52 protein-coding genes and 2 tRNA genes (1 of these 54 running past the window's edge) are annotated in these 57,671 nt (G+C 54.5%); 28 read left to right on the top strand and 26 right to left on the bottom strand.

Features of this window, described 5'->3' with window-relative positions:
* The 10 genes from ACEYDX_RS05670 to ACEYDX_RS05625 all read right to left on the bottom strand — a co-directional run.
* A protein-coding gene (locus tag ACEYDX_RS05670) for a low molecular weight protein-tyrosine-phosphatase (RefSeq protein ID WP_373741056.1) crosses the window boundary here: on the bottom strand, window positions 1-209 show its start. The gene continues 256 nt to the left of window position 1, outside the view; only the first 209 of its 465 coding nucleotides appear in the window; its start codon is at window positions 207-209; its stop codon lies beyond the left edge, outside the window.
* A gap of 303 nt (window positions 210-512) precedes the next feature.
* A complete protein-coding gene (locus ACEYDX_RS05665) occupies window positions 513-1,613 on the bottom strand; it encodes a conjugal transfer protein (protein WP_373741055.1) in 1,101 nt (366 codons plus the stop codon).
* Between the two features lie 68 nt (window positions 1,614-1,681).
* Complete coding sequence (locus ACEYDX_RS05660; protein ID WP_373741054.1) at window positions 1,682-2,404, bottom strand: epoxyqueuosine reductase QueH; 723 nt, start codon at window positions 2,402-2,404, stop codon at window positions 1,682-1,684.
* Window positions 2,405-2,473: 69 nt separating this feature from the next.
* Entirely contained in the window at window positions 2,474-3,943 is a 1,470-nt protein-coding gene (locus tag ACEYDX_RS05655) for a patatin-like phospholipase family protein (RefSeq protein ID WP_373741053.1), read from the bottom strand.
* Between the two features lie 101 nt (window positions 3,944-4,044).
* The gene (locus ACEYDX_RS05650) at window positions 4,045-4,407 is read right to left on the bottom strand and encodes a YbaN family protein (protein ID WP_373741052.1); all 363 of its coding nucleotides are present in this window, start codon (window positions 4,405-4,407) and stop codon (window positions 4,045-4,047) included.
* Between the two features lie 143 nt (window positions 4,408-4,550).
* Window positions 4,551-5,138, bottom strand: a complete 588-nt coding sequence (locus ACEYDX_RS05645; RefSeq protein WP_373741051.1) for a DUF1415 domain-containing protein — start codon at window positions 5,136-5,138, stop codon at window positions 4,551-4,553.
* 40 nt (window positions 5,139-5,178) lie between these two features.
* A complete protein-coding gene (locus tag ACEYDX_RS05640; RefSeq protein WP_373741075.1) occupies window positions 5,179-5,661 on the bottom strand; it encodes an Lrp/AsnC family transcriptional regulator in 483 nt (160 codons plus the stop codon).
* A 172-nt stretch (window positions 5,662-5,833) separates the two neighbouring features.
* Window positions 5,834-7,024 carry a c-type cytochrome biogenesis protein CcsB gene (gene ccsB / locus ACEYDX_RS05635; protein ID WP_373741050.1) on the bottom strand — a complete coding sequence of 397 codons (1,191 nt, stop codon included), beginning with the start codon at window positions 7,022-7,024 and terminating at the stop codon, window positions 5,834-5,836.
* Window positions 7,008-8,969 (bottom strand): cytochrome c biogenesis protein ResB, encoded by a 1,962-nt coding sequence (locus ACEYDX_RS05630; RefSeq protein WP_373741074.1) that lies wholly within the window; start codon window positions 8,967-8,969, stop codon window positions 7,008-7,010. Before ACEYDX_RS05630 ends, ccsB begins: the two co-directional genes overlap by 17 nt.
* Before the next feature lie 405 nt (window positions 8,970-9,374).
* The gene (locus tag ACEYDX_RS05625; RefSeq protein ID WP_373741049.1) at window positions 9,375-10,004 is read right to left on the bottom strand and encodes a cytochrome c; all 630 of its coding nucleotides are present in this window, start codon (window positions 10,002-10,004) and stop codon (window positions 9,375-9,377) included.
* A gap of 138 nt (window positions 10,005-10,142) precedes the next feature.
* Between ACEYDX_RS05625 and yihA the strand changes: the two genes are divergently transcribed.
* The gene (gene yihA, locus ACEYDX_RS05620; protein ID WP_373741048.1) at window positions 10,143-10,769 is read left to right on the top strand and encodes a ribosome biogenesis GTP-binding protein YihA/YsxC; all 627 of its coding nucleotides are present in this window, start codon (window positions 10,143-10,145) and stop codon (window positions 10,767-10,769) included.
* A gap of 112 nt (window positions 10,770-10,881) precedes the next feature.
* Here yihA and rpe read toward each other — a convergent pair whose 3' ends face one another.
* Window positions 10,882-11,559 (bottom strand): ribulose-phosphate 3-epimerase, encoded by a 678-nt coding sequence (gene rpe, locus ACEYDX_RS05615; protein WP_373741047.1) that lies wholly within the window; start codon window positions 11,557-11,559, stop codon window positions 10,882-10,884.
* Between the two features lie 218 nt (window positions 11,560-11,777).
* Here rpe and ACEYDX_RS05610 point away from each other — a divergent pair, with 218 nt between their 5' ends.
* A complete protein-coding gene (locus ACEYDX_RS05610) occupies window positions 11,778-12,206 on the top strand; it encodes a Spy/CpxP family protein refolding chaperone (protein WP_373741046.1) in 429 nt (142 codons plus the stop codon).
* A gap of 175 nt (window positions 12,207-12,381) precedes the next feature.
* Here the strand turns inward: ACEYDX_RS05610 and era are convergent, their stop codons facing one another.
* The 3 genes from era to rluD form a co-directional block, all read right to left on the bottom strand.
* Window positions 12,382-13,305: a GTPase Era gene (era, locus tag ACEYDX_RS05605; RefSeq protein WP_373741045.1), complete on the bottom strand. Its 924-nt coding sequence runs from the start codon at window positions 13,303-13,305 to the stop codon at window positions 12,382-12,384.
* Window positions 13,306-13,495: 190 nt separating this feature from the next.
* The gene (locus tag ACEYDX_RS05600; protein WP_373741044.1) at window positions 13,496-13,930 is read right to left on the bottom strand and encodes a hypothetical protein; all 435 of its coding nucleotides are present in this window, start codon (window positions 13,928-13,930) and stop codon (window positions 13,496-13,498) included.
* 80 nt (window positions 13,931-14,010) lie between these two features.
* Window positions 14,011-15,129 carry a 23S rRNA pseudouridine(1911/1915/1917) synthase RluD gene (rluD, locus tag ACEYDX_RS05595; protein ID WP_373741043.1) on the bottom strand — a complete coding sequence of 373 codons (1,119 nt, stop codon included), beginning with the start codon at window positions 15,127-15,129 and terminating at the stop codon, window positions 14,011-14,013.
* Between rluD and ACEYDX_RS05590 the strand changes: the two genes are divergently transcribed.
* The gene (locus ACEYDX_RS05590) at window positions 15,128-15,934 is read left to right on the top strand and encodes an outer membrane protein assembly factor BamD (RefSeq protein WP_373741042.1); all 807 of its coding nucleotides are present in this window, start codon (window positions 15,128-15,130) and stop codon (window positions 15,932-15,934) included. The two genes, rluD and ACEYDX_RS05590, sit on opposite strands and share 2 nt — an antisense overlap.
* A gap of 282 nt (window positions 15,935-16,216) precedes the next feature.
* On the opposite strand, the gene ACEYDX_RS05585 is transcribed toward ACEYDX_RS05590, so the two are convergent.
* The 4 genes from ACEYDX_RS05585 to ACEYDX_RS05570 form a co-directional block, all read right to left on the bottom strand.
* A complete protein-coding gene (locus tag ACEYDX_RS05585) occupies window positions 16,217-17,674 on the bottom strand; it encodes a DASS family sodium-coupled anion symporter (RefSeq protein WP_373741041.1) in 1,458 nt (485 codons plus the stop codon).
* 425 nt (window positions 17,675-18,099) lie between these two features.
* Complete coding sequence (locus ACEYDX_RS05580) at window positions 18,100-19,374, bottom strand: NADH-quinone oxidoreductase subunit F (RefSeq protein WP_373741040.1); 1,275 nt, start codon at window positions 19,372-19,374, stop codon at window positions 18,100-18,102.
* A complete protein-coding gene (locus ACEYDX_RS05575) occupies window positions 19,367-20,998 on the bottom strand; it encodes an FAD-binding protein (RefSeq protein ID WP_373741039.1) in 1,632 nt (543 codons plus the stop codon). The genes ACEYDX_RS05580 and ACEYDX_RS05575 overlap by 8 nt, the downstream gene beginning before the upstream one ends.
* A 1-nt stretch (window position 20,999) precedes the next feature.
* Entirely contained in the window at window positions 21,000-21,638 is a 639-nt protein-coding gene (locus ACEYDX_RS05570) for a 4Fe-4S dicluster domain-containing protein (RefSeq protein ID WP_373741038.1), read from the bottom strand.
* Between the two features lie 664 nt (window positions 21,639-22,302).
* On the opposite strand from ACEYDX_RS05570, the gene ACEYDX_RS05565 reads away from it, so the two are divergent.
* The 5 genes from ACEYDX_RS05565 (at window position 22,303) to trxA (ending at window position 29,488) form a co-directional block, all read left to right on the top strand.
* Window positions 22,303-23,826 carry a fumarate hydratase gene (locus tag ACEYDX_RS05565; RefSeq protein ID WP_373741037.1) on the top strand — a complete coding sequence of 508 codons (1,524 nt, stop codon included), beginning with the start codon at window positions 22,303-22,305 and terminating at the stop codon, window positions 23,824-23,826.
* 295 nt (window positions 23,827-24,121) lie between these two features.
* Entirely contained in the window at window positions 24,122-26,566 is a 2,445-nt protein-coding gene (gene lon, locus ACEYDX_RS05560) for an endopeptidase La (RefSeq protein ID WP_373741036.1), read from the top strand.
* A 316-nt stretch (window positions 26,567-26,882) separates the two neighbouring features.
* Complete coding sequence (locus ACEYDX_RS05555) at window positions 26,883-27,152, top strand: HU family DNA-binding protein (RefSeq protein WP_373741035.1); 270 nt, start codon at window positions 26,883-26,885, stop codon at window positions 27,150-27,152.
* A 391-nt stretch (window positions 27,153-27,543) separates the two neighbouring features.
* The gene (locus ACEYDX_RS05550; RefSeq protein ID WP_373741034.1) at window positions 27,544-29,088 is read left to right on the top strand and encodes an ABC transporter ATP-binding protein; all 1,545 of its coding nucleotides are present in this window, start codon (window positions 27,544-27,546) and stop codon (window positions 29,086-29,088) included.
* Between the two features lie 67 nt (window positions 29,089-29,155).
* Window positions 29,156-29,488 carry a thioredoxin TrxA gene (gene trxA, locus ACEYDX_RS05545; protein ID WP_373741033.1) on the top strand — a complete coding sequence of 111 codons (333 nt, stop codon included), beginning with the start codon at window positions 29,156-29,158 and terminating at the stop codon, window positions 29,486-29,488.
* 80 nt (window positions 29,489-29,568) lie between these two features.
* Here trxA and aroD read toward each other — a convergent pair whose 3' ends face one another.
* Together aroD and rnc are read right to left on the bottom strand one after the other, a co-directional pair.
* The gene (gene aroD, locus ACEYDX_RS05540; RefSeq protein ID WP_373741032.1) at window positions 29,569-30,327 is read right to left on the bottom strand and encodes a type I 3-dehydroquinate dehydratase; all 759 of its coding nucleotides are present in this window, start codon (window positions 30,325-30,327) and stop codon (window positions 29,569-29,571) included.
* Between the two features lie 118 nt (window positions 30,328-30,445).
* Entirely contained in the window at window positions 30,446-31,171 is a 726-nt protein-coding gene (gene rnc, locus ACEYDX_RS05535) for a ribonuclease III (RefSeq protein ID WP_373741031.1), read from the bottom strand.
* A 498-nt stretch (window positions 31,172-31,669) separates the two neighbouring features.
* Here rnc and ACEYDX_RS05530 point away from each other — a divergent pair, with 498 nt between their 5' ends.
* From ACEYDX_RS05530 to ACEYDX_RS05490, 9 genes are all read left to right on the top strand, one after another.
* On the top strand, window positions 31,670-31,990 hold the full coding sequence (locus tag ACEYDX_RS05530; protein WP_373741030.1) for a DUF2185 domain-containing protein: 321 nt from the start codon (window positions 31,670-31,672) through the stop codon (window positions 31,988-31,990).
* An 88-nt stretch (window positions 31,991-32,078) separates the two neighbouring features.
* The gene (gene ribH / locus ACEYDX_RS05525) at window positions 32,079-32,567 is read left to right on the top strand and encodes a 6,7-dimethyl-8-ribityllumazine synthase (protein WP_373741029.1); all 489 of its coding nucleotides are present in this window, start codon (window positions 32,079-32,081) and stop codon (window positions 32,565-32,567) included.
* 141 nt (window positions 32,568-32,708) lie between these two features.
* On the top strand, window positions 32,709-33,137 hold the full coding sequence (gene nusB, locus ACEYDX_RS05520; RefSeq protein WP_373741028.1) for a transcription antitermination factor NusB: 429 nt from the start codon (window positions 32,709-32,711) through the stop codon (window positions 33,135-33,137).
* A gap of 180 nt (window positions 33,138-33,317) precedes the next feature.
* Window positions 33,318-33,824, top strand: coding sequence for a thioredoxin family protein (locus tag ACEYDX_RS05515; RefSeq protein ID WP_373741073.1), 507 nt, complete (start codon window positions 33,318-33,320; stop codon window positions 33,822-33,824).
* Window positions 33,825-34,152: 328 nt separating this feature from the next.
* Window positions 34,153-37,269 (top strand): formate dehydrogenase-N subunit alpha, encoded by a 3,117-nt coding sequence (gene fdnG / locus ACEYDX_RS05510; RefSeq protein WP_373741027.1) that lies wholly within the window; start codon window positions 34,153-34,155, stop codon window positions 37,267-37,269.
* Between the two features lie 12 nt (window positions 37,270-37,281).
* A complete protein-coding gene (gene fdxH / locus ACEYDX_RS05505) occupies window positions 37,282-38,193 on the top strand; it encodes a formate dehydrogenase subunit beta (RefSeq protein WP_373741026.1) in 912 nt (303 codons plus the stop codon).
* 1 nt (window position 38,194) lies between these two features.
* Complete coding sequence (locus ACEYDX_RS05500; protein WP_373741025.1) at window positions 38,195-38,845, top strand: formate dehydrogenase subunit gamma; 651 nt, start codon at window positions 38,195-38,197, stop codon at window positions 38,843-38,845.
* Between the two features lie 371 nt (window positions 38,846-39,216).
* Window positions 39,217-41,502: a right-handed parallel beta-helix repeat-containing protein gene (locus ACEYDX_RS05495; protein WP_373741024.1), complete on the top strand. Its 2,286-nt coding sequence runs from the start codon at window positions 39,217-39,219 to the stop codon at window positions 41,500-41,502.
* A 289-nt stretch (window positions 41,503-41,791) separates the two neighbouring features.
* Entirely contained in the window at window positions 41,792-42,583 is a 792-nt protein-coding gene (locus ACEYDX_RS05490) for a formate/nitrite transporter family protein (protein WP_373741023.1), read from the top strand.
* 199 nt (window positions 42,584-42,782) lie between these two features.
* Here the strand turns inward: ACEYDX_RS05490 and purM are convergent, their stop codons facing one another.
* Window positions 42,783-43,820 (bottom strand): phosphoribosylformylglycinamidine cyclo-ligase, encoded by a 1,038-nt coding sequence (gene purM, locus ACEYDX_RS05485; protein WP_373741022.1) that lies wholly within the window; start codon window positions 43,818-43,820, stop codon window positions 42,783-42,785.
* A gap of 240 nt (window positions 43,821-44,060) precedes the next feature.
* Here purM and ACEYDX_RS05480 point away from each other — a divergent pair, with 240 nt between their 5' ends.
* Window positions 44,061-44,474, top strand: a complete 414-nt coding sequence (locus ACEYDX_RS05480) for a YidB family protein (RefSeq protein WP_373741021.1) — start codon at window positions 44,061-44,063, stop codon at window positions 44,472-44,474.
* 236 nt (window positions 44,475-44,710) lie between these two features.
* Here ACEYDX_RS05480 and ACEYDX_RS05475 read toward each other — a convergent pair whose 3' ends face one another.
* The 3 genes from ACEYDX_RS05475 to ACEYDX_RS05465 form a co-directional block, all read right to left on the bottom strand.
* Complete coding sequence (locus tag ACEYDX_RS05475) at window positions 44,711-45,355, bottom strand: DedA family protein (RefSeq protein WP_373741020.1); 645 nt, start codon at window positions 45,353-45,355, stop codon at window positions 44,711-44,713.
* A 60-nt stretch (window positions 45,356-45,415) separates the two neighbouring features.
* Entirely contained in the window at window positions 45,416-45,781 is a 366-nt protein-coding gene (locus ACEYDX_RS05470) for a hypothetical protein (protein WP_373741019.1), read from the bottom strand.
* 81 nt (window positions 45,782-45,862) lie between these two features.
* The gene (locus ACEYDX_RS05465; RefSeq protein ID WP_373741018.1) at window positions 45,863-46,351 is read right to left on the bottom strand and encodes a disulfide bond formation protein B; all 489 of its coding nucleotides are present in this window, start codon (window positions 46,349-46,351) and stop codon (window positions 45,863-45,865) included.
* Window positions 46,352-46,549: 198 nt separating this feature from the next.
* Between ACEYDX_RS05465 and zapE the strand changes: the two genes are divergently transcribed.
* The 10 genes from zapE (at window position 46,550) to der (ending at window position 56,953) form a co-directional block, all read left to right on the top strand.
* Window positions 46,550-47,704 (top strand): cell division protein ZapE, encoded by a 1,155-nt coding sequence (gene zapE / locus ACEYDX_RS05460; protein WP_373741017.1) that lies wholly within the window; start codon window positions 46,550-46,552, stop codon window positions 47,702-47,704.
* A gap of 237 nt (window positions 47,705-47,941) precedes the next feature.
* The gene (ndk, locus tag ACEYDX_RS05455) at window positions 47,942-48,367 is read left to right on the top strand and encodes a nucleoside-diphosphate kinase (protein ID WP_373741016.1); all 426 of its coding nucleotides are present in this window, start codon (window positions 47,942-47,944) and stop codon (window positions 48,365-48,367) included.
* A 73-nt stretch (window positions 48,368-48,440) separates the two neighbouring features.
* Window positions 48,441-49,541, top strand: a complete 1,101-nt coding sequence (gene rlmN / locus ACEYDX_RS05450; RefSeq protein WP_373741015.1) for a 23S rRNA (adenine(2503)-C(2))-methyltransferase RlmN — start codon at window positions 48,441-48,443, stop codon at window positions 49,539-49,541.
* Between the two features lie 143 nt (window positions 49,542-49,684).
* Window positions 49,685-50,440, top strand: coding sequence for a type IV pilus biogenesis/stability protein PilW (gene pilW / locus ACEYDX_RS05445; protein ID WP_373741014.1), 756 nt, complete (start codon window positions 49,685-49,687; stop codon window positions 50,438-50,440).
* A gap of 86 nt (window positions 50,441-50,526) precedes the next feature.
* Complete coding sequence (locus ACEYDX_RS05440; protein ID WP_373741013.1) at window positions 50,527-50,970, top strand: EVE domain-containing protein; 444 nt, start codon at window positions 50,527-50,529, stop codon at window positions 50,968-50,970.
* Between the two features lie 69 nt (window positions 50,971-51,039).
* A complete protein-coding gene (gene ispG / locus ACEYDX_RS05435; RefSeq protein WP_373741012.1) occupies window positions 51,040-52,305 on the top strand; it encodes a flavodoxin-dependent (E)-4-hydroxy-3-methylbut-2-enyl-diphosphate synthase in 1,266 nt (421 codons plus the stop codon).
* A gap of 55 nt (window positions 52,306-52,360) precedes the next feature.
* Window positions 52,361-53,155 carry a phospholipase D family protein gene (locus tag ACEYDX_RS05430; RefSeq protein ID WP_373741011.1) on the top strand — a complete coding sequence of 265 codons (795 nt, stop codon included), beginning with the start codon at window positions 52,361-52,363 and terminating at the stop codon, window positions 53,153-53,155.
* A gap of 73 nt (window positions 53,156-53,228) precedes the next feature.
* Window positions 53,229-54,524 carry a histidine--tRNA ligase gene (gene hisS / locus ACEYDX_RS05425; protein ID WP_373741010.1) on the top strand — a complete coding sequence of 432 codons (1,296 nt, stop codon included), beginning with the start codon at window positions 53,229-53,231 and terminating at the stop codon, window positions 54,522-54,524.
* Window positions 54,525-55,157, top strand: coding sequence for a YfgM family protein (locus tag ACEYDX_RS05420; protein ID WP_373741009.1), 633 nt, complete (start codon window positions 54,525-54,527; stop codon window positions 55,155-55,157).
* 326 nt (window positions 55,158-55,483) lie between these two features.
* On the top strand, window positions 55,484-56,953 hold the full coding sequence (gene der / locus ACEYDX_RS05415) for a ribosome biogenesis GTPase Der (RefSeq protein WP_373741008.1): 1,470 nt from the start codon (window positions 55,484-55,486) through the stop codon (window positions 56,951-56,953).
* A gap of 475 nt (window positions 56,954-57,428) precedes the next feature.
* Here the strand turns inward: der and ACEYDX_RS05410 are convergent.
* A tRNA-Ser gene (locus tag ACEYDX_RS05410) sits at window positions 57,429-57,519 on the bottom strand.
* A 32-nt stretch (window positions 57,520-57,551) separates the two neighbouring features.
* Window positions 57,552-57,644, bottom strand: a tRNA-Ser gene (locus ACEYDX_RS05405).
* Window positions 57,645-57,671: the final 27 nt, after the last annotated feature.

The following is a 57,671-nucleotide window of genomic DNA, read 5'->3' as shown; positions in this document are numbered from 1 at the left end:
CCGCTGTTATCGATGCCTTGTGCGGCGAGTTTCTGCAATGTGCCGCGGTGCATGTTTTCGCCGTCGTGCCAGCCGGACGTGCCTGCGCTGTCGGATGTGATGCGGTGCGCGGTGCCTGCGGCTTCGGCCTGATGGCGGAAAACGTATTCGGCCATCGGGGAGCGGCAGATGTTGCCGAGGCAGACGAATAGGATTTTGTGGTGTTTCATGTCGCTCTTTCGGGTGGTTGGGACGGCAGTCCGGTTGGCTTGGCTGGGGGGGGCGGATTGTTCCGATTTCCGTTGTTTCCGCGCAGGCGGGAATCCATGTTTGGAATCCGGTATCTTTTGTTAAACAAGCATTTGTGAATATCACACATGCTGGATTCCGGCCTGCGTGGGAATGACGGGGTGTTGAGCATCAACGTCATGAGCGAAATACAGCTTTCGGTTTCAGACGGCCTTGAGAGGCTGTGGCGGTTTGCAGGCCGTCTGAACGGGAGCCGCCGTGGTTACGGGCGTAACGTTGCCGCGTTATTGCGTGTTGGCGGCGAACAGCGGGTTGTGTCCGTCGAGCTTCACGGCCCGGGCGTAGTCGGGCAGGGGGTCGGTGTCGGACAGGGCTTGGTGCAGCAGGTAGATATTGTCGACGCGGCACTCGGTCATCAGGTCGCAGAAATTCTGCTGAATCAACGGGATGTCGTCGCCGCTGGAAAGCTGCCATGTAAAAATCTGCGGCTCGATTTCAAAGGCGCTGTCGGCGGCGTTGAAGCCGAACAGAATCCGTCCGCCGGACTGTGCGGCGATAACGGCGCCGACGCGGTGGCTTTGCAGGCGGACGGCGCGGATGGCGTTGGCGGCGAATACGTCCATCGCCATCCGCTGGCGGGTGTGGCTGCCTGCGGTCAGCGCATTCAGGGGGGTGTCGGGGGAGAGCGGGTTGGCGAACAGGGTCAGCTGCGCGTCGCCCAGATGCTCTTGGAACACCTGCATCAGCGGCAGCCCGGCGTTTTGAAGCGGCCGGCCTAAGGCCGTCTGAATGCCGGTATCGGCATAGCCGAGCGCAAACACAACCTGCACGCTTTGGCCTTCGGGAAAAGCGAGTTGCTGCACGGCAAGGCCGTCGGCAAGATTGCGGGCGGCTTCGGCGTTTTGCTTGGCGGCGAACCATTGGCCGGCATTGATGCTGCTGAGCGTGTCGGCGTTGACGAAATGCGGCAGCCATTGTGCATCGGCGAGTGCGCTCAGGTGCGGGTGTTCCGACAGGCATTGCCGCAGGGCGGCAAGCGGGATTTCAGACGGCCTTTGCTGCGTTTGGTTGCAGCCCGCCACGAGAACGACGGGCAGGGCAAACCATTGGATTTCTTCCGTATTTTTCGCCTGCAATACGCCGTCGAGCGCGGACAGCAGTTCGCGGTAGGTCGGGGCGTCGGCGGCCATGCTCATGGCGACGGAAAGTTCGAGATAGAAATTCTGTTGCAGCATCCGCGTGATTTCGACGGCAAGCGTTTCGGACGCGAGTTTGCGTTGGGCGGCGGATTGGCTGTGCGCCAAATGGCCGGCCTGAACCAGCAGGTTGTTTTTGACCGGTTCGGCGGGAAAGGGGCGTGTGTCGGGAAGGGTGTGCGCAGACATGGGGTTGTGTCCTTGTTCGGGCAGGCCGTCTGAAAAACGGGAAAACGGTTTTTCAGACGGCCTTCGGTTTATTTGTCTACTTGGATTTTCGGTTCGTATCCGCTGGATTCGTCGCCGTAATACAGGACGCCCAGTTTGATCGGCACCCGGCCCTGTGATTTGCGGTGTTTGTTGGTGTCGCGCAACGAGTAGGCGCAGCCGCAGTATTCCTGCTGGTAGAAGTTTTCGCGTTTGCTGATTTCTATCATGCGCGCGCTGCCGCCGCCTTTGCGCCAGTTGAAATCCCAGTACACCACGTCGTCGTAGGGCGCGGCGGCGCGGTGGCCGCAGTCGTTGATCTGGTTCATGTTTTTCCAGCGGGAAATGCCCAGCGAGCTGGTATAGACGGGGAAGCCGTTTTCGTGTGCGTAGCGGGCGGCTTTTTCGAAACGCATGTCGAAACACATGGTGCAGCGGATGCCGCGTTCCGGTTCGAATTCCATGCCTTTGGCTTTGTCGAACCATTCGGCGCGGTCGCGTTCGTAATCGTCGTCTTTGTCGATGAAGGGGATGCCGAATTTGTCGGCGAAGCGCATGTTTTCTTCTTTGCGCAGCAGGTATTCTTTCAGCGGGTGGATGTTGGGGTTGTAGAAATAGATGGTGTAGTCGATGCCGCTGGCGAGCATGGCTTCCATCACTTCGCCGCTGCACGGGGCGCAGCAGGAGTGGAGCAGCACTTTTGTGTGGCCGCCGGGCGGTATGAGTACGGGGCGGTCGACGGGTGTGGTTTCGGGGTGTGTTTTGTTGTCCATATCGGGTTTCTTGTGCGGTTGGTCTTTTTTCAGACGGCCTTTCTTGTATGGCGGGCCGTCTGAAAGGGGTTAGGGGATTTTCCGGTAGTCCTGTGCTTTGGGTTCCGCTTGGGCGGAATCAGCCTGCTGCGGTTGCGAGTTGAGCAGGGCTTCGGTGTCGGCGGTTTGCGGCTTGAACGACAGTTCGCGTGTCAGGCTGCGGTATTCGGCGGAATCGTTAAGCAGCACTTTGCCTGCGTTTTTGAGGTCGTTGATGTCGGCGGGCGGCAGGTAGAAGGTGGTGGGGATGGCGGCGACGCGGTTGCGCAGGGGCGAGGGCGGCAAATCGAGCAGGTTCAGGCTGACGAAGTGCATTTTAATCGGCGTGCCGTCGTGTGCGGGATATTTCGCTTCGTTCCACTGGTCGGTCAGGATGCGGAAGCGGCGTAGGGATTCCTGTGAAAATTTGTCGATGGGGATATTGATGATGGCGCCGATTACGTCGCCCAAGCCGGGAACGGCGGCGGTTTTGTCGAGTGCACCCGATTCTTCGCGGCGGGCGTTGACGCTGACTACGACGATGCGTTTGATTTTTTCGTTGCGCAGTTTGTTCAGCAATACGTCGGGAATTTGCAGTTCGGTAACGTCGAGCAGGGCGCGCAGGCCGAGATTGTCGGTAAGGCCGCCGTCAACCAAATGGATGTAGGGACGGCCGGAACTGTTTTCGTAGTGGTAAAGACTGTCGGCAAATTCGTTGGCGGTTTGCTGTTGCAGTTTGCGGTTGTCTGGCGGCAAGGCCGTCTGAAAGAGGGGGGGCGGAGTGTAGTTGCAGCGACCGCCGTTGTTGTTGAGGGTAATGGGGGAGAACACCATCGGCACGGAACTGGATGCGGCTACTGCGCGCGAGATTTTCAGACGGCCCAGATTAAGGCACATCACGTCAAACTGTTCCTGTGTAAAGATAAAGTGTTCGCCCAAACCCATATCGGTAGCGGAGATGATGGCAAACGGGCCTTTGCGGCGTTTTTCCAAATCGGCGAAGGTGGCGTGCTTGAACAGATAGCTGTCAAACTGCTCCTGAAGCAGGTCGCCGCGCCCGAATTCGGGCGAGGCCAGGCGCGGCAGGTTGGCGGCGGAGAATATTTGTTTGGTCATCTGCCGCTGGAAGTTTTGTTTCAGAAAACGGCGTTCGAAAGCGGGAATGGCGTCTTTGCCGTGCAGCGCGAAATAGGCCGCCAAGACCGAACCGCCCGAAACGCCTGTTACGATGTCGACACTGTCGAGCAGTGTTTGTTCGCGACCGTTGATGTATACCTTCTGCCGCTTCAGTTCTTCCAAAACACCGTAGCCCAAAGCTGCCGCACGCGTGCCGCCGCCGGAAAACATCATGATTACCAGCGTGTCGTCGCCCGGATAACGTGATGTTTTGACGGTTTCGGCGCGGTAGCCCTGAGAGCGGTTGATGTCGGAAATGGTTTCCAAAGGTTGGTAGCGCACGAGCGAGCAGGCCGAGAGCAGTGCGGCGGTCAGGCTGAAAAGTATCAGGCGTTTGGCAGACATGGCGTTTCGGGCGTTTCGGATTGCGGACAGGGGCTTATTATATAAAGTAAACAGGCCGTCTGAAAACGTTTCGCTTGTTGAAACGGGTTTTCAGACGGCCTTTATGCGTCTGGCAGCCGCCACATCCATACCGCCGCGCACAGGCAGAATAATGCCGCCGCTGCCGTCGCCCACCAGTATTCGGGAAAACGCCACAGAGAAATCAGGCAGGATAAGGCCATCATGGAAAAAGCGAGATATTTGGCTTTTCTCGGTACGGCGCGGTTGTGTTCCCAGTTTTGCACCATCGGGCCGAAGTAGGGGTGTTTGCGCAGCCGGCGGTGGAAGCGCGGCGAGGCCTTGGCCCAGCATGCGGCGGCAAGTAAAACGAACGGAGTGGTCGGCAGAAAGGGGACGAAAATACCGATGATGCCGAGTCCTAACGCGCCTGCACCGATGAACCAGAATACGGAGCGGATAAGCATGGTGTGCGGTTTCCCTTGGGTTTGGGTCGGGGGATGAGGGCGGTGGAGGTGTTTTGATGTCGGCGCATGATGCAAACACGGCTTTTTTATTCGGATATTATTGACCAATATCAGCGGCCGAGTGCGTTCGGGCAAAAGCTGCTTTATCCGCTGTAATCTTTGTTTTGATGGTGGAACGGGCAGCGCGGGATGTCGAGTTTTTCCCAGCCTTCGTGTCCCATTTTTTCCAGCAGCGCGATATTTCGGCCGAAGATGGCTTCCGCATCGGGAAAGGTTTCAGCGGCTTTGGCGATGCTGTCTTCGCGGATAAGATGCAGCGTCGGATAGGGGGAGCGGTTGGTATAGTTGGCAATGTCTTCGGCACCGCTGCCGTCGAAACGGAAATCGGGATGGAACGGCGCAATCTGGATGATGCCTTCCAAGCCGTTGTCGGCAACGGCGGCATCGGCGATGTCGAGCATGTCGTTGAACAGCAGGAAGTCGCCGAACAGCGCAGGATGAACCAGCAGCGTGGTTTCCAGTTCGTCTGCGGGTGTTTCGGCCAACAGCAGCAGTTCGCGGTCGAGGTCTTCAAGAAAACCGTCAAGGTGCTTGGCTGCGCTCACGGCGATGCGGACGCGGTTTTTGACGTATGGTGCTTTGGCAAACGGGCAGAGATTAAGGCCGATAACGGCTTTTTCCAGCCAGATTTGCGTGTTGCGGACGACGGTTTCCGTGTCAGGCGTGTTCATGGTGCGTATTCCGTGCTTCGGATGGGGGCGGCCTGCGGGTTTATTCGCGGTAAAGGTGCGACAGGGGCAGGGCGGTGGTGTTTTTGATTTCCTTCAAAACGAAACTGGACTTGGCATCCTGCACGCCGGGGTGGGAGAGCAGCGTTTCGAGTACGAAATGGGAAAATGCGTTCATATCGGTGAAAAACGCGTGCAGCAGGTAATCGGTTTCGCCCGTGAGCGCGAAGCAGCTCAATACTTCCGGCCATTCCTGAACGGCTTCGGAAAATCCTTCGCGCGCTGCGGCGGCTTTGTCGATGGAAACGCGGATAAACGCCTGCAAACCGAGTTCGACGGCCACGGGAGAGAGCAGGGCGGCATAGCGGCGGATGATGCCTGCGTCTTCGAGCTGTTTCAGACGGCGCAGGCAGGGCGAGGGCGACAGGGCCACGCGTTCGGACAGTTCGACATTGGTCAGTCGGCCGTTTTCCTGCAATACCTGTAGGATTTTCAAATCGGTTTTGTCTAGGGTAATCTGCGGCACGGTTTCCTCCTGCTTTTCAGACGGCGTTATCGGTTGTATGGTTGCCGCGCATCCGTTTGCGGCAATATCGTGCTTCATTTTGCTGTATTTTAAAGAAACCGTTGCGAAGTTCCAATCAAAATTTAGGCCGTCTGAAAATATTTCAGACGGCCTTGAATCACCTGCCGCAGCTTTACAGCGTTCCGTAGGAATGCAGGCCGCTCAGGAACATGTTTACGCCGACAAAGGCGAACGCGGTAACAAACAGGCCGACAATCGCCCACCACGCCAGTATTCTGCCGCGCCAGCCGGCGACCAGGCGCAGGTGCAGCCATACGGCGTAGTTGAGCCAGACGATGAATGCCCAGGTTTCTTTCGGATCCCAGCTCCAGTAGCGCCCCCATGCGTCGGCCGCCCACAGTGCGCCGAGAATGGTGGCGAGGGTAAAGAACAGAAAGCCGACGGCGATGGCTTTGTACATGATTTCTTCGATGACCTGCGAAGGCGGCAGCCAAGACTTGCGGTTGTTTTTTTCGTTGCGGATGGCGAGCAGTTCGGCCACGCCGAGCATGGCGGCGATGCAGAACGCGCCGTAGCCGACGAAGTTGGCGGGAACGTGGATTTTCATCCACCAGGATTGCAGCGCGGGAATGAGCGGCTGGATGGTATGGGCTTCGCGGGAAAAGCTGTACCACAACACGAAACAGACGACGCCCGCCATGAAGGTAAAGACGAAGCCGCCGAGTTTCTGTACGGCGAAGCGGCCTTCGTAGTAAAGGTACATCAGGGCGGTGATGACGAGAAACAGGATGAAGACTTCGTACAGGTTGGAAACGGGGATGTGGCCCGCGTCGGGGCGCAGCAGGTAGCTTTCGTGCCAGCGCACCAAAAGGCCGGTAAAGCCGGCGAATGCGGATACCCATGCGAATGCGGTACCCATGCCGAGCAGGGTGTTGGTGTCGCGGTGTTGGCGTTTGGCGACGATGCCGCCGGCGGTATAGGCGGCCAATGCGAAAAAGACGAACGCACACTGCCACATGATGGCCGACTGGCTGCTGAGAAAATATTTCAGGAAAAAGGTTTCGGTACGGGCGATGTTGCCGCCGTAAAGCTGCATTGCGCCGTAGGCGGCCAGCAGAGCGCCGGGGACAAACCAGCGCATGGGTTTGAAAAACCAGCCGAGCAGTACGGCGGAAACCGCGCTTGACCACAGGATGACGGTTTCGTAAACGTCCATATGGTGCGCGGCCTGTATTTGGGCGAACAGGGCGGCGGCGGCGGTAAAGAGCGCGAACAGCCAGTCGGGCGCTGTGAGCGTGCGCAGGAAGGATTTTCGGGTAAGCAGTTCGTGTTCGGGAACGGCGGGGTTATGGGTTTGCGTCATGGTTTAAATCCTCTGCCAGACGGTTGAGGCGTTGTGTGTGTTCGGGAAATTCTTTTTGTAAGTCGCGTTCGTTGCGGCTCGACGACATGGAAAAACGGATACGGCCGTCTGAAAACAGCAGCCAGGCGCGTTTTTCGCGGATGTAAAACATAAATACGGTTCCCAAAACCAGCAGCACCGAGCCGAGATATACCAGCGAAGCGCCCGGGCTGCGCGTCATCTGGAGACCGGACGAGCGTACTTCCTTATAGCCGTCCAGCTGCAGCAGCATGGGGGCAGGGTATTCGGTCAGGCCGGTATAGGCATCCATGGCGTGCAGCAGGAAACGGTTGCGCTCTTCGTTTTGGGGCCATGCGGGCAGATTATAGCGGACTAGGGCTTCGTCGAGCACGCTGTTCATCGCGCCGTAGAGTATCTGGTAGAAAGACCGCTGCATTTTTTCCCGTTCGGCCTGAGGAATGTTTTTTTCCAAAAAGTCGTTCAGCGCGAGATAACCGCCTTGGGCGAAGATGCTCAGGGTGTTATCGGCGGCCAGCGTGAATTGGGCGCGAACGTCTGCGGGCGTGTTTGCGGTGGCTTTGTGGACGGCCTGTTTGCGGGCTTCGGCATCTTTCAGGAATTCGCGCAGGGCCATAAAGGTGTCGGTTTTGCCCTGCTTGTCCATCGGGATGCGCAGCCAGCGGTATTGCTGGTCCAGTCCCTGCCGCGTGCCGGTAACGTAAAACCAGCCGTCTTCCTGTTTAACCGGCAGCATATAGTTTTTATATTCCACGGCCTGCCCTGCGGCATTGCGGATGCGGTACACAACGGAAGGACCGATGTTGGTGAACTTTTTGTCCTGTTTGACGGCACGCGCATCGTTGACGGCCGTCTGAAAATCGGTGTTTTTCTTTTCAGACGGCGTACTCATGTCCTCCACGTTCATGGCGGTAAACTGGTCGAATTCGAGCCGGTATTTCTGTTTGCCCAAATCCAGCGGGAATTCGCGCATCGAGGTGGCGTTGAGTTTCACGGGAGTTCGGCTGCCGTCGGCCAGGTTCCACGCTTTGAAAATCAGGTCGGAACCGCCGTCGGCAAAGCTTGCCTGATAGATGGTGATGCCGTCAACGGTAAGCGGGTGGTTGACGCGGATGGTCTGCTCGGTTTTCCGGCCGGTTTTTTTGTCGGTTACCACCAGGTCGCTGGCGAAATCCTTGGGCATGCCCGTGTTGTAGAAATCGATGTGGAATTTTTTCAACTCGACGCTGAACGGCAAATCCTGCACCAACAGTCCTTTGTCGGCATTCAGAAACACCACGTCCGCGCTTTGGCCTTCGCTGATGTTCACATTGCCGCGAAACGAAATATTGCCCGAATCCAACACGCTTTCCGGTTTGAAGTCTTTGGCGAACACGGCTTGGTTGTCGGGTACGATGCGGCCCGACAGCATCCCGATTTTCAGCAGCAGGTTGCTGTCTATCAAACCGCCCGTACAGATAACAATCAATGCGGTATGGGCGAAGATGTAGCCCCATTTGTTCATCGCCCCTTTTTTTGCGGCAACCAACACCGAACCGTCTTCGCGCGTAACGGTTTTGCTGGAAAAACCCTGTACTTCCAGATAGCGCGCGGCCACTTCGGGCGTAATGGCGGCGGGCAGCTCCACCGTATGCCGCATCGCCGCCAGCGATTTTTTCGATGCGTTTACGCGGAACGATTTGATTTCGCGCAGGAACGGCGGCACGTTCCGAATCAGACACAGGCTGGTGGATACCACCAGAAACAGCATAATCAGCACGAACCAGGCCGAAGCGTAAACGTCGTACAGCCCTAAAAAACCGAAAATCTGCGACCAGAACGGCCCGAATTTCACCACATAATCCGTCTGCTGCTGCCCCTGCTGCAAAACCGTGCCGATAATCGAAGCGATGCCCAGCACGCTCAACAGTGACACGGCGAAACGCATGGAACTGAGAAATGCGAACCACGGCTGTTTGGTAAAAGAAAGGGATTTTTTGGATTGGGTCATAAACTGGCCGGAAGAATGTTTCGGTCGGTAGGGAAGGGGGCGGGTTTTCAAGTCTGTAACAGGCCGTCTGAAAAAATCACAGATGCGTTGCGGGATTGGTGTTCCGACGGGCTGAAAGTATCTGTTTTTCGGGAGGAAAAACGGATAACGGATTGGCTTGATCCGTGCCGCCGGGCGGATGTTTTCAGACGGCCTGTAAGGTTGCCCAAACCACGACGCTGCACCATCGGATCAGCCGTACCCCCAAACAATATTTGCCGCAACCGGCAGGGAACGCCATCAGCATCGAGGCCGTCTGAAAATATTTTTCAGACGGCCTGTCGGAATGCCGCAGCCGGCGGTTTAGCGCAGGCCTTGGATAAAGTTGGCGACTGCTTTGATTTCTTCGTCGTTCATGCGGTTGGCAATGTCGGACATCATGGCGTTTTTGCGCTGGCCGCCTTTATACAGCCCCATCTGGCTCACGATATACGATGCATGTTGGCCGCCGATGCGCGGATAAGCGAGAATGCCCGTTCCGCCGCCCGGCATACCGGCACCCGCAGGGCCGTGGCACGACATGCAGGCGGGGATTTTTTTCTCGGCTATGCCGCCGCGGAAGATTTTCGCACCCAATTCAGGGTTTGTTTTGGGATCGGCTTCACCGGGTTTGGCCTGCTGTTTGGCGTAGTATGCGGATACATTGGCGATGTCCTGTTCCGACAGACCCGCTACCAGCGGCGCCATGGTTGCGGAGGCTCCGGTTGTGCGTTTGCCTTCTTTGATGTCTTTGGTTTGCCGGAAGATGTAGGCCGAGTGTTGAGCCGCCACTTTCGGATATGAGGCAATGCTGCTGTTGCCGTCTGCCGCATGGCAGGCCGCACAGATTTTCGTGGCGATTTCTTTTCCTTTCGCCACATCGCCTTTCAACGGCGCGGCGAATGCCGCTGTACCGGCCGCCGCGGCCAGAGCCAATAAAGTCAATCGTTTCATGGAGTGCTCCTGTTCGGCATTGCGCACAGTCAGGCAATGCTTTTTTATACTCAAATGCCGGCTTCGATGTCGTCCGGCCAAACCGATACTGCTATAAACGTGGTATTCTATACCAAATTTACATGAAATTACTACCCTATGAACCTCTTTCAAAATGCAAAGTTTTTCACCACCGTCAACCACTTGAAAGATTTGCCCGACACGCCTGCCGAAATCGCTTTCGTCGGCCGCAGCAACGCGGGCAAGTCCAGTGCCATCAATACGCTGACGAACCATACGCGCTTGGCCTATGTGTCGAAAACGCCCGGCCGCACCCAGCACATCAATTTTTTCGAACTGTCTGACGGTAATTTCATGGTCGATTTACCCGGCTACGGTTACGCACAGGTTCCCGAAGCCGTGCGTGCGCATTGGGTAAATTTATTGGGCGACTATTTGCAGAAACGCAGCCAGCTTATCGGCCTTATCCTGATTATGGACGCCCGCCATCCTTTGAAGGAGCTGGATTTGCGGATGTTGGACTTCTTCCACGCCACAGGCCGCCCTGTCCACATTCTACTATCTAAAGCCGACAAACTCTCCAAAAACGAGCAAATCAAAACCTTGAGCGCAGTCAAAAAGTCGTTGAAAAGTTATGCCGAACGCCAAGCCGTCAGCGTTCAGCTTTTTTCCAGTCTGAAAAAGCAGGGCATGGATGAAGTGAATGCGGTGGTGGGAGAATGGTTTGCGGTACGGAACAGCGGGGAAACAAATGTAGAAGGCTGATGCCTTTGTCTTCAGGTGTTTCGTTCAGGTAAATACACAGGCCGTCTGAAAAACATTTGCAGACGGCCTGTGGTTTGGAACGGTTGCCGCCGATTTTGAAACGGCATGTTTTTTATACGGATGCCAGCTGCCGCCGCATTTCGGCGATAACGGCTTTGTAGTCGGGCTGTCCGAAAACGGCGGAACCGGCGACAAACGTATCCGCACCGGCTGCGGCTGCGGCCGCGATATTGTCGGGTTTGATGCCGCCGTCCACTTCCAAAGAAATAAATTTTCCGGTTGCAGCTTGATGGGCATCGAGCATGGTGCGGACGCGGCGCAGTTTTTCCAACGTGTGCGGGATAAAGCTCTGCCCGCCGAATCCGGGATTGACCGACATCAGCAGCACCATATCCAAACGGTCCAACACGTTTTCAAGTATGTGGACGGGGGTGGCGGGATTAAGTACCAGCCCGGCTTGGCAGCCTGAATCGCGAATCAGGGCCAGGCTGCGGTCGATATGGCGGCTGGCTTCGGGGTGGAAAGTGATGATATCCGCCCCTGCTTTGGCGAAAGATTGGATTAAATCGTCCACCGGTTCGACCATCAGATGTACGTCTATCGGAACGGTGGCATAGGGCTTCAGGGCGGCGCAGACCATCGGGCCGAAAGTGAGATTGGGCACATAATGATTGTCCATCACGTCGAAATGAATCAAATCCGCGCCTGCTTCGATAACGTTGGTGACTTCTTCTCCCAGGCGGGCGAAGTCTGCCGATAAAATGCTGGGGGCGATGCGGTAATGTTCCATTGTTGTTTCCTTGTTGTATACGGCATACGTTATTATGGCCGTCTGAAAAAATTCCATTTGGGAATTATCATGATTTTGTTAAATAATATTTTCTTTTATAACAAAGAGTTGATAATTGTGGTGTGGGATTTTGGTTAACACAAGTTAACTCTGATTATACTGCCGTTCACACGCATATCGGTTATATTTCCGATATACCACGAATCGGGAAAATAAAAGTGTTAGCTGTTTTCAAACCACGTCTGCTTGCTTTTACAGTTTTGGCCGCGTCAACCTGTTTTCTGAATACTGCGCAAGCCGCATCCGTGTCGATGCAGCTTGACGATTTCCACTCCCATTGCGACATCCGCCAGCTCGGTTTAAGTAATGCCCAGCTCAATAATCTGCGTGCCATCCGTTCCGATTATAAAAGGGCCGCCGATAAGGCCTATCGGAAAGGCAGCGCAACCAACCGCAACCGCCGTCAGAATATCATCAAAATCCTGTCGCAGGACAGCTTTGATTCCAATGCCGCGCGCGATTATGTCGAGTCCCGTTATCTTTCCAGCATGGATTTCGCGGTGGACGAGCTGCAAATCCAACACCGCCTTTATAAGATGCTGTCTTATAAACAGCGGCAGCAATGGCTGTCCAACTGCTTGAAGTAATTCGGAATGTAAGATGGAAAAGCACTTGTTCGGAACAAGTGCTTTTTTTAGGAATGGATTATCTGTCTTTACATTGAAACTCACAACATTCAAACGTTTAAGGCCGTCTGAAAGTTTTTCAGACGGCCTGCTGTTTATTTTTTGTTTTTATGCGGCCGGTAAGATATTCCGACGGTTACAGCCCTAATTCGCGCAGGAAACGCACATCGTCGGCCCAGCCCGATTTTACTTTCACCCACACTTTCAGAAACACTTTGGTGTCAAACAGCTTTTCCATATCCAGCCGCGCTTCGGTGGAGATTTTTTTCAGTTTTTCCCCGCCTTTGCCGATGACAATCGGCTTTTGGTTTTCTTTATCGACCAACACCGCGATGTAAATATGGTTGATACCGTTTTCTTCTTTGAACTGTTCCACTTCCACATTCATCGCATACGGCAGCTCTTCGCCCAGATAGCGGAACAGTTTTTCGCGCACGATTTCCATCGCCAGAAAACGGCCGGATTTGTCCGTAACCATGTCTTCGGGATAAAGCGGAATGCCTTCGGGCAGGAAGGGTTTCAGCGTTGCCAGCAGATTGGCGATGCGCAGGCCGTGTTTCGCGCTCACGACTTCGTGTGCGGCAAACTCGAATTCTGTCTTGATTTCATCGATAAACGCTTCCAGCGCGGCTTTGTCTTTGGCCTTGTCTTTGTCGATTTTATTGACCACCAGCACCACCGGCGTGTGTTTGGGCAGCTGCTTCATCACGGTGCGGTCGGCTTCGGTAAAACGCATGGCCTCCACCACGAAGACCACCACGTCCACACCGCTCATGGCTTCGGTGACGTTCAGGTTCAGGCGGTCGTTGAGTGCGTTGCGGTGGTCGGTTTGGAAGCCGGGTGTATCGACGAACACGAATTGCGCGGTGTCGTCGGTGTAGATGCCCGTAACCTTGTGGCGCGTGGTTTGCGCTTTCTTGCTGGTGATGCTGATTTTCTGGCCGATTAAGTGGTTCATCAGTGTGGATTTGCCGACGTTCGGACGGCCGACGATGGCGGTAAAGCCGCAGCGGTAGCCTTCGGCGGTTTGGTTTTGGGAAAGGAAGGTTTCGATGTCCATCGGTGGGCTTTCTGACAAGGGGGGTAATTTTAGTTCGGCGGTACGGTTTTATACCGGCAGGCCGTCTGAATGAAAAACGGTTGTTCAGACGGCCTTTGCAGTGTTTCAGGCCGTCTGAAAAATAATTTGAACGGCTCAGAATATGTTTTCAGACGGCTGTGGTATTTCTTTGTGATGACAAATCATATCGTTATACGCCGCAACTGCCCGTTATTTTTCCGCGATAAACGCGTTTGCCGTTGCGTACATAATCAAAGCTGCCTGTAAAATCGTAAATGCCGTCGTTGTCTTTGACAACCGTGGTGCGGCGCAATACAACTTGCTCCGCCCCGCGTCTGTAGCTCACCTGCTTCAATCTGCGGTCGCCTTTCAATATGTTGCTCTGCGTAACGATTGCTGGTACTTCTTCCAAAACGGTTACGTCAGACGGGTAGCCGGGGATGCTGAATATTTTGCCGTTGAAGTGCAGGGAACCTGTCAAATCGGACACCATAATCTGCCGTCCCGTATCATCGTGAAAATGGCAGCCGTAGCCGCTTAAGACAACGGGCGTAAAGGTTTCTTCAGGAAATGGAGAGGCTGAGGCAGCGGCAGACAGCAGCAAAAGCAGAAGCGGTTTTTTCATCGTTTTCCAAACTTTCAAAATGCGGAACCGAAGTTTTTCAGACGGCCTGTTTGACCGAAGGCCGTCTGAAAACATCCGCATCAATCTCGGACGTAAATCACTTCCACATCATAATCGTCTTCGTTCCAATCGTCGTCGTCCGCATCGAGCTTGGCCTGCCATGTTTCTTCGTTGCTGAGCGATGAGTCCAAGCCTGCTTCCAGCCGCAATACGGACAACAAGTGATACATATCCTGAGGAATCGGTGCTTCGAACGAGACGGTTTCGCCGCTTTGCGGATGGACGAAACTGAGCCGGTAGGCATGCAGCGCCTGCCGTGCCAGGCCTTTGACGGTTTCTTTCACGGTGTCGGAACAGGGATGGCGCGGGTTGCCGTAAACAGGGTCGCCCGCGAGCGGATGATTGGCTTCGCGCATGTGGACGCGGATTTGGTGGGTGCGGCCGGTTTCGAGCGAACATTCGATGTAGCTGTGTGCTTTGTAGCGTTCGAGCACTTTGACGTGGGTAACGGCGGGTTTGCCGCCGAATTTCACCACCGCCATTTTCAGGCGGTTGTGCGGGTCGCGGCCGATTAGGGTATCGATTTTGCCGTCGAACGGCACGATGCCGTCCGAAACGGCGCGGTAGATGCGTTTGACCGTGCGTTCCTGAAGCTGCTGTACCAGAGAATTTTGTGCGGGCAGGGTTTTGGCTACCACCATCAGGCCGCTGGTGTCCTTGTCGAGACGGTGCACGATGCCGGCACGCGGAATCTGGCTCAGGGCAGGGCAATGGGCGAGCAGGCCGTTCAGCAGCGTTCCCGTCCAGTTGCCTGCGGCGGGGTGGACGACCAAACCGGCGGGTTTGTTTAATACGATAACCGTGTCGTCTTCATAAACTATATCCAAGGGCATAGTTTCGGGGGTAAAGGCTTGATTTTCTTCGCTTGGTTTGACTTCGACTGTGATAAACTCCCCCCCGATCATTTTGTCCTTCGGCTGGGCCCCTTTGCCGTTGACCGTAACCGAACCTTCTTTGATCCAGCCGGTAATGCGGCTGCGGGAATAATCGGGCATCAGTTTGGCCAGAGCGGCATCCAAACGTATGCCCGCCAATGCAACCGGTACGGCCAACTTAACGCAACTTTCGCTTTCGGGGGCTGCCGAAAATTCGGAATCATCGCTATAATCGGCTTCATTATCAAAGGAAGTATTCTGCATGAAAAAAATTCTTTTAGTAGTTTCAATAGGTTTGGCATTGAGCGGTTGCGCAGGTACCAAAGGTACGGTCGATAAAGACGCTCAAATCACGCAAGATTGGACGGTTGAAAAACTCTATGCCGAGGCGCACGACGAGCTGAACAGCCACAATTATACCCGTGCCGTGAAATTATACGAAATTCTGGAATCCCGCTTCCCCAACGGCCGTTATGCTCAGCAGTCGCAACTCGATACGGCCTATGCTTACTATAAAGACGACGAACCCGAAAAAGCGCTTGCCGCCGTCGACCGTTTCCTGCGCCAACATCCGCAGCACCCGAATATGGACTATGCCCTTTACCTGCGCGGTCTGATTCTCTTCAACGAAGACCAGTCTTTCCTGAACAAGCTCGCATCGCAGGACTGGTCCGACCGCGATCCGAAAGCCAACCGCGAAGCCTATCAGGCGTTTGCACAGGTGGTGCAGCAGTTCCCCGACAGCAGATACGCGGCGGATGCCACCGAGCGCATGGCCAAACTGGTTGACGCTTTGGGCGGCAACGAAATCGCCGTCGCCCGCTATTACATGAAGCGCGGTGCTTATTTGGCCGCAGCCAAGCGCGCGCAGAAAATCGTATCCCAGTATCAGAACACCCGTTTCGTGGAAGAGTCTTTGGCAATGATGGAGCTGGCTTACCGCAAGCTCGACAAACCCCAGCTAGCCGACGATACCCGCCGCATCCTCGCGCAAAACTTCCCGCAAAGCCCGTATCTTCAAAAACAATGGCAGCCTGCCGATATGCCTTGGTGGCGTTATTGGAAATAAGGTTTGCCGTTTTGAGACAGATAAGGCCGTCTGAAATATTTTTCAGACGGCCTTTGTTGTTTCTGTAAGGGCTGATTGAGGAAATAGCTTTTGAAGAGCTGTAAAATTTATTTAGAAGTCGTTATGCGGAATCCGCGTACTTCGTGCAGATGGGTGATGGGTGTTCGCGGTAAAAACGGCGAAGGCTGAAACACAGATTGAGATGGCAGCAGAACGTTTCAGGATGGAATCATCACAGATAAAGGCCGTCTGAAAACTTTTCAGACGGCCTTTGCTACCTTGTTACCAATAGCCCAGCATTTTCCACCACATGATGCCGACGGTGGCGAAAATGGCGATTTCCATCAGGCTCATGACGAAACCGGCTTTCCACCATTCGCCCATGGTCACGTAGTTCGAACCGTAAATCGGCGGAGCGGAACCGGAGGCGTAGTGGGTGAGCGACATCATGATGCCGGTGGAGGCGGCCAATGCCAGCGCGTAGAGCATGGGCGGTGCGTTGAGTGCGAGACCTGCGCCGTAAAAGGCGGCAAACATGGCGGTAACGTGGGCGGTGCCGCTGGCGAACATATAGTGGGAATACAGGTAAACCAGCGTCAGCAGAACGCAGCCCCACACCCAGTTTAAGCCGAGTCCGGCAATCTGCGTCTGCATGGATGCGGACAGCCAACCGATTAATCCGAGTTTGTTGAGGAAATTGGCCATCATGACCAGCGCGGCGAACCAGACGATGGTGTCCCATGCACTTTTTTCGCGGATGACTTCATCCCAAGTGAGTACGCCGGTCAGCAGCAGCAGGCTCAGGCCGATTAGGGTGGTGGTGGTGGCATCGACGGCGGCGGCCTTGCCGAAAATCATGGCGGGGATGCCGGCCCAAAGGAAAAGCAGCAGGCCGAACACGGCGAGCATGATTTTTTCATCACGGCTCATCGCGCCCATTTCTTTGAGTTTTTGGCGGGCAAGTGCGGGCGCTTCGGGGGTTTTTTTCAATTCGGGCGGGTACATGAAATAAAGCACCAGCGGCATCAGCGCCATCGCGAGCAGGCCGGGTACGGCCATGGCGGCAAACCATGTGCCCCACGACAGGGTAACGGCGTTGCCGGTGGTTTTGGCCACCAGTTCGGCAACGAGAGGGTTGGGGGCAGTGGCGGTAACGAACAGGATGCAGGTGATGATGTTGGCGTGGAAGTTGACCAGCGACAGGTATTTGCCGATGCGTTTTTCCGTGCCTTTCTCGGGGTCGGAATCGAAACTTTGGGCGATGGAGCGCATAATCGGGTGCACGATTGCGCCGCCGCGCGCGGTGTTCGACGGGGTAACCGGGCCGATAAGGATGTCGGACAGCGCAAGGCTGTAGGCAACGCCGATCGGACTTCTGCCCCAAACGGCAACAAACATGTAGCCGATGCGCATCCCGAGACCGGTTTTCAGCAGGCCGCGCGAAATCATGATGGCGATACCGATCATCCAGATGAGCGAGTTGTTGAGGCTGCTTAAAGCGTCTTTGACGGCATCGGCGGGTTTTTCGTTGGTCACGCCCGTGATGGCGACCAGTGTAATGGCAATCATGGCCATGGCGCCGATGGGCATGGCTTTGCCGATGATGCCGGCAATGATGCCCACAAACAGGGCGAGCAGATGCCACGCTTCGGGCGAAACGCCTTCGGGGACGGGGATGACGAACCAAATAAGCAGCGTGAGTGCGAGCGCAATGGCTGCGGGAATCGGCTTGAAGCCCATTTTATTTGCCTCCAATGGAATAGAACTGAAAAATCGGATTTCGGATTTTCAGACGGCCTTTACGTATGAGGCCGTCTGAAAACGGGTTGCACGGTTTTGAGCAAGGCGGTATGTGTTTTAGGTTGTGTTTGAATGGCGTGTTGCACCCATACCGCGGCTGCTGCGAAAAAGGGCATCCGTTTTGACGAAAAAACTTTTTTATTCATGCGTTTGCGGATATCAGACACAGACTCCCGCCGCAAGGGAATAACGGAAACCGAACGGTAAACGCAAGCCGCACATCGTTCAGATACAGCTGCGATACGTCACGAAACCGTACCGGCAGAGAGACGGAGATTACCCGTATCAACCGGCAATGCGGCGCAAGCGTATTCCAGACGGCCTTAATCCGGTAAACAGAAACACAGGCCGTCTGAAATGCCGTTTTAAGCGTTGGTGCCGCTTTCAGACGGCCTGTCCGCGCCCAGCCCGTATTCTTCCGGAAACGTTCTGAGCGAGCTTTGCAAAACGGTAACCGCACCGTCTATCAATCCGCACCGGCCGCTGCGGGGCAGCAGGGTACACAGGCTTTGCAGGGCGTTGAGGTCGTCCTGCGTGCCGATACCGTTGTCGACGCGGTTGAGCAGGCGCGAAAGCTGGAACGTGCCGCCTTTGCAGGGCGGGCATTGGCCGCAGGAATTGGTGGCGAAAAACTCCACATATTCGGCCACTTTGCGCACCACGCTTGTTCCTTCGGAAATCACAATCATCGCACCCGTGCCGAGACTGGATTTGCGTTCGCGCACGGAAACGAAATCGAGCGGCACGTCCAAATCTTTGGCGGTCAGGAGCGTGTTGGACGGGCCGCCGGTAAAGACGGCTTTGAACCTGCGGCCTTCGAGCATGCCGCCGCCGTGGTCGAAAATCAGCGATTTGAGCGTGGTGCCCATCGGCAGTTCGTACAGGCCGGGATTCAGAACGTCGCCCGAGAGCGAATAGAGTTTGGTGCCGGGGGCGTCGCCCAAGCCCAGCGAGCGGTACCATTCGGTGCCGTTGGCGAGAATCTGCGGGATGTTGGCGAAGGTTTCGGTGTTGTTGATCAGGGTCGGTTCGCCGTTGACGCCGCTTTCGGCAGGATAGGGCGGTTTGCGGCGCGGGAAGGGGAAACCGCCGTCGAGCCACGAAATCACGGCGGTTTCTTCGCCGCCGATGTAACGGCCGGAAGATTCGACGAGTTGCAGGTTGAGCGGTTTGCCTAAATACGCCTCGATTTGTGCGTAGAGCGCGCTGGCGCGCCATTGTTCGATGGCAGGGGCGACGCTGGCGAGCGAGTCGTGCTGGTGCGGGTTGACATAAAGTACGGCTTGGTCGGCACGGCAGGCGACGGCGGCGATGAGTACGCCTTCGATGACTTGGTGCGGCGTTTTGGCGAGCAGGAAGCGGTCTTTGAATGTGCCCGGTTCGTCTTCGTTGGCGTTGCACACGACGTATTTGCTGCCGTTTTTGCTTTGCGCGGCAACGGCGGCTTCCCATTTGCGCCAGGTGGGGAAGCCTGCGCCGCCCATGCCGCACAGTCCGGCGTCTTGGAGCTTGGCGACAATGTTGTCCGGCTCGGCCAGCGCGGCTTCCAAGCCCTTGCCGCCGCCTGCGGCAAACCATGCGTCGAGATTGGCACCGACCAGGCGGAACGGGTGCAAGAGGTTTTGGTTGGCCTTATTCATGGACGTTCTCCTGTAAACCGGCATGGCTGCGCAGGTCGAAACTGCCGTAATCGGGATAGAGCACGGGGGCTTTGGTTACGGGAACAATGCCTGCGCGGGTCATTTCCCGTTGGAAGTTGTGGACGTGGTCGACGCCGCCGCGCACTTTTTTCAGCGGCAGGCCGGATTGTGCGGCGGCGGTACCGGCACGGCGGCCGAAACTGATGATGTCGAGCAGCGCGTTGCCCATCAGCCGGTTGCGGCCGTGGATGCCGCCGGTTACTTCGCCTGCGGCAAACAGGCCTTCCACGGCGGTTTGGCCGTCGTTGTCGATTTCGATGCCGCCGTTTTGGTAGTGCAGCGTCGGATGGATGAGCATGGGTTCGACGGCGGGGTCGATGCCGCATTTGTGGGCGACGTGGCCGAGCGTAACCAGCCGCTTCATCACGTCGGGGTCTTTGGCAATCAGGCGCGGGGTGTCGAGAAACACGCCCGCCTGTCCGTCGCGCACCACGCCGCGGCCTTCGGCCACTTCGCGCAGAATCGCGGCGGCCACTACGTCGCGCGGTTGCAGTTCGTCGACGAAGCGTTCGCCCAAGCCGTTGACCAGTTGCGTGCCGGCCGAGCGTACGGCTTCGGAAATCAGTGCGCCCGCGAGATGGGGCGGATGCGCCACGCCTGTGGGGTGGTATTGGAAGGAATCGACGTCGCGCAGTTTCACGCCCATGCGGTAGGCCATAACCAAACCGTCGGCGGTGGCACCGTAGTGGTTGGAGGTGGCGAAGCCCTGCAGATGCAGACGGCCGCTGCCGCCTGTGGCCAAGACCACGGCTTTGGCGTGTACCAGCACCAAACTGCGGTGTTCCAAATCGTAAAGAATCGCGCCCACGCAGCGGCCGTGTTCGTCGGAGAGCAGTTCTACGGCGGGATGGCGGTTGAGTTGGGTGATGTTTTCATCCAGTTCCACCGCTTCGCGCAGTACGCGCATCAGTTCGAGGCCGGTAAAGTCGCGGTAGCTCAGGATGCGCGGTACGGTTGTGCCGCCTGCGCGTTTGCGCTGCAGACAGCCGTTGCTGTCGGAACCTGCGGCCAAGTCGAAACTCATGCCCAAGCCGATCAGCCAGCGGATGCAGGCAGGGCCGTCTGAAACCATTTGCGCCACCAGTTCTTTTTTCGCGGCGTTGTGGCCGCCTTTGATGGTGTCGTCGAAATGCTGCTGCAAACTGTCTTCCGCACCAACGGCCGCCTGAATGCCGCCTTCGGCCATGACGGTGTTGCTGTCGCCGATGCGCAGTTTGTTGGCCATGATGACGCGTGCGCCTGCTTCGGTGGCGGACAAGGCCGCCGCTGCGCCCGCACCGCCGCCGCCGATGACCAATACGTCGCAGCTCAAGTGTTGTGCGCCCGACAGGTCGTAATCGTCGATTAAGGGTTGGGCGGTCAGTAGCCGGGCCAGTTGGGGATGGCAGTCGTCGCCCGCATTGGCACCGACGGGCAGCGTTACCCGTGCATCGGGCTGGTAGTCGGGATGGAAACGGCGCAGCAGCTCTTCTTTGGGCGGTAGATCTTCACGCATGGACAATGCCGATTGGCGCAGGTTTGCCAATGCGGTGTCGTATGCTATGCCTTGTACGGGGTGTGCCATGTCAAGCCTCCGATCCGTTCAGGTTGACGGTCATTCTGCCGCTGTCGATTTCCTGCAGGCGGCGCATCAGATCGACGGGACGCAGCGTGCGCGCAGCTTTCATACGGCGTGCATACAGGCCGAGATGGTTGGGACGGATGTTTTCCGGACAGGCGAGCGTACAGAGGTTGCACATCACGCACTGGTCGAAAGTGGCTGCGGCGGAACTGAAGTCGCCCGCAACAACCTGTGCCACGCCGTTTTCCACTTCCAATTCTTTGGGGCAGGCACGGTTGCAGCCGCCGCAATGACGGCAATGTGCCGCTTCGGGAAAGGCGCGTTCGGTGTCTTCCAGCCAGTTCCAGCCGTCGCCGATTTCGTTCAAGTCATAGTAGTGGACGTGTTCGGGGATGAAGTAGTCAATGAAGCCGACCTGCATGCCTTGTGCGACTTTGGTTTCGCAGGCCAATGCGGTGCGGACTTCGCTGCTGCCTTCTTCCCGAATCATGCAGCGGCACGAACCGCATACGCCCTGGCCCATGCAGCCGACGTTGGCGGTTAACGCGCCGCCCGCATGCGCATAGGCTTGGATGATGGAGGAATCGGCCGACGCTTCGACTTTTTGGCCGTCGATGGTGAGGGTAACGGATGTTTCACTCATGGTTGTGTTCCTGTGAAATATTGTGTCGGTTTGGTATGGCGGTGCAACGGCTTTTGTATTTTTATTACAGGACGGATAAAAAGCCAAACGTATGATTGAAGACCTTATATGCCCTGTGCCGTTTGCAGTTGTGGCATTAGTCTAGCAGAAAAAATATCCTTGCCGATGTGAAGGCCGTCTGAAAAGGTAGGGCGGTTTCGAGCCGGTGTGTTTTAGGATGGGATTTATATAAGTAAATGTTTTTTAACGGTTAAGTTTGGGTTTTGGTATGGGGCGGTGTTGTCGGCGGCAGAGAAGGTTGTGCACCGGATGTTCAATTTTCCCCTAAGTAAATATCGGTATTTAAAAAGAAAATTTTACTGTTTTGGTGCCAATGGGAATGAATGTTGTTAAATTTCAGACGGCATACTATTTGCAGCTTGGTTGATGTGTATCAAACTACGGAATCGGGCGGAAAATTTTCAGACGGCCTGTAATGAAGATTCTGCCGTTTCCGAAAAAAAGCCACTATCAAAAACGCAGCGGCTTGATAGGTTATTAGTCCGTGAACAGCATACGCCGATTCGGGTAAGATACATCCGCACCAACGGATTTACGTTTACACAAACCTTACCGAACTTTTTCAGACGGCCGTCTGAAAACCCAAATAAAAGGACGACAAACCATGACCGTTATCAAACAGGAAGATTTCATCCGCAGCATCTGCGACGCTTTCCAATTCATCAGCTACTACCACCCGAAAGACTACATCGATGCGCTTTACGAGGCTTGGAAAAAAGAAGAAAACCCTGCCGCAAAAGACGCAATGGCGCAGATTCTGGTCAACAGCCGCATGTGTGCCGAGGGGCACCGCCCGATTTGCCAGGATACCGGCATTGCCACCGTATTTTTGAAAGTGGGGATGAATGTACAGTGGGACGCGGAAATGAGCGTTCAGGAGATGGTAAACGAGGGCGTGCGCCGTGCCTATACTTGGGAAGGCAATACCCTGCGCGCGTCGGTATTGGCCGATCCTGCGGGCAAGCGCACCAACACCAAAGACAATACGCCTGCCGTCGTCCATATGGAAATCGTTAAGGGCGACAAAGTCGAAGTTACCTGCGCGGCCAAAGGCGGCGGTTCGGAAAACAAATCCAAACTGGCGATGCTGAACCCGTCCGACAACATCGTCGACTGGGTGCTGAAAACCATTCCGACCATGGGTGCGGGCTGGTGTCCGCCGGGCATTTTGGGCATCGGTATCGGCGGTACGCCTGAAAAAGCGGTATTGATGGCGAAAGAAAGCCTGATGAGCCACATCGACATTCAGGATTTGCAGGCAAAAGCCGCTTCGGGCGCGGAACTTTCCACCACCGAAGCCCTGCGTTTGGAGCTGTTTGAAAAAGTGAACGCGCTCGGTATCGGCGCACAAGGCTTGGGCGGCCTGACCACCGTGTTGGACGTGAAAATCCTGGATTACCCGACCCATGCCGCGTCCAAACCGATTGCCATGATTCCGAACTGTGCGGCCACCCGCCACGTCGAATTCGAATTGGACGGTTCGGGTCCGGTAGAGCTGACTCCGCCGAGCGTGGAAGACTGGCCGGACATCACCTACAACCCCGACAACGGCAAACGCGTCGACGTGAACAACCTGACCAAAGAAGAAGTCGCCACTTGGAAAACCGGCGACGTACTGCTGCTCAATGGAAAAATCCTGACCGGCCGCGATGCCGCGCACAAACGCATGGTCGATATGCTGAACAAAGGCGAGCAACTGCCCGTTGATTTCACAGGCCGTCTGATTTACTACGTCGGCCCCGTCGATCCCGTCGGCGACGAAGTCGTCGGCCCGGCCGGTCCGACCACTGCTACCCGCATGGACAAATTCACCCGTCAAATGCTGGAACAAACCGGGCTGCTCGGCATGATCGGCAAATCCGAACGCGGCGCGGACACCTGCAAAGCGATTGCCGACAACAAGGCCGTTTACCTGATGGCCGTCGGCGGCGCGGCCTATCTGGTGGCCAAAGCCATCAAATCTTCGAAAGTGCTCGCTTTCTCCGAACTGGGCATGGAAGCGGTGTATGAATTCGAAGTCAAGGATATGCCCGTTACCGTTGCCGTCGACAGCAACGGCGAATCCATCCATGCCGTTGCGCCGAAGCAGTGGCAGGCCAAAATCGGGATTATTCCGGTAGATGCCTGATTGATGATTGCAAACCGCCGTTGTTTCCGATATGGAGCAGCGGCGGTTCGGTTTTTGGCAGTTGTGCAAACATAGTCTGAATCACAAGGCCGTCTGAAAGCATTTTTCAGACGGCCTGATACGGTTTTACCGTATTGCAGGAGGAAATGTCGGTATTGGAAAAAGGCCGTCTGAAAAAGTGTCGTGCTGCTGTAAAATAAACGTCGGATTGCGTATTTCTACGCTTGAAATCCGAGCCGCCAGCCCAACTTAAGGCCGCATCCGATTGTATATTGTGAAAACGAAGAGACGAATCATGACAACAGAAAAACAGTTCGAGGAATTCAGCATGCTGCCCACGCTGCCGCTGCGCGACGTGGTGGTGTATCCGCACATGGTGCTGCCGCTGTTTGTCGGCCGCCCCAAATCGATTGCCGCGCTGGATGCGGCAATGGCGCGGGACGAGCCGGTCTTCCTGCTGGCGCAGCGCGACCCGAACACGGAAGAACCCGGTGTGGAAGACTTGCACAAAGTGGGTACGGTCGCACAGGTTCTGCAGGTGCTGAAACTGCCCGACGGTACGGTCAAAGTGTTGGTAGAAGGCATCCGCCGCGCGCGCGTTTTGGATGTGAGCGATGCGGGCGAACTGTTTTTGGCGCATGTCGAAGCGGTACACGACGAAGACGAAAAAAATCCCGACATGGAGGCCTTGCGCCGTACGCTGCTGTCGCAGTTCGAGCAGTATGCCAAGCTCAATAAAAAAATCCCCGCCGAAGTGGTTTCCACCATCGGCGGTATTGACGAATACAGCCGTTTGGTCGATACCGTGGCCGCACATCTGCAACTGAAACTGGAGCAGCGGCAGGATATTCTGGAGGCGGTCAGCATCGTCGAGCGAACGGAATACCTGCTCGGCCAGCTCGAGGCCGAACTCGACATCATGCAGGTGGAAAAACGCATCCGCGGCCGCGTGAAGCGCCAGATGGAAAAATCGCAGCGCGAGTATTACCTGAACGAACAGGTCAAAGCCATCCAAAGGGAGCTGGGCGAAGAAGACGACCGCAGCGAGATGGAAGCACTCGAGAAGCAGATTAAAGAAGCGGGCATGACCAAAGAGGCCGAAGAAAAATGCCTGTCGGAATTCAAAAAGCTGAAGATGATGCCGCCGATGTCGGCAGAATCGACCGTGGTGCGCAACTACATCGATACGCTGCTGGAACTGCCGTGGAAGAAAAAATCACGTGTCAGCAAAGATTTGGCGAAAGCCGATTTGGTGCTGAACGCCGATCACTACGGTTTGGAAAAAGTGAAAGAGCGCATTCTCGAATACCTTGCCGTGCAGAAACGCATGGACAAAATCAAAGGCCCGATTCTGTGTCTCGTCGGCCCGCCTGGGGTGGGTAAAACTTCATTGGGCGAATCGATTGCCAAAGCCACCGGCCGCAAATACGTGCGCATGGCTTTGGGCGGTGTGCGCGACGAAAGCGAAATCCGCGGCCACCGCCGTACCTACATCGGTTCGATGCCGGGCAAAATCCTACAAAACATGGCCAAAGCCGGCGTGAAAAACCCGCTGTTCCTACTGGATGAAATCGACAAATTGGGCAGCGATTTCCGCGGCGACCCTGCCAGCGCGCTGCTCGAGGTGCTCGATCCCGAACAGAACAACAAATTCGCCGACCATTACGCAGAAGTTGATTACGATTTGAGCGACGTGATGTTCATCGCCACGTCCAACAGTCTCAACATTCCGCCCGCACTGCTCGACCGCATGGAGATTATCCGTCTTTCCGGTTACACCGAAGACGAAAAAATCAACATCGCCATGCAGTATCTCGTGCCCAAAGAAATGAAGCGCAACGGCGTGAAAGAGGGCGAACTGCTTGTCGACGAAAGCGCCGTGCGCGGCATCATCCGCTACTACACCCGCGAAGCGGGCGTGCGTTCGCTCGACCGGGAAATCGCCAAAATCTGCCGCAAAGTCGTGATGCAGATTACGTTGGACGAAGACAAAAAAGCCTCTGCCAAAGGCAAAGGCCGTCTGAAAGCCAAACAGGTGAAGGTGGATGGCGACAACCTGCATGAATACTTGGGCGTGCGCCGTTTCGACTACGGTGTGGCGGAAAGCGAAAACCGTATCGGCCAGGTAACCGGATTGGCATGGACGGAAGTCGGCGGCGAGCTGCTGACCGTCGAAGCCGTTGCCCTTCCCGGCAAAGGCACCATCCAGTGCACGGGCCAGCTCGGCGACGTGATGAAAGAGTCCGTATCCGCCGCTTGGAGTGTCGTGCGCTCGCGTGCAGCCGCAGTCGGCCTGCCCAACGACTTTTACGAGAAAAAAGACATCCATGTCCATGTTCCCGAAGGTGCAACGCCCAAAGACGGCCCCAGCGCGGGCATCGCGATGACGCTGGCGATGGTGTCCGCCTTTACCGGTATTCCCGTGCGTGCCGACGTAGCCATGACAGGGGAAATCACTCTACGCGGCGAAGTGCTTGCCATCGGCGGTTTGAAAGAAAAACTGCTGGCGGCATTGCGCGGCGGCATCAAGCACGTTTTGATACCGAAAGACAATGTGAAAGATTTGGAAGAAATTCCCGACAACGTGAAAGAAGGGCTGACCATCCATCCCGTCAAATGGATAGACGAAGTGCTCGCCATCGGTCTCGAGCGCCAGCCCGAACCGTGGAAAGACACTGCGGCCGAGCCGGTATTGGCCGAAGCCAAGCCGAAAACCCGCAGCAAGGCGACCAAGCATTAAAGCTGTTGCATGCAGCCCTTCTAAAACGCCGCCGTTCAGGAACAGCGGCGTTTTTCCGATTTTCACGGCAAACCGTTGTGGAACCGTGTTTCAGACGGCCTCTTAACGCCATACATCTGCTTGAGTTTAAATTTTGCAAATGTGTTGTAAATATCGCGTGATTTGGCGCAAAAGCCCGAAAACTCTGCAATCCGGCGTTTTTTCGCTTGACACGGCATTTTGCGGCTTGTTATAAAGTCGGTAATGTGCAAAGCACGCAAAACGCCTGATTTTCGGGCATCTTAACATCCACTCAAACAATAGGAAGGGACTGATTGTGAACAAGTCTGAACTGATCGAAGCGATTGCTCAAGAAGCAGGTATCTCCAAAGCCGCCGCTCAAAAAGCACTGGACGGTATGACCAACGCCGTAACCGCCGCTCTGAAAAAAGGCGATACCGTTACTTTGGTAGGTTTCGGTACATTCTATGTAGGCGAGCGCGCCGAGCGTCAAGGCCGCAACCCCAAAACCGGCGAACCCCTGAAAATCAAAGCCGCCAAAACCCCGAAATTCCGCGCAGGCAAGGCTCTGAAAGACGCGCTGTAATCAATTCTGTTGCGTCCCGATGCAACTTGCAAAGCCAAACCGGACAAACAGGTTTGGCTTTTGTGTTTTCAGCCGGTCTTTCTATTAGCCGTGTATCGAGGTAAAGATTTTGCATTGAAAACTTTTCAGACGGCCTTGGCGTGTGCAATGTAGTGCATCATTGCTGGAATCTGTTAGAACGGCTGGAGCATGGCAGATAAGCTTATTTGCCGCTATGGTTAGTAGTGTATTTCCGGTAAGTTTTTCAATACAGTATGTAAAAATTCTGGGTTAGGCAGATTCGGTTGTTCATTGGGAAATCGCGTTTAATCCGTTTTTGCAGAAATTGCGTTGAACAGGTATTGGCCGTGAAGCGGTAAAACGCCAAGGCCGTCTGAAAAAGAACATTTGTATGACCCCGATTTTAGAAATCCAATCTCTGAATGCCGCGTTTCCATCGAAACAGGTGCTGCACGACATCAACCTTACCGTGCGGCACGGGCGCAAGCTCGCGCTGGTGGGCGAGAGCGGCAGCGGCAAAACGGTGCTGGCGCAGGGTGTGATGCGGCTGAACCCTGCGGTATCGTTTACAGGCCGTCTGAATTTTTGCGGCGAAAACCTGCTCGATAAAACCCCGCGCGGTTTGCAGAAACTGCGCGGACGCGAAATCGGCATGGTGTTCCAAGAGCCGATGACGGCGCTGAACCCCGTGATGCGCGTGGGCAAACAGATTGCCGAAGTGCTGACGCTGCATCTGGGTTTGAACGCAAAACAGGCATGGGCGCGGGCGGTGGAGCTGCTGGCCGAAACGGGCATACGCGACCCTGCCGAAAAAGCGGCGGCCTATCCTTTCCAGCTTTCGGGCGGGCAGCGGCAGCGGGCGATGATTGCGATGGCGGTGGCGGCTGAACCGAAACTGCTGATTGCCGACGAGCCGACCACGGCTCTGGATGTGGCGGTGCAGGCGCAGATTTTGGATTTACTTTCGCGTTTGCAGGCGGAAAAAAACATGACGCTGCTCTACATTACCCACGATTTGAATTTGGTGCGCCGTTTTGCCGACGATGTGGCGGTGATGCGCCACGGGCGGATTGTGGAGCAGGGCGCGGCGGCGGAAGTATTCGCCCGCCCGCAGCACGAATACACCCGAATGCTGATTGACGCGGGCGCGGCAAGAAACGTGCGGCCGTTGCCGCAAAACGCGGCAACCGTGCTGGAAGCGGCCGGCATCCGCGTAGCCGTTTCCGAAAAGGCCGGCTGGTTTAAAAAGCGCGAAAAAACCTTGCTGCAACCCTTGTCTTTCGATTTGAAGTCGGGCGAAACGCTGGGCATCATCGGCGAGAGCGGCAGCGGCAAAACCACGCTGGCCAAGGCAGTGATGAAGCTGATTGCGGCGGAAGGCCGTCTGAAAATCGACGGACAGGAATGGAACAGCGGTTTGCGTAAAAACGTGCAGATGGTGTTTCAAGACCCGTTCGGCGCGTTCAACCCGCGCATGAACGTGTTCGACATCGTGTCCGAAGCCTTGCGCGTCCACCGACCGCAGATGCCGCGGAATGAGATGGAAATGCAGGTGAAGCAAGTGCTGCAACAAGTCGGTCTGCCCGACGACATTCTCGGCCGTTATCCGCACGAATTTTCAGGCGGCCAACGGCAGCGGCTGGCGATTGCCCGCGCCCTGATCGTGCGCCCGAAAGTATTGGTACTGGACGAGCCGACCAGCGCGCTGGATGTGCAGTGGCAGCAGCAGATTTTGGAACTGTTGGCGGGTTTGCAACAGCGGCACAATCTGAGCCTGGTGATTATCAGCCATGATTTGGCCGTTATCCGCGCTCTGTCGCACCGTGTGATGGTGTTGAAAGACGGGCAGGTGGTTGAGCAGGGTGGCTTTGAGCGGGTGTTTGAAAATCCCGAAGCCGACTATACGAAAAAGCTATTGCAGCACTCGGCCACTTGAAATTTGTCCCGACAGCCCCTATCCTGAAGCCGTTACACGATTTTTCATTCACACAAGGAAAGAGACCATGAGCAGCAACTTAATCGTACACGCCACCGATGCCAGCTTCGAGCAAGACGTTTTGAAATCAGAAGTGCCGGTATTGTTGGACTTCTGGGCACCGTGGTGCGGCCCCTGCAAAATGATCGCCCCCGTTCTCGACGACATCGCCGCCGAGATGGAAGGCAAAGTGAAAGTAGTAAAAATCAACGTTGATGACGAACAGCAGACTGCGGCTCAATTCGGTATACGGAGTATCCCGACGCTGATGGTGTTCAAAAACGGTCAGCAAGTTGCTGCTCATTCCGGAGCGCTGGCCAAAGGCCAACTGACCGCATTTATTGAAGCATCGATTGCATAAAGCCGCGTAAAGCATTCGGGCAACAAACAAGGCCGTCTGAAAACTTTTCAGACGGCCTTCGGTTTGGCGGAAACAGCCGTTCAGTGTTTGGCCAATACATTCAGAATATAGCGCAAATCGTTGGCACCGATTTGGCCGGGCGCGGAGACTTTGCGCGCGGCGCCGAAAGTCATGGCCGAACCGAAATGTTCTCCGGCAAGACGGCTGATGATGCCCATTTCGCCCATCGACATGGTAACAATCGGCTGTCTGGCCGTTTGGTAAACGGTCTGCGTGGCATCGAGCAGGGTCAGGACGTCGGCGGGGGTTTGCGGCATCACGGCGATTTTGCAGATGTCGCCGCCCCATTCTTCCATCTGCCGCAAACGGCCGACGATTTCTTCTTTCGGCGGCGTTTTTTCGAAATCGTGGTTGCACAAAATCGCCAATACGCCTTTTTCTTTGGCATGAGCCACAGTTTCTTTGACTTTTTCTTCGCCCGCAAACAGCTCGATGTCGATTAAGTCGGCCATGCCCGAATCGATGGCTCGGTTGAGCAGCTCGAAATAATATTCGTCGGAACAGGGAAACGAGCCGCCTTCTTCCGCTCGGCGGAATGTAAACAGCAGCGGTTTGTAGGGCAGGGCGTTGCGGACGTTGGCCAGCTCCGCCATCACATAGTCGGCATCGCCGGCCTGTTTGAGGAAGTCCACGCGGAATTCGACGAAATCGCAGCTCAGGTCGCGGATTTCGGCCAACGCCTTTTTCAAGGCTTCCGATGTCTCCGCCACCAGCGGGACGGTAACTTTCGGGCTGCCCGCATTGAGGGTAACGCTTTTCACGGTAACCAGTTTCTTCATATATGCTCCTTTGTGTTGTTTGAACCGTTCGGTTTGCGCGCCGACTACACGGCACAACAGAACGGCCATTCTCTGATAATTGCACCGCGGCTGCAAGCGCATCGGGGCCGTCTGAAAACTATTTGGTCTTTTGGGGCTTTTTCTGCGGAAATTTCGTTTCCAGCCATTCGAGCGCGGTTTTCGCGGCCAGTTGTTCCGCCGTTTTGCGGCTGCTGCCTTCGGCGGTGGAAACGAAGCCCAGTTCGCCCAAGTCGCAGGAAACGGTAAAGTGGCTGTTGCTGCCTTCGCCGCTCTGGTTTTCGATGCGGTATTTCGGCAGGGCGAAACGGTGTGCCTGAAGGGTTTCCTGCAATACGGTTTTGTTGTCTTTGCCCTGATTTTTGAAATCGACGTTTCTGATGCGTTCGGCAAACAGCCGGCGGACAACCTGCTCCGCTTCGGCAAAACCGCTGTCGAAGTTCACGGCGGCAAACAGGGCTTCAACCGCGTCGGCCAATATCGAAGGCCGTCTGAAACCGCCGCTTTTGAGTTCGCCCTGCCCGAGATACAGGCCGTCGCCCATATTCATGGTCAGGGCGATTTCGGCCAAAACGCCTTCGTTGACCAGGTTGGCGCGCAGGCGGGAAAGTTCGCCTTCGCTCAGCTTCGGAAAAGCGTCGAACAGCATACGGGCGACGCTGTAATTGAGGATGGCATCGCCTACGAACTCAAACCGTTCATTATTTTGCGCGGAATGGCTGCGGTGCGTCAGCGCCTGATGCAGCAGCGCGGTATCGCGGAAGGTGTAGCCCAGTTGCCGTTCGATAAAGCGGTGGGCGTTTTGCTTGACAGGATCGGTTTTCATAAAATCTTTCCAAAACAGCCCGAATCCGTTTCGGCACTTCGTTGCGGGAAAATGGCGAAACAGTTTGAGGTTGGGCGAGGGTTGAACGGAATCCGTATGCAGGCAATACGGCATGTCTGCGGTTTTTAAAGGCCGTCTGAAAAGATTGCGCCATGTTTTCAGACGGCCTTTTGTGTTGGCCGGTTGGATAGCGGTTGACGGCCTGAAGCTCGTATATTCTACAAGCTGCCGTCATTCCCGCGCAGGCGGGAATCCATCCGTGCATTTCAGCAGCTTTTTGGGTTTGACGGTTTTCTCACTTCAAAAACGAGGTTCCGCCTACGAGGGGGAAGCGTAGCGCATGCGCTGCTTGTACAGGCCGTCTGAACCGGTTTTCAGACGGCCTGTATTGTATCTTAATCACGGTGCCGCGGGCGAATCGGACGGACTGTTTTCCTGCCGACAGCCGCCGGCGGATGTGCTAAAATCCGCAGGATTTCCAAATCCTGCAACCTGATTATGAACACATTCGCCCAAGCCCTGTCCGCCGCGCTCGAGCTGGCCGTGGCCGCAAAAACCGTTGCCGAAAACGGCGAACCGGTCGGCTTTCTCTACCGCGAAGCACCGGTATTCGAGCACGACAGCGGCTGGCGTTTTTTCAGCGGCGGCGAAAGCGACGAATACGCCGCCGATCCTGCCAATTTTACCGTCGTGCCCGTGGCCGACATCGTCAAGGCCAATCCCGAAACCGCACCGCTGATGCAGGAAGCCGAAGGTGCGTGGGAAATCGGCGAAGACGGCGTATTCCGTGCGGTTGCAGACTGGCAGCCGCAGGAGTAACGGGCAGGATTTGCCCCATTCATCTTTTTCAGACGGCCTTCGGTTTGTCCGAAGGCCGCCGTTCCGAAACATTTCCGAAAGTCCCAGTATGAACATCATCGAACCCGACCTCAACGGCCGCCAACTGCGCATCGGCATCGTGCAGGCGCGTTTTACCAACGAAATCGGCAGCGAAATGCTGAAAGTCTGCACCGAAACCCTGCTCGGCTTGGGCGTGGCCGACGACGATATTACCGTCGCCACCGTACCCGGCGCGCTGGAAGTGCCGATTGCGCTGATGAATCTGGCTTCGTCCGAACAATTCGATGCGCTGATTGCCATCGGCGTGGTTATCCGCGGCGAAACCTACCATTTCGAGCTGGTGGCCAACGAGTCGGGCGCGGGTGTTACCCGTGTCGGCCTGGATTACAACATCCCGATTGCGAACGCCATCCTGACCACCGAAAACGATGAGCAGGCCGTCGCCCGCATTCAGGAAAAAGCTGCGGATGCCGCCAAGGTCGCCGTCGAATGCGCCAATTTGGTCAACCGTTTGCTGGCCGATCAGTTTGAAGACGAAGAAGAACACGAAGACTGATCCGGGCTGTCTGAAAACACCCGCCCCTGTCTGACAACAGCGAAAGGCCGTCTGAAAAACCTTTCAGACGGCCTCATCCGCCCTGATACTCGATGAATGCCGGCTCTGTCCGCCTACTTTATTTTCCGAAAAGGAATCCGCATGAAACCTTCCCGCCGCCGTATTTCGCGCGAACTGGCCGTACAGGCGCTGTACCAGTCGGCCATCAACCAAACATCCGCGCCCGAAACCGCGCAGAACATCCGCGAGCTGCCCGAATTTGCCCGTGCCGACGAAGCCCTGTTTACCGCGCTCTTTTTCGGCGCACACGCCAACAGAAGCGATTACATGCAGCACATCCGTCCGCTGCTCGACCGTGACGAAAACGATTTAAGCCCTATCGAGCGCGCCGTTTTGCTGATGGCCTGCCACGAGCTCGCCGCCATGCCGGAAACGCCGTATCCGGTGGTGATTAACGAAGCCATCGAAGTAACGAAAACCTTCGGCGGCACCGACGGCCACAAATTCGTCAACGGCATTCTCGACCGATTGGCCGCCGAACTGCGTCCCAACGATCCCAAACGGGGATGATCCGGATTGGAAAACTGCTGCGCAAAGGCCGTCTGAAACCGTTTCAGGCGGCCTTTGCGCTTTGTTTGATTTAAGTCGGAAAACGGATATTGCGGCAGGCCGTCTGAAAGGCGTATATTGATTGAATATTCAGACGGCCTTATGGAAAAGGAGACAACGATGAAACCTGAAATCAGAATAATGGCGGTGTGTGCGGCATTTGCTTTGGCAGGATGCGGTTTCGTGCGCGGCGGAGACGAGCAGTTACGCAACCAATTGGCGGAAGCGCAGACGGCGGTGAAGCTGTCGGCCGAAAACACCAAGCGTTTGGAAGATACCTATTCCGACATTTATTTCGAACTCAACAGCCTGACGGTGGAAAATTTCAAAGCAAAAGTGGCGGCGGGCGATACGTTTTATGCCTATATCGGCCGGCCGAGCTGTTCCGACTGCAATTCTTTCGAGCCGCTGTTCAAGCGTTATATCGCACAGCGCAAACTGGGCGGTAAAATCTATTTCGTCAACGTACACCGCCTGCATCAGGACAAACCGGCTTGGGAACAATTCAAGCGGCAATACGGCTTGAGCGGTACGCCCGTATTGGCGAAATATTCGCGCGGGCGGCAGGCCAACAGCTTGGATTTCGAGAAAAACGGCGGCATTGCCGCTGCGGATTTGGAAAAGTGGTTGCAATCGAACGGAATGTAATGATGTGTAATTTGATTGTGTGTTGATTTCTTTGTGGAAAAAACCATTTAAGGCCGTCTGAAAAGTTTCAGGCGGCCTGTTTGTTCCGGTATATCCCCGAAAAGCATTACGGTTCGGCTTGAAGTTGAGCGTATTACTATGTTAATGATATTGCCAATCATTTGAATGACAAATGAAATTTTATTAGACGCTGCAATCGAAAATATCTTACAATCTGTTACAACCATAAAAAATATGGGTCGCAAACTGGTTTTCCGGCCCGATGCAAATATTCTCCAAACCACAAAAATCAAGGGCCGTCTGAAACGGTCTGTACAGGAACACAACCATGAACGTAACCAGACGGCAGTTCTTCAAAGTAACCGCCGCAGGCGCAGGCGCGACCGGTATGGCCGTGATGGGCATGATGCCCGCCAATGCGTTTGCGGAAGTGCGTCAATACAAACTCTCCCGCGCCACCGAAACCCGCAACAACTGTACTTACTGTTCGGTAGGCTGCGGTACGCTGCTCTACAGTATGGGCGACGGTGCGAAAAACGCGAAAAAAGTGATTTTCCACATCGAAGGCGACCCCGACCATCCCGTCAGCCGCGGTTCGTTGTGCCCGAAAGGTGCGTCGCTGCTGGATTTCGTACACAGCCCCAACCGTGTGCTGTTTCCCGAAGTGCGCGAACCGTTTACCAACGAATGGAAGCGCATCTCTTGGCATGATGCTTTACAGCGCATCGCCCGCCTTATCAAAGAAGACCGCGATAAAAACCTGATTGTGAACAACGGCGAAGGTGTGCCGGTACACCGGCTGCCGACGTTGGGCATGCTTACGGCTTCCGCATCTTCCAATGAAACCGGCATCCTGACCCAAAAATGGATGCGTTCGCTCGGCATCGTTGCCACCGATGCGCAGGCACGCGTGTGCCACGGCCCGACCGTATCCGCTTTGGCTTCTACGTTCGGACGGGGAGCGATGACCAATACCTTTATGGACATCCAGCATGCGGATTTCATCATGGTGATGGGCGGCAATGCCGCAGAAGCGCATCCTGTCGGTTTTAAATGGGTTATTGAAGCAAAAAAGAAAAAGGGTACGAAACTGTTTGTGGTTGACCCGCGTTTCAACCGTACTGCGGCCGTGGCGGATTTTTATGCGCCCATCCGTTCGGGTTCGGACATTGCGTTTTTAGGTGCATTGATTAACTGGTTGATTGAAAACAATAAAATTCAATGGGAATACGTTAAAGCCTACACAAATGCCAGCTTTATCGTTGCCGACGGTTTCGATTTTAATGAAGGTTTGTTTTCCGGTGCCGCCGAATTCCAGGCTCAGGAAGCCAAACAGGGCGAACGCCAGCCTGAAGTGGGCAGCCGTACCGGTAACCGTGTCAATTATTATGATAACGAAACCTGGTTCTACGAGCTGGATGCAAACGGGTATGCCAAAACCGACCCGACTCTGCAAGATCCGCGCTGCGTGTTCCAAATGCTGAAAAAACATTATTCACGCTATACGCTCGATATGATGACCACCATCTGCGGAACCAGTAAGGAAGATTTCCTGAAAGTGGCCGAAGCATGGGGCGAAACGGCCGCACCCGACAAAGCGGGTACGATTCTCTACGCATTGGGTTGGACGCAGCATACTACCGGCAGCCAGATTATCCGTACCATGGCGATGGTGCAGCTTTTGTTGGGCAACATCGGCATGTCGGGCGGCGGAGTAAATGCTTTGCGCGGACACTCCAATATTCAGGGCTTGTCCGACTTGGGACTGCTTTCTACCGCTTTGCCCGGTTATTTGAGCCTGCCCAACGAGACCAAACATCCGACTTTCGACGATTACATCAAGTTGCAGACGCCGAAACCCTTGCAGCCCAACCAGTTGAATTATTGGGGCAATACGCCTGCGTTTATGGTGAGCTTCCTGAAATGGATGTACGGCGACAATGCCACCAAAGAAAACAACTGGGGTTACGACTGGCTGCCGAAATGGGACAAGATGTACGATATTTTGCAGCTTACCGAATTGATGTGGCAGGGAAAAGTCAACGGTTTGTTGGTACAGGGTTTTAACGCGCAAGGTTCGTTTCCCGATGCACACCGCGTTACCGAAGCGTTTTCCAAATTGAAATTTATGGTGGTAATGGATCCCATCAAAACCGAAACCGCATCGTTTTGGGAAAACCACGGTGAAGCGCACAATTACGATCCGTCCAAAATCGGTACCACCGTATTCCGTCTGCCGACACCGTGTTTTGCGGAAGAGGCCGGTTCGATTGTGAACTCTTCGCGGTGGCTACAATGGCACCATCCCGGAGCGGAACCGCCGGGAGAGGCTCTGCCCGATTTGGACATTTTGGGCGAACTGCATCTGCTTTTAAAAGACATGTATCTGAAAGAGGGCGGTACTGCACCCGAGCCGATTACCAAATTGTCGTGGAAATACAAAAAACCGCACGCGCCCACGCCTGAAGAAATGGCAAAAGAATCCAACGGTTATGCGTTAGCAGACATCAAGGATTCAGACGGCGTGGTGATCCGTAAGAAAGGCGAACTGCTGGACGGTTTCCACCAACTTCGCGACGACGGAAGCACCGAGTGTGCCACATGGATTTTTTCCGGTTCATGGACGCAGGCCGGCAATCAGATGGACAGACGCGACAATACCGATTCGGGTTTGGGCAATACGCCGAAATGGGCTTGGGCATGGCCGGCCAACCGCCGTATCCTCTATAACCGCGCTTCATGTGCGCCGGACGGCACTCCGTGGAATAAAGACCGTGCGCTGATTCAATGGAACGGTGAAAAATGGACGGGTGCCGATGTGCCCGATTTCAAAGCCGATGCTGCACCCGATTCGGGGATGAACCCGTTCATCATGAACGAAGAGGGGGTAGGCCGTCTGTTCTGCCAACGCAAACTGGTGGACGGCCCTTTCCCTGAGCACTACGAACCGACAGAGTCGCCCATCGGTACGAACCCGCTGCATCCGAAAGTGGTGTATGCACCCGCGCGGCGTTTGTTCGATACAGTCAAAGACCGTATGGGTACGCATGAAGAATTTCCTTATGTAGGCACTACTTACCGCTTGACCGAGCATTTCCAGTTTTGGACGAAGTCGGTCAAACTCCTGATGATTGCCCAACCGGAACAGTTTGTGGAAATCAGCGAAGAGTTGGCCAAAGAAAAAGGCATCGCAAAAGGAGATTGGGTGAAAGTCAGCTCCAAACGCGCCTATATCAAAGCCAAAGCGGTAGTAACCAAGCGTGTGAAACCACTGAAAATCAACGGTAAAACCGTACACCAGATCGGTATTCCGCTGCACGGCGGATGGGAAAACGTATCGGGGCAGAAGCAGTTTATCGTGAATACGCTGACGCCGTTTATCGGCGACTGCAATACACAAACGCCCGAATACAAAACCTTTTTGGTCAACATTGAAAAAGCATAAGGAGCGGACGACATGGCACTGCAATCCCTAGACATCAAACGCCGCTCCGCCACATCGGACATTACGCCGCCCCCGGGTGTGCGTCAGCCAATTGAGATGGCGAAGCTCATCGACGTAACCACCTGTATCGGCTGCAAAGCCTGTCAGGTGGCCTGTTCGGAGTGGAACGACATCCGTGACGAAATCGGCGAAAACCACGGTGTATACGACAATCCGATTGACTTGACGGCTGATTCTTGGACAGTCATGCGTTTTGCCGAAACCGAAGAAAACGGCAAGCTCGAATGGTTGATTCGAAAAGACGGCTGTATGCACTGTTCCGATCCTGGCTGTTTGAAGGCCTGTCCGTCTCCCGGTGCGATTATTCAATACCATAACGGTATCGTTGATTTTCATCAGGAAAACTGTATCGGTTGCGGTTACTGCATTGCGGGTTGTCCGTTCAATATTCCGCGTATCAGTAAAAAAGACAACAAAGCATATAAATGTACGTTGTGTTCCGACCGTGTGGCGGTCGGACAAGAGCCTGCCTGCGTAAAAACCTGCCCGACCGGTGCCATCCAGTTCGGCAGCAAGGAAGATATGAAAGGTGTTGCAAAAGAACGTATTAAAGATTTGAACAACCGCGGTTATAAAAATGCCGGACTGTATGATCCTGAAGGCGTAGGGGGAACGCATGTGATGTATGTGCTGCATCATGCCGACAAGCCCGCCCTGTATAAAGGTTTGCCGGAAAACCCGCATATCAGCACCACCGTCAAACTATGGAAAGGCATACTCAAACCGTTGGCAACATTCGGTATTGCCGCCGCTGCCGTTACCGGTTGGCTGCACTATATTACCGTCGGTCCCAGTCGTGCGGAAGAATCTCCCGAAGTAATCGGTAAAGACGGTAAAACCTTGAATGGCGAGGAGGATGCGTAAAATGTCTAAAGAATCCAAAGAAAAACTGATTCAGCGTTATAAACGCGGCGAAAGGATTAACCACTGGGTGGTGGCTTTGTGTTTCGTATTGCTGGCCGTATCCGGTTTGGCTTTTTTCTATCCTGCTTTTTTCTGGCTGACGGGTATTTTCGGTACGCCGCAGCTGGCGCGGATACTGCATCCGTTTATCGGTGTCGTGATGTTTGTCGGTTTTTTCATCCAGTTTTTCCGCTACTGGAAATACAATTTCTTGGATAAGGAAGACATCAAGTGGATGAAATCGGTTAAAACCGTGCTCAAAGGGCATGAAGTCGGTGATGTCGGCAAATATAACGGCGGTCAGAAAGGAATGTTTTGGCTGATGACCGGCTGTATGGTTGTGTTACTGGTTACCGGCTTGATTTCTTGGCGTGCGTATTTTGCCGAATACTTTCCGATTCCCGTCATTCGTTTGGCTCTGTTGTTCCATGCTTGGGCGGCATTGGTACTGATTGCGGGCATTATCGTTCATGTTTACGCCGCTTTATGGGTAAAAGGTACGATTCGGGCAATGGTCGAAGGTGTAGTAACTCAGGCTTGGGCGAAAAAGCATCACCCGCGCTGGTATCGTGAGATGATGGAAAAAAACCGGGCACACAGTGAAAAAGACTGAGGCGGTATTTGTGAAAAATCGATAAACGGAATGGAATGGCCGTCTGAAATTTTCAGACGGCCTGTTTTATTTTTATGACATAATTCAAATAAGTTGAAATATTTATAAGTTATTGTATTTAAAATAAAATATTAAATTTCTTGAATTTGCGCGGTAGCTTGCATATTTTATTTTGATAAATTTTGTTATTTAAAATGGATTGATGTTTACATAAAAAAACAATATTGATATTATTTTGTCATGAGTGATTATCTGATGGAGAAAAAATCATCATTGAAATATCCAGAGGCTGATGCCGGTTGTTACGAGCGGAAAGCCATACAGAATAAACCATCATTTCAACTATGGAATAAAAAATGACAGAGAAATTTATGCAGAAAACAAACGGAACTGTGGCCGCAACATCGGCTGTGTTGCCTTTGCAAAAAGCCGAAACCGCGGAAATCCGCCCCGTTGGCACGGATGCCGCAAAAAAAAGCGATGCCGATATTTTTGAAAACGCCCGCTATTTAGAAAAAATGTTCCGTTCGGGAACGGGTGCGGTTGTAGAAAAAAGCGTCTCGGCTGCGGCAACGACAACTGTCGATATTCCGGCTGCCGCTCAGTCCGCCGCTAAGTCCTATACAGTTTACAACCATCCTGTGTACGGAAAATTCATTGATGCCCGTGAATTCGGTACCGATACAACGGGTAAAGTGGACAATCTGCCTGCCATCCAAAAAGCATTGGCGGTGGCGCATGAAGAAAATGCAGCCGTTTATCTGAGCGGCAAACTGTATATTTCCGACCAAATCGTATTGGACGGCAGCAATTCGGGCGTTACCGGCATTTTCGGCGACGGAATGGGCAAAACGGTTATTTCGTTCGATAAAGCGCAGACAGGTGTGTTCAATTCGAATACCAATCAGGACGACGTGCGCAAGTTTGCCGGCATTCTGATTGACGGCCAAAACGGTAAAACCGTTGCCGAATTGTCGGTTAAATATACCAATCCCGATTTTTACCGAAAAGGTCAAAGCTATTTCGGTAAGGTCAACGGCATCATGGTCAATGACTCGGACAACACTTTAATCAGCAAAGTGGAAGTGTCTGGAGCAAACCGTGCGGGCGTATTTTTTTCGTCGACCGAAGCATTGGCCAAAGACCCCAACGGCAAAGGCAAAACTTATATGGCACGCGTCATTCAAGGTGAAATTGACGAACATTACGGCCAACTGCCTTCGGGAGAGAACAACCGTATTGAAAACAGCCATCTCCACCACAACCGTGTAGCGGGCGCATTGGTTGCTTTTCAGGAGAATTTTGTTGCGGAAGGCAACACCTTCGCTTGGAACGGACATAAGGCCGACGGCGGTACGGGTTACGGCATTGCCACAATGGCGGGCAGCTACAACTACGGCGTGCGTTTTGCAGGAAACACCACCGACCACAACTACCGCAAAGGTTTGGACGTGCACGACGGCAATGATATTGTGATTGAAAACAACGTGTCCAACGGCGACCGCTTGTATGGCATCGCGGTGTATAACCGCCAGTTCAGCATGGACAACGTAAAAATTGTCAACAATACCGTGGTTCAGGATGCCAAATTCCGTTTATCCGTCGATGACGATGCAGGGGCCAAAGTAAATTACCACGGCTACTCGGGCATTCAGATACAGACCAATACCATGTTTCGCGATTTGAACAGCAAAAACAAAGGCGTATATGAAATCAGCGGTAATACCGTCCAAGGACTGGATACCTATAAAAACGCCATCCAAACCTACGGTATCGAATTCCGCAACCACGAGCGTAAAATCGACTATACCCTTGATATTAAAGACAACATCATTGAGGGTAAGTCCACCCAGTATCTGATGGCCGTTATCAATGACACCAAAAACACCGCAACCGGCAAAGCAGGCCCCGGTTCGGGCGACATCAACATTATCGGTAATACCGCCCGCGTTGAAAAAGTAACTTCTTTGCCGATTTACATCGAAGAGAAAAACGCGGCGGAGAAAGCACGCGGCAGCATCAATATTGCCGACAACGACATTACCGTCAGCAAAGCGTCAAACGGCTGGGTGGAAGGTGTGTATATCAGGAGCAATGCCGGAGATGTCGCCATTACCGATAACGATATTGCCCTGCACGGTAAAATCGACAAAGGCGTGTTGAGCGTCAATGCTGTCGGCAAACAAACCGCGATGGGCGTTGAAGTGAGCGGCAATACCATTATGACCGATCAAACCGTTCATGCCAAAAACTGGCTGGTTGCCGCCAAAGCCGAACTTTCGGCCTTTGACAACAGTTATAACGGCAAAGCCGTTGCCGACGTCGGCATTAAGCCTGCCGCTGCAGCCCTGCCTGTTCATGAACTGGCGGCCAAACTCGATTTGGGTGCCGTCAGCATCAATAAAAACCTGCCTTCGGAAAACGAAAGCGGCGTGATTGCCAAAACCGGCAGTGCATTGGAACGCTTTACCGTTGAAAAAGGCGGCAGCCAAACGGCAGCAGGCGGTTTGTTTGCGCCGAAAGAAATCGGTTTGTCCGGTATTTTGGGGACGGAAGAACCGCAGGCCGGTTCGGTAAAAAATCTTGAAGTGTCCAACTATTCCGTAAGTAAAGTTGACGACAATTGGCAAATTGACGCAAGTATTCAAATTATTTAACTCGCGCGGTCTGCCGATTTTAAGGCCGTCTGAAAATGTTTTCAGACGGCCTCTTTTTATTTGGCTTGTGTTTCAATCAACAGGTATGGGTAACGGAAGCGTTTTTAATTCCCGTGTAAGTTTTCACAGGTTGGGGAACCGGCGGATACTCGGATGTACCGTGCAGATACGGAAGGTGTGTTCCGTATTGTTCTGTAATAATCCTACAGTTGAGCTGCATCAACAGAGGCCGTCTGAAAACCGCTTACAATCTTTTCCGATATCAACCAAAACACAACAGCGGCTTACTATGAGCGATTTGTATCCGTATGAAATTTTAAAGGCCACCGTGGAAAAAGGTGTGGCAAAGGCCAACGGCGGAACCCTGCATTTGGGCATTCTGGGGTTTCTCGGCGGCGCATTTATTTCGCTGGGGTATTTGGCCTATATCCGCGTGGTGGGCGGAATGCCGCACGAATGGGGCAGTTTGGCGGTGCTTTTGGGGGCGGCGGTGTTTCCGATCGGGCTGATATGTATCCTGCTCGGCGGCGGGGAGCTGATTACCAGCAATATGATGGTGTTGCCCGTGGCGGTGATGATGAAAAAGGTGGGGTGGAAACAGTGGATGAGAAACTGGCTGGCCGTTACCCTTGCCAATGTGATCGGTGCGTTTGCGGTGGCTTGGTTTTTCGGCCACTATCTCGGTTTGACCGAAGGCGATTATCTGCACAAAACCATTGCAACGGCGGAGGCGAAGGTGGCCGCCGACTTCGGTCGCGCATTGGTATCGGGCATCGGCTGCAACTGGATGGTATCGATGGGCGCGTGGTTGTGTTACGGTGCGCACGGTTATCCGGGTAAAATTCTCGGCATCTGGTTTCCCGTGATGATTTTCGTATTAATCGGCTTCCAGCACGTTGTCGCCAATATGTTTGTGATACCCGCTGCCATTTGGGGCGGGGCGGACATCACTTGGATGCAGTTTCTGCACAACATGGTTGCCGTATATTTGGGCAACGTTATCGGCGGAGCGGTTTTTGTGGGCGTGCTGTACACGCTGGCTTACCGCAGTCAGGCGGAGCGTTCGGACAACCACAGCTAAGCGGTTTCGGCGGGAAAATTGTAACAGAGATAGACCGTTGTTCCGCTGTCATCATCCTCACTTAAGTGGGCATTTGGATTGAGCTGTAAGCTGTGTTTGGGTATTGCTTTGACGACATATCGACCATGAATTTTTGGCTTAAAAATAAAAGGCCGTCTGAAAATTTTCAGACGGCCTTTTGACTGAAACTAGGCGGTAATCAGGCAACCTGCGTTTGGTGCTCGTTGCCGTTGCGTTCGCGGATTGCGCCCAAACGGTAAACCGTTTCGCCTTGCTCCGCCAAAAATTTCTGCACCGCATCGGCGGTTTCGGCCGATACGATTACCACCATGCCGATGCCGCAGTTAAACGTTCGGTACATTTCCTGCTGTTCCACATTGCCTGCCTGTTGCAGCCATTGGAACAGTTTCGGCATTTGCCAAGATTTCGCGTCGATTTGCGCGACGGTGTTTTCCGGCAAAACGCGCGGCACGTTTTCGGTGATGCCACCGCCGGTAATGTGCGCCATGCCTTTGATTTCAAATTGTTTTAGCGCGGACAAAATCGGTTTTACATACAGGCGGGTAGGGGCGATAACGGCTTCGCGCAGGGTTTTGCCGTTGTCGAATTCGGCGTCCAAATCGGGCTGGTTGCGTTCGATGATTTTGCGGATTAACGAGTAGCCGTTGGAGTGCGCGCCGTTGCTGGCCAAACCCAGCACCACGTCGCCCGCAGCAATGCTGCGGCCGTTAATCACCTGGTCTTTTTCCACCACGCCCACGGCGAAGCCGGCCAAATCGTATTCGCCTTCAGGATACATGCCGGGCATTTCGGCGGTTTCGCCGCCGATTAGCGCGCAGCCCGATTCTTCGCAGCCTTGTGCGATGCCTTTGATGACATCGGTGGCGCGCGCCACATCGAGTTTGCCGCAGGCGAAATAATCAAGGAAAAACAGCGGCTCGGCACCCTGCACCAAAATATCGTTCACGCTCATGGCCACGAGGTCGATGCCGACGGTGTCGTGTTTGTCCCAATCAAACGCCAGCTTCAGCTTGGTGCCCACGCCGTCGGTGCCGGAAACCAAAACGGGGTTGCGGTATTTTTTGCTGATTTCCACCAGCGCGCCGAAACCGCCCAAATCCCCCAACACTTCAGGGCGCATGGTGCGTTTGGCAAAGGGTTTGATGTTTTCGACCAGTTGGTCGCCGGCATCAATATCGACACCTGCGTCGCGGTAGCTCAAAGACGGGTTGCTCATGGAGGGGGCTTTCTTTCAATAAAGGGAATAGCTGGTATTTTAACTGATTTTATATTTCGGGAACGGCCGGATGTGAGGAATTTTTTGCACTTGGACATGATTGGCCGTATGGCGGCGCATCAAGGCCGTCTGAAAAGTTTCAGACGGCCTGCGTAAACTGCGTTAAGCCGTTCGGATTTCATTATCCGCATGAAATTTGTTAAACTTGCGTTTTTCCACACACCTTGAAAAGGACGAAAAATGGCATTGATGGATTCTTTAATCGGCGCAGCTACATCTGCTTTGGGCGGCGGCGACAGCCAGCAGAACACTGCCGTCAACATGGCGCTTGACTTGGTCAAACAGAGCGGCGGTCTCGGCGGTCTGATGGGCCAACTGCAACAGGGCGGTTTGGGCGATGCGCTGCAAAGCTGGGTTTCCACCGGCAGCAATCAGGCGGTCAGCGGCGGCGACATCCAAAACGCACTGGGCGGCGACGTGGTGAACCAAATCGCGGCCAAGTTCGGCATGGACGGCAACCAGGCCGGCGATCTGCTGGCGCAATACCTGCCTAATTTGGTCGACAGCGCCACTCCGGGCGGCAACGCGCAGGATGCCGACGGCTTCGGTTTGGACGACATCGCTTCGCTGGTGCTGAAAAATTTCGTGAAGTAAGCCGATCCGGATGAAGGACAAGGCCGTCTGAAAAGTTTTCAGACGGCCTTTTTTTATGGCTGTATTCGGATTGCGTTGAGGTTTCATTTGCCGCCATTCCCGCTTGTGAGGGAAGGATGATGGGGCAGTTTCCCCGCTGTTCCTGTGCGGGCAGGAATCCAATCCAATAAGACGGCTGTGGTTGCTGCCGTCTTTGAAAGCCATCCGTTTTACGGCGGTTTTTCAGACGGCCTGTTTTAACGTTTCGCTACCCGCCGCGCGCGGATGATTTCGATAACGGCGGGCAGCACCGATACGATGATGATGCCCAGCAGCACTAGGCTCAGGTTTTTCTTGACGACGGGAATGTTGGCAAAAAAGTATCCGCCGTAGGAAAACAGCACTACCCACAACACCGCGCCAATCACGTTGTAGCGGATAAAGCGGCTGTAATCCATGTTGCCCATGCCCGCCACGAAAGGCGCAAAAGTGCGCACGATGGGGACGAAGCGGGCGATGATGATGGTTTTGCCGCCGTATTTTTCGTAAAACGCATGGGTCTTGTCGAGATAGCTGCGCTTGAATATTTTGGAATCGGGGTTGGCAAACAGTTTTTCGCCGAACATTTTGCCGACGGCGAAGTTGACCGCATCGCCGATAATGGCCGCCGCAATCAGCAGCAGTACCATCACATGGATGTTCATGTTGCCCACCGCCGCGATGCCGCCTGCGGCGAACAGCAGCGAATCGCCGGGCAGGAAGGGCGTAACCACCAGGCCGGTTTCGCAAAACACGATCAGAAACAGGATGGCGTAAATCCAGCTTCCGTATTGCGCGGAAAGTTCGGTCAGGTGTTGGTCGATATGGAGGATGAAGTCGATGATTGTATTGATAAATTCCATGTGTGCGGATTCCTGAAAACAAGGCCGTCCGAAGGGAGCGGATCGGCCGGAGCGGGCATTTTAAAGCAAAAGCATATCGGCAACACGGCGGTTTGCGATATTTTTCAGACGGCCTCGGTGCAACGCCTGCCGGCATGGTCGGTGTTGCCGTGAACTTGCGCGGGTTTGCATCGGAGTACCGGGAAACGGGAACCCGATATTTTTCTTGTCAGGCACGGGAATGATGGTAAGCGGTTGGTTTTCAATGGATTGCCAAAACTGCGTTTGCACCGCGCATTGAGCAGCGCTCCATCGTTCGTTTCTGCGCAGGCGGAAATTCACGGCGAATATTTGCAACCGAATGAATAAAAACGGTTTCTTAAATGCAAAGACGGAGTTCCGCCTGTGCGGAAATGGCGCTGCCGATGCAATCCATGCATTCTCCAACAATGCAGCCTTGCCAAACGCCGCCGAATACAACAAGGCCGTCTGAAAAACTGTTTTCAGACGGCCTTGAATATTGTCGGGTTATTTCCTGCTTTTCAGCCACACGCCCCAAATCAGAAGCAGCACGAAACCGAAATACAGCAGGCTCCACACGGGCAGCGGGATGCCGAGAAAATAATCGGCCACGTCGCAACTGCCGAAGCCGCGGACAACGGGTTCCCAAGTGTCAAACAGCGGCCAGTCTTTCAGGCGGAATGTCCACGGTGCGCCGCAGGAAGGAGCCGTGCCGGGCGGCAGGCTTTGGATATAGAGCTGGTAAACCGCCACGCCTGCGCCGTAAAGTGCGGGAACGCTGATAAACAGCGCACTTACCGTGCGGGCGGCTTTGCCGGTTTGGCTGCTGGCGGACGCGGCCAGTGCGGCCAGCCCGACCGCCATCACCGACAGGCGCTGCAAAATGCACAACACGCAGGGATTCAGTCCCAGCACATATTGCGAGTAAAACGAGCCGGCGGTGGCGGCAATCGATAGGGCAACGACGGCGAAAACGGTTTTGCGGAACAGGTTCATGGTGTGTTTTCCGGATTTTTTCAGACGGCCTTGCAGGTAAGGCCGTGATGGTAACGGCTGCTATATTAACAGAGCGGGGCTTGCGTTTCACGGCGGAGGCGGAAAATGCCGTGTAAGTGTTGGTAATAAATACCGATGCGCCGCAGGCCGTCTGAAATCATTTATAATCGGGCGGTACGCAAACCATCGGCCATCCCTATGCAGACTACCCATCAGGAAAACCGCTTTCAAGCCCCCGATTTCCACGGTCACAGCCCGCAGAGCTGGTATCAGGCGGCCTCGCAGCAGCCCGGCTTCATCCGCGATAATGCGCAGGCCAAAGCGGTGGAATACCTCGACCGACTGTGGTCGGAACTCGTGATGTTCAAACGCAAGCGCAACCGCTTTTTAGGCCGCAGCCTGCGCTCGCCCAGCGTACCCAAAGGGTTGTATTTCTACGGCGGGGTAGGGCGCGGCAAGAGTTTCCTGATGGACATGTTTTACGGCTGCCTGCCCTACCGCCGCAAGCGGCGTGTGCATTTCCACGCATTTATGGCCGAAGTCCACAAACGGATGCGCGATGCCAAAAGCGAAGCCAATCCGCTCAAAACCGTCGCCGCCGAAATCGCCAAAGAAACCCGCGTTTTGTGTTTCGACGAATTTCATGTAAGCGACATTGCCGATGCCATGATTTTGGGCCGTCTGCTCGAAAGTCTGCTGGAACTCGGCGTGGTGGTGGTGGCCACGTCGAACTACGCGCCGTCCGAACTCTACCCGCAGGGGCAGAACCGCAGCAGCTTCCTGCCCACCATCGCCCTAATCGAACAGAATCTGACCGTGCTGAACGTGGACGGCGGCGAAGATTACCGGATGCGCACGCTCAAGCCCGCCGATGTCTATTTCGTGCCCGACAGCACCGAGAACGAAAAACGGCTTGCAGAACTGTTCGCCATGATGTCGGGCGGCACACCCGACAATCCCCATATGATGAGCGTCCACGGCCGCGACATTCCCTGCAAAGCCGAAAAAGGCAGGGTGGTATGGTTCGACTTCAAAGCACTCTGTTTCGGCCCGCGTTCGCAGGCGGATTACCTTTATCTGGCCGAGAACTACGAAGTCGTTTTGGTGTCGGGCATCTGCAAACTCACGCCGGAAGAAAAAGCCGAGGCACGCCGTCTGACATGGCTGATGGACGTGTTTTACGATTACCGCGTGAAATTCTGCGCCACCGGCAGCGTGGCGGCGGAAGACATCTACACCGAAGGCGATTTCGCCCACGAGTTCGTGCGCACGGTCAGCCGCATGGTGGAAATGCAGTCCGAATCCTATCTCGCCCAGCCTCATCTGACCTTGGGGAAAGCCGGGGCCGTCTGAAAAAGATGCGCCGTTTCGGGACATCGGGCAAAACGTTTTCAGGGTTTCCGCCGCAAATCAGACCAAACCGGAGAATGCGGGATGGATATGGCGGAACCGTTTTCCCGCGCCACCGAACAATACCCCCTAAATCCTGCGAATTTTGCTAAAATACCCGCTGTTTTTCAGACGGCCTGCCGTTTGATGCAAACCGTCCGGCGCGAGCCGCTTGTTTACTGTTTTTAAAAGGAGGGCAGCATGGCTGTCGAACGTACTATTTCCATCGTGAAACCCGATGCCGTGGGTAAAAATGTGATCGGCAAAATCTATAGCCGTTTCGAGGAAAACGGCCTGCGCATCGTGGCGGCAAAAATGAAACAGCTTTCCCGCGCCGAAGCCGAAGGCTTTTACGCTGTGCACAAAGAGCGCCCGTTCTTCAACGACTTGGTGGCCTTCATGACCAGCGGCCCCGTGATGATTCAGGTGTTGGAAGGCGAAAACGCCGTTTTGAAAAACCGCGAAATCATGGGTGCGACCAATCCGAAAGAGGCCGCTGCGGGTACCATCCGCGCCGACTTCGCCGAGTCTATCGATGCCAATGCGGTACACGGTTCCGACAGCTTGGAAAACGCCGCCATCGAAATCGCCTATTTCTTCGCGGCCACCGAAATCTGCCCGCGTTAAACCGGCACGGCAACACAGGCCGTCTGAAAACCGCTTAACGGTTTCAGACGGCATCAGTATTATTTAAGAACACATGAAAACCAACCTACTGAATTTCGATCTCGACGGTCTCAACCGCCACTTCGCCGAGATGGGCGAAAAGCCGTTCCGAGCCAAACAGGTAATGCGCTGGATGCACCAGGGCGGCGCGTCGGGGTTCGACGAAATGACCGACTTGGCCAAGTCGCTGCGTGCCAAACTCGACGCGCAGGCGGCGATTGACGTGCCCAGCCTGATGGCGGCGCAGGAATCCGCCGACGGTACGCGCAAATGGCTGCTCGACGTCGGTACGGGCAACGGCGTGGAAACGGTGTATATTCCCGAAAGCGACCGCGGCACATTGTGCATTTCGTCGCAAGTGGGTTGCGCGCTGGAATGTACGTTCTGCTCCACCGGCCGTCAGGGGTTCAACCGCAACCTGACCACCGCCGAAATCATCGGCCAGCTTTGGTGGGCGAATAAAGCGATGGGCGTTACGCCGAAAAACGAACGCGTCATTTCCAACGTTGTCATGATGGGAATGGGCGAACCGCTGGCCAATTTCGACAACGTGGTTACCGCCTTGAGCATCATGCTCGACGACCACGGTTACGGTTTGAGTCGCCGCCGCGTAACCGTGTCCACTTCCGGCATGGTGCCGCAGATGGACAGGCTGCGCGACGTGATGCCGGTGGCTTTGGCCGTGTCGCTGCACGCATCGAACGATGCGGTTCGCGACGAAATCGTGCCGCTGAACAAAAAATACCCGCTCAAAGAGCTGATGGCCGCCTGCCGCCGTTATCTCGAAAAAGCGCCGCGCAACTTCATCACGTTCGAATATGTGATGCTCGACGGCATCAACGACAAAGCCGAGCATGCGCGCGAGCTTATCGAGCTGGTTAAAGACGTGCCGTGCAAGTTCAACCTGATTCCGTTCAACCCGTTCCCCAATTCAGGTTACGAGCGTTCGAGCAATGAAAACATCCGCGTGTTCAGCGATATTCTGCAACAGGCGGGGTTCGTCGTAACCGTACGCAAAACACGCGGCGACGACATCGATGCGGCCTGCGGCCAACTGGCCGGACAGGTACGGGACAAAACGAAGCGTCAGCAGAAATGGCAGCAGATTGTTTTGGAAAAACAGGGCTTGGGGTAAAGGTCAGGCTGTCGGTTTTCCGGACAATTCATCTGCATTCCGGGTGAAAACCTGTCCGCACGAAAGCATTACATTGTTTTCAGACGGCCGTCTGAAAACGCATCACGGTTTAAAGGGCAAAGCAATACAGAAAGGGCAAACACATGAATACGAAAAAATTCTGGCTGCCGCTCGCAGCCGTTGTCGCACTGGGCGCATGTGCGGGAACATCCGATAAAAAATCGTCCACGCAGGACGTATCGAACATCAAAACACAGCTTGCCATCGAATACATGCGCGGGCATGATTTCCGTCAGGCCACCACCAGCATCGAAGAAGCGATTAAAGCCAACGATAAAAACGAAATCGCATGGCTGATACGCGCGCAGATTTTCCAGCATCTGAAAGTGCCGGAAAAAGCCGAAGCCAGCTTCAAGAAAGCCCTGTCCATCAAACCCGACAGCGCGGAAATCAACAACAACTACGGCTGGTATCTGTGCAGCCAAACCAAGCGCGTCAACGAATCCATCGCGTATTTCGACAAGGCGTTGGCGGATCCCACCTATCCCAGCCCGCACACGGCCAACCTGAACAAAGGCATCTGCAGCGCCAAGCTCGGCCAATATTCCTTGTCGGAATCCTATCTCCAGCGCGCGCTGGCAGCCGCCCCGCAGTTCCCGCCCGCCATGAAGGAAATGGCGCGTACCAAGATGCTGGCCGGCAACCTGCAGGATGCCGACTATTATTTCCGCCAATACCAAAGCCGCGTCGATATGCTGTTGGCCGACGACCTGCTGTTGGGCTGGAAACTCGCCAATGCCATGGGCAACTCCCAGGCCGCGTATGAATACGAAGCGCAGCTGCGTGCCAATTATCCCTATTCGGAAGAATTGCAGGCAGTAACCTCGGGTTCGCGCTAAAAACCGATCCGCCAGTCGGCCGCAAACGGTTTTCAGACGGCCTTACCCCAATCGGGCCGTCTGAAAACGCCAAACAGGAAAACCAGATGAAATATTGGGTAGGTACGGTTTCGAAAGAACACGTTTTACTCGGCAAAGCGGGCGGTTTCTGCCAGGTTTGCCACGGAAAATCCGCGCCGCTCAACCGCATGAAAAAAGGGGATTGGCTGCTGTATTACAGCCCGAAAACGCGTTTGGAGGGTGGGACGAAACACCGGTCGTTTACCGCTTTCGGACAAATCACCGACGATAAAGCCTATCCTTTCAGAATGAGCGAAACTTTCGTTCCCTACCGCCGTGATGTCGATTATGCCGATACATACCGTGACTGCCCGATAGAAATCGTCCGCAGCCATCCGGAATGGAAAAAGTATGCGGGTATGCTGCGTTACGGCCATTTTGAAATTTCGGAAGACTTTTTCCGTTTGGTACAAACGTATATGCAGACCGCTCCCGACGATGAAATCCTGCAAATGGAAATACCGGTTTGAATACATTCAGACGGCCTTGCCCGCATAAAGGCCGTCTGAAAACTTAAATTCCGTCATACAGAAAACCACATGAACACACCCAAACGCCGCCAGACACACCAAGTCCGAATCGACCACATTACCGTCGGCTCCGATGCGCCCGTTGTCGTCCAATCGATGACCAATACCGATACCGCCGATGCCGCAGGTACCGCGCAGCAGGTAAAGGAATTGAGCGATGCCGGCTCGGAGATGGTGCGCATTACCGTCAATAGTCCGGAAGCTGCGGCCAAAGTGGCCGAAATCCGCCGACGGCTCGACGACATGGGCTGCAACACCCCGCTCATCGGTGATTTCCATTTCAACGGCGAACGCCTGTTGGCAGAGTTTCCCGACTGCGGCAAAGCATTGTCCAAATACCGCATCAACCCCGGCAACGTCGGCAAAGGTGCGAAGGGCGATGAAAAATTTGCCTACATGATCCGTACCGCCGCCGAAAACGATAAGGCTGTGCGCATCGGCGTGAACTGGGGATCGCTCGACCAAAGCCTGGCCAAACGCATGATGGATGCCAATCTTGCTTCCGCGAATCCCCTTCCGCCCGAAGAAGTGATGAAGGAAGCATTGATTGTATCCGCGCTCGAATCCGCTCAAAAAGCCGTGGATTTGGGTTTGCCCGAAAACAAAATCATCCTGTCGTGCAAAGTCAGCGCGGTACAGGATTTGATTGAAGTGTACAGCCGTCTCGGAGCGCGCTGCGATTACCCGCTGCATCTGGGTTTGACCGAAGCGGGGATGGGCAGCAAAGGCATCGTTGCATCTACTGCCGCATTGTCCGTGCTGCTGCAACAGGGTATCGGTGACACCATCCGCATTTCGCTCACGCCCGAACCCGGCAGCCCGCGCACGCAAGAAGTCGTGGTGGGGCAGGAAATCCTGCAAACCATGGGGTTGCGCTCGTTCACCCCGATGGTAACCGCCTGTCCCGGTTGCGGTCGAACCACCAGCACGGTGTTCCAAGAACTTGCCCGCGACATCCAAAGCTACCTGCGCGAGCAAATGGTCGTATGGCGCAGCCAATATCCCGGAGTGGAAAGCCTGAACGTGGCCGTGATGGGCTGTGTGGTTAACGGCCCGGGCGAAAGCAAGCTCGCCGACATCGGCATCAGCCTGCCCGGTACCGGCGAAACCCCCATCGCCCCTGTATATGTGGACGGCGAGCGTAAGGTTACGCTCAAAGGCGACAATATGGCCGCCGAATTTCTCGCCATCGTTGAAGACTATGTCAAAACCAATTACGGCGAAGGCGGGAAAAAACGCAGCCAGAGCAGGGTGATACCGATTCATCAGTCGTAAAGGCCGTCTGAAATATACGGGAAATGTAATTACAAACAAATAAAGGGAAATAACAATGGCAAAATTTTTAAATACCAGCGGAACAACGTATTATTTGGAAGAGTTAATTAAAAATGCTCGGGAACGGCTCTATTTGATTAGCCCTTATCTTAAATTAAACAGCAGAATCAGGGAGCTTTTGGAAGATAAAGACCGCATGAAAATAGATGTGCGGATTGTTTATGGAAAAAGCGAGTTGCAGCCGACAGAAACCGCATGGCTGAAAAACTTGAACTATGTGCGGACCAGTTATTGTCCCAACCTTCATGCGAAATGCTATATCAGTGAGACAGCCTGTATTATTACCAGTCTGAATCTGTATGAATTCAGCCAGATAAACAATAACGAAATGGGCATATTGCTCAGTCGTGATGAAGACAGCGATGTGTATCTGGATGCCTATAATGAAGCTCAGCGGATTATCCGCATCAGTGATGAAGTGAAGATTTCTTTGGACGTGGTGGAAAAAGAAAACCTTACTGAAGCCCCTGCTGCTCCAACTGCTGATACCGATGCCGAGAAAAATTACTCTACATTGACAGCAGCAAAATTGGCTGAAAAATGGAATATTTCGACAGTAGAGTGCAATCAGAAGTTATGTGAAGCAGGATTACAAACTCAGGACGGTAAATTTTTCAGGTTAACAGATATTGGTAAAGAAACAGGTGCTTTAATTAAAAAAGGCCGTTTCGGGTATTTCATTGTGTGGCCTGAAGAGTTGACACTTGATATGGTGGAAGCTGCTCGTCAAAATCAAAAGAATCCGTTTGAAAAACTTATTACTGGTTTTCGTGCTTTTTTAGTAAAGTGATTGGTTTGATTTAAATTACCCATGCCGTCTGAAATCTTTTCAGACGGCCCAACCCCAAAAAATTCAAAGCGATATGGCACAAAAAATCCAAGCCGTCAAAGGCATGAACGACCTGCTGCCGGTGGAGCAGAAAGATTTCAAGCTGACCGCCGCGTTTTGGCAGGCGTTTGAAGATACGGTCAACCGTTGGACGAAGCGTTACGGTTACCGCCAAATCCGCACGCCGATTGTCGAACAGACCGGCCTGTTTGTCCGCTCCATCGGAGAAGAAACCGACGTGGTCGGCAAAGAGATGTACACGTTTGCCGACAATGCGGGCAAAACCAGCCTGAGCCTGCGTCCCGAAGGTACGGCTTCCTGTTTGCGCGCGGTCGTGGAACACGACCTGACCTACAATGCGCCGCAGAAATTGTGGTATATGGGGCCGATGTTCCGTGCGGAGCAGCCGCAGAAAGGCCGTTACCGGCAATTCCATCAAGTCGGCATCGAAGCCTTGGGTTTCGAAGGCCCCGACATTGATGCGGAAATCATTGCGATGTGCGCCGATTTGTGGGCGGAACTCGGTATTTCAGAACATCTGACTTTGGAAATCAACAGCTTGGGCAACCGCGAAGAGCGTGCCGCCCATCGTGCCGCATTGGTGGCGTATTTGACCGCGCATGAAAACGAGTTGGATGAAGACAGCAAACGCCGTCTGAAAACCAATCCGTTGCGTGTGCTCGACAGCAAAAATCCTGCGCTGCAATCTATCTGCAATGCCGCGCCGCGTCTGCTGGATTATCTGGGTGAGGCGTCGCAGCAGCATTATGCCGGTTTCAAAGCACTGTTGGATGGCTTGGGCATCCAATATGTGGAAAACCCCCGGTTGGTGCGCGGTTTGGATTATTACAACCAAACCGTGTTCGAGTGGACAACCGACAAACTCGGCTCGCAGGCCACGGTGTGCGGCGGCGGCCGTTACGACGGTTTGATGGAAGAACTCGGCGGCCGATCCACGCCGTCCATCGGTTTTGCCATGGGCATCGAACGCCTGCTGTTGCTGGTGCACGAGTATGGCCGTCTGAATGCCGATGTTGTACCTGATGTGTATGTGATGCAGCAGGGAGAAGGCAGCACGCTGGCAGCGATGAAATATGCCCGGGAACTGCGTGCGGCGGGCTATGATACCGCCCAGTATTCGGGCAGCCAGAAACTGAAAGCGCAAATCAAACGTGCCGACCAGTCGGGTGCGCATTTCGCGCTGATTGTTGCCGAGGGCGAACTTTCAGACGGCACGGTTACCCTTAAAGACATGCGCGGAACGCACGGGCAGGTTACGGTTCCTGCGCAAGATCTGATTCAAACCCTACAACAATGGAAGAGCGAATAAATGGCAGCACATATCGAAGAACAGCAAGAGATTGATAATTTTAAATATTTTTGGAGTAAAATCGGCAAGTGGCTGTTTGTCGCACTGGTGCTTGCGGCCTTGGGCTATTTGGGCAAAGTGTTGTACGACAACCATCTCAAAGGTCAAAATCAAGAAGCCGCGGCAGAGTTGGCCAAAATGGTGGAGAAAGCCCAAGCCAACAATGCCGATACGAAACAGCTCAATGCCGACCTGCAAAACCTTCAGCAAAATTACGGCAAAACCATTGCCGCAGGCCAGGCCACACTGATGACGGCAGCCACCGAGTTTGATGCGGGCAGATACGATGTCGCCGCAGGCCATCTGAAATGGGTGCTCGACAACCAGAAAGCCCCGCTGATGCAGGCGTTGGCGGCACAGCGTCTCGCCACCGTGAAATTGCAGCAGAAAAAATACGATGAGGCATTGGCGGTGCTGAACACAGCCGTCGAACCGGATTTTGAGCCGCTGCTGCTGGAAACCAAAGGCGATGTGCTTGTGGCCCAAAACAAACCCAAAGAAGCCTTGGCCGCATACCAGCAGGCAGCCGCCAAACTGGCCAAAGGCGCGCCGTCGGGCGAGCTGTTGCAGATTAAGATTAACCAGTTGAAATAGAAATAAAAAAGCCGTGTTTGCGCGGTAGGGCATCTTTGCGGTTTTCAGACGGCCTGCGGTTTTTGAGGCCGTCTGAAAACCGTTGGTAATTTAAAATGTCATTGCCGCCCGTAAAGCCGTCGTGTTTTGGCCGTAGCCGGTTATCGGATTGGGTGCTTATCGGCGGCATTATGCAAATATTATGAACAACGCATCCGGCCATATCGCGGATGACAACTTAAGATTCGGTTTTGCAAGATTCCGAAATTACCTTCCCGTACGTTTGAAACGCGTACCTGCTTGCCGTCCGAAACCTTTTCAGACGGCCTGACACAGAAAGAAAACCCATGAAACCCACCATCGCCCTAGTCGGCCGCCCCAATGTGGGCAAATCCACCCTGTTCAACCGTTTAACCCGCACCAAAGACGCGCTGGTGCACGACCTGCCAGGCCTCACGCGCGACCGTCATTACGGCCACGGACGCGTGGGCAGCAAGCCCTATCTCGTTGTCGACACGGGCGGTTTCGAGCCGGTGGTGGATAGCGGCATTCTGCACGAAATGGCCAAGCAGACCTTGCAGGCCGTAGACGAAGCCGATGCGGTGATTTTTCTGGTGGACGCACGCACCGGCCTGACCCCGCAGGATAAAATCATCGCCGACCGTTTGCGCCAAAGTCCGCGTCCCGTCTATCTTGCCGTCAACAAAGGCGAGGGCGGCAACCATGCCGTTTTGTCGGCCGAGTTTTACGAACTGGCATTGGGTGAACCGCATGTGATTTCCGGCGCGCACGGCGACGGCGTGTACTATCTGATTGAAGCCGTGCTGGAAAATTTTCCCGAAGCCGAAGAAGCGCAGCCCGAGGCCAAGCATCCCGTATTTGCCGTGATTGGCCGCCCGAACGTAGGCAAATCCACGCTGGTGAACGCCATTTTGGGCGAAGAGCGCGTCATCGCGTTTGACATGGCGGGCACCACGCGCGACAGCATTCACATCGATTTCGAGCGCGAAGGCAAACCGTTTACCATCATCGACACCGCAGGTGTGCGGCGGCGTGGCAAGGTGGATGAAGCCGTAGAAAAATTCTCGGTTATCAAAGCTATGCAGGCTATCGAAGCGGCCAACGTTGCCGTATTGGTGCTCGACGCGCAGCAGGACATCGCCGACCAAGACGCCACCATCGCCGGTTTCGCGCTCGAAGCAGGGCGCGCGCTCGTTGTGGCCGTGAACAAATGGGACGGCATCAGCGAAGAGCGGCGCAACGACATCAAGCGCGACATCGCCCGCAAACTGTATTTTCTGGATTTCGCCAAATTCCACTACATTTCCGCGCTGAAAGAACGCGGCATCGACGGCCTGTTTGAGAGCATTCAGACGGCCTACGACGCGGCTTTCATCAAAATGCCCACGCCGAAAATCACCCGCGTGCTGCAATCCGCCATCGAACGCCAGGCACCGCCGCGCGCAGGTTTGGTGCGCCCGAAAATGCGCTACGCCCACCAAGGCGGCATGAACCCGCCCGTGATTGTGGTGCACGGCAATTCGCTGGGTGCGATTTCCGACAGCTACACGCGCTACCTCACGCAAACCTTCCGCAAAGCGTTCAACCTGCAAGGCACGCCGCTGCGGATTCAGTACAACGTTTCCGAAAACCCCTACGAAGAAGCGCAGGACAAACCCAAGAAAAAACCGTTGCGGCGGGTCAGCCTGAGCAACCGTATCGCCAAACGCGAAGGACGCAAAGACGAGAAAAGCCGCAACAGCGGCGGCAAAGCGAAAAAGCGTCAGGTAAGCGTTAAGAAAAAACACAGCCAATAAACACGGGCCGTCTGAAAACTTTTTCAGACGGCCTTTAATCAGAGCGGGCGGTTACTTGCCTGCTGCTGAGATGGAGTTCAGACATTTATTCATCATTCATACGGCATTGCGGTTCAAACGATTTTAAGTCATAAGGCTGTATTGGAATGATATGTTGACGGCCACACCGCTACCGTCATTCCCGCGCAGGCGGGAATCCGGACGTAAACGCTGAGAAACCGTTGTTTTTCTAACGGCTACGGGAATCCCATCTGGATTCCCGCCTGCGCGGGAAGGACGGTAAATGTTACCGTATCAATCAACATATTGTGAAAAACGGGCGGTGATAAAACAGGCCGTCTGAAAATCGGTTTTCAGACGGCCTTTGACCATCAGGATTTGCAATGATAAGCAGCCGCGATCGAACAGGGTCAGGCAGATTATGAAACATAAAAAACAGCCCGTGTTATGCGAAACACGGACTGTTTTTTATGTTTGGCAGAAGCGGTGAGGTACGAACTCACGGAGAGCGCAAACCCTCGAAGGTTTTCAAGACCGTTGCATTAAACCGCTCTGCCACCCTTTCTGGATGTATTGCCGGACTGTTTGGACAAATGCTTGGCGGAGACGGCGAGATTCGAACTCGCGGTGGACTTTGACAACCCACTACGGTTTTCGAGACCGTCGCATTCAACCGCTGTGCCACGTCTCCGTGTGCATTTGTGGCATCAAGATTGGC

The sequence above is a fragment of the Neisseria sp. genome (genome assembly GCF_041804105.1).
In the GTDB taxonomy this organism is placed as follows: domain Bacteria; phylum Pseudomonadota; class Gammaproteobacteria; order Burkholderiales; family Neisseriaceae; genus Neisseria.
This window is presented reverse-complemented; position numbering and strand designations above follow the sequence as displayed.

Bases quoted from the DNA above. Each gene is read 5' to 3' on its own strand.
- nusB (WP_373741028.1), top strand. From the start codon at position 32,709: ATGAAACCTTCCCGCCGCCGTATTTCGCGCGAACTGGCCGTACAGGCG.
- ccsB (WP_373741050.1), bottom strand. From the start codon at position 7,024: ATGACGCAAACCCATAACCCCGCCGTTCCCGAACACGAACTGCTTACC.
- hisS (WP_373741010.1), top strand. From the start codon at position 53,229: ATGGCACAAAAAATCCAAGCCGTCAAAGGCATGAACGACCTGCTGCCG.
- pilW (WP_373741014.1), top strand. From the start codon at position 49,685: ATGAATACGAAAAAATTCTGGCTGCCGCTCGCAGCCGTTGTCGCACTG.
- fdxH (WP_373741026.1), top strand. From the start codon at position 37,282: ATGGCACTGCAATCCCTAGACATCAAACGCCGCTCCGCCACATCGGAC.
- ACEYDX_RS05475 (WP_373741020.1), bottom strand. From the start codon at position 45,355: ATGGAATTTATCAATACAATCATCGACTTCATCCTCCATATCGACCAA.
- ACEYDX_RS05430 (WP_373741011.1), top strand. From the start codon at position 52,361: ATGGCAAAATTTTTAAATACCAGCGGAACAACGTATTATTTGGAAGAG.
- ACEYDX_RS05490 (WP_373741023.1), top strand. From the start codon at position 41,792: ATGAGCGATTTGTATCCGTATGAAATTTTAAAGGCCACCGTGGAAAAA.
- ACEYDX_RS05645 (WP_373741051.1), bottom strand. From the start codon at position 5,138: ATGAACACGCCTGACACGGAAACCGTCGTCCGCAACACGCAAATCTGG.
- ACEYDX_RS05420 (WP_373741009.1), top strand. From the start codon at position 54,525: ATGGCAGCACATATCGAAGAACAGCAAGAGATTGATAATTTTAAATAT.
- ACEYDX_RS05660 (WP_373741054.1), bottom strand. From the start codon at position 2,404: ATGGACAACAAAACACACCCCGAAACCACACCCGTCGACCGCCCCGTA.
- ACEYDX_RS05580 (WP_373741040.1), bottom strand. From the start codon at position 19,374: ATGAATAAGGCCAACCAAAACCTCTTGCACCCGTTCCGCCTGGTCGGT.
- lon (WP_373741036.1), top strand. From the start codon at position 24,122: ATGACAACAGAAAAACAGTTCGAGGAATTCAGCATGCTGCCCACGCTG.
- zapE (WP_373741017.1), top strand. From the start codon at position 46,550: ATGCAGACTACCCATCAGGAAAACCGCTTTCAAGCCCCCGATTTCCAC.
- ACEYDX_RS05650 (WP_373741052.1), bottom strand. From the start codon at position 4,407: ATGCTTATCCGCTCCGTATTCTGGTTCATCGGTGCAGGCGCGTTAGGA.
- ACEYDX_RS05665 (WP_373741055.1), bottom strand. From the start codon at position 1,613: ATGTCTGCGCACACCCTTCCCGACACACGCCCCTTTCCCGCCGAACCG.
- der (WP_373741008.1), top strand. From the start codon at position 55,484: ATGAAACCCACCATCGCCCTAGTCGGCCGCCCCAATGTGGGCAAATCC.
- ribH (WP_373741029.1), top strand. From the start codon at position 32,079: ATGAACATCATCGAACCCGACCTCAACGGCCGCCAACTGCGCATCGGC.
- ACEYDX_RS05590 (WP_373741042.1), top strand. From the start codon at position 15,128: ATGAAAAAAATTCTTTTAGTAGTTTCAATAGGTTTGGCATTGAGCGGT.
- yihA (WP_373741048.1), top strand. From the start codon at position 10,143: ATGAACCTCTTTCAAAATGCAAAGTTTTTCACCACCGTCAACCACTTG.
- ACEYDX_RS05655 (WP_373741053.1), bottom strand. From the start codon at position 3,943: ATGTCTGCCAAACGCCTGATACTTTTCAGCCTGACCGCCGCACTGCTC.
- ACEYDX_RS05600 (WP_373741044.1), bottom strand. From the start codon at position 13,930: ATGAAAAAACCGCTTCTGCTTTTGCTGCTGTCTGCCGCTGCCTCAGCC.
- ACEYDX_RS05480 (WP_373741021.1), top strand. From the start codon at position 44,061: ATGGCATTGATGGATTCTTTAATCGGCGCAGCTACATCTGCTTTGGGC.
- ACEYDX_RS05495 (WP_373741024.1), top strand. From the start codon at position 39,217: ATGCAGAAAACAAACGGAACTGTGGCCGCAACATCGGCTGTGTTGCCT.
- ispG (WP_373741012.1), top strand. From the start codon at position 51,040: ATGAACACACCCAAACGCCGCCAGACACACCAAGTCCGAATCGACCAC.
- aroD (WP_373741032.1), bottom strand. From the start codon at position 30,327: ATGAAGAAACTGGTTACCGTGAAAAGCGTTACCCTCAATGCGGGCAGC.
- ACEYDX_RS05500 (WP_373741025.1), top strand. From the start codon at position 38,195: ATGTCTAAAGAATCCAAAGAAAAACTGATTCAGCGTTATAAACGCGGC.
- ACEYDX_RS05630 (WP_373741074.1), bottom strand. From the start codon at position 8,969: ATGCGTTTCGCCGTGTCACTGTTGAGCGTGCTGGGCATCGCTTCGATT.
- era (WP_373741045.1), bottom strand. From the start codon at position 13,305: ATGGACATCGAAACCTTCCTTTCCCAAAACCAAACCGCCGAAGGCTAC.
- rnc (WP_373741031.1), bottom strand. From the start codon at position 31,171: ATGAAAACCGATCCTGTCAAGCAAAACGCCCACCGCTTTATCGAACGG.
- ACEYDX_RS05570 (WP_373741038.1), bottom strand. From the start codon at position 21,638: ATGAGTGAAACATCCGTTACCCTCACCATCGACGGCCAAAAAGTCGAA.
- ACEYDX_RS05575 (WP_373741039.1), bottom strand. From the start codon at position 20,998: ATGGCACACCCCGTACAAGGCATAGCATACGACACCGCATTGGCAAAC.
- ACEYDX_RS05440 (WP_373741013.1), top strand. From the start codon at position 50,527: ATGAAATATTGGGTAGGTACGGTTTCGAAAGAACACGTTTTACTCGGC.
- ACEYDX_RS05565 (WP_373741037.1), top strand. From the start codon at position 22,303: ATGACCGTTATCAAACAGGAAGATTTCATCCGCAGCATCTGCGACGCT.
- purM (WP_373741022.1), bottom strand. From the start codon at position 43,820: ATGAGCAACCCGTCTTTGAGCTACCGCGACGCAGGTGTCGATATTGAT.
- ACEYDX_RS05530 (WP_373741030.1), top strand. From the start codon at position 31,670: ATGAACACATTCGCCCAAGCCCTGTCCGCCGCGCTCGAGCTGGCCGTG.
- fdnG (WP_373741027.1), top strand. From the start codon at position 34,153: ATGAACGTAACCAGACGGCAGTTCTTCAAAGTAACCGCCGCAGGCGCA.
- ACEYDX_RS05465 (WP_373741018.1), bottom strand. From the start codon at position 46,351: ATGAACCTGTTCCGCAAAACCGTTTTCGCCGTCGTTGCCCTATCGATT.
- ACEYDX_RS05585 (WP_373741041.1), bottom strand. From the start codon at position 17,674: ATGGGCTTCAAGCCGATTCCCGCAGCCATTGCGCTCGCACTCACGCTG.
- ACEYDX_RS05515 (WP_373741073.1), top strand. From the start codon at position 33,318: ATGGCGGTGTGTGCGGCATTTGCTTTGGCAGGATGCGGTTTCGTGCGC.
- rpe (WP_373741047.1), bottom strand. From the start codon at position 11,559: ATGGAACATTACCGCATCGCCCCCAGCATTTTATCGGCAGACTTCGCC.
- trxA (WP_373741033.1), top strand. From the start codon at position 29,156: ATGAGCAGCAACTTAATCGTACACGCCACCGATGCCAGCTTCGAGCAA.
- ACEYDX_RS05625 (WP_373741049.1), bottom strand. From the start codon at position 10,004: ATGAAACGATTGACTTTATTGGCTCTGGCCGCGGCGGCCGGTACAGCG.
- ndk (WP_373741016.1), top strand. From the start codon at position 47,942: ATGGCTGTCGAACGTACTATTTCCATCGTGAAACCCGATGCCGTGGGT.
- rlmN (WP_373741015.1), top strand. From the start codon at position 48,441: ATGAAAACCAACCTACTGAATTTCGATCTCGACGGTCTCAACCGCCAC.
- ACEYDX_RS05550 (WP_373741034.1), top strand. From the start codon at position 27,544: ATGACCCCGATTTTAGAAATCCAATCTCTGAATGCCGCGTTTCCATCG.
- rluD (WP_373741043.1), bottom strand. From the start codon at position 15,129: ATGCAGAATACTTCCTTTGATAATGAAGCCGATTATAGCGATGATTCC.